Genomic DNA, 57,206 nt, shown 5'->3' with positions numbered 1-57,206 from the left:
CGTGACCGGTGCGCGGCGCCTTGCAGGTGGCGGCAGTCGAGCCAACCTCCGTGCAGACCTTGCGCGAAATTCGCTCCATCCATTTCCAAGATGCGGCCTTCGTGACGATGACCTCATTCTCGCGTACGTCGACGAGGGAAAGCGGATACATCGGCAGATTGCCAATGGCGAAGGAGGTCATCTGCGCCTCGGGATAGGCGCGTCCCATCGCATCGGCATTGACGACCGGCCGGCCCAGCATCGCCGCGGCGAGAAAAGAGGAGAGCGCATTCGAACCACCGATCTCGACGCTCATGATCGCGCGAAAGGGCTTGCCGAGATAATCCTCCATGACCTCGACGGCGCGCGCCAGATGCACGGGATCGCTGAGACGCTCCTGCCCGACCAGCGGCGCGCCCATCTTCGAGACGACCGCGACCATATCGTCGTCATCGAGCGCCATCGGATCCATCACCTGCACTCGACGGCCCTCGGCATAGAGTCTTCGAAGGTTAAGGGTCGAGATATAGGGATTGCCACCGCCGCCGGTTCCCAGAATCCAGGCTCCCGTTGCGAGCGGCTCGATATTGTCTTCGGAAAATTCCTGAAGCATGTTTCACCTTCGGCAATAGCTCCCCCGACCCCGTATGGGGCCGGGTCTATGTCATGTGCAGGCGAAGGTCAGTTCGCCTTGCAGTCCCAATGGAAGTTCGAGAAGTTCAGATCCCAGCTCTGCATCGGGATGAACGCATAGCCCTGAAGGCACTTGTTTGCCGCATAGCGCCGGTTTGGCGATACCGCCCATACGTCGGGTTGCAGGTCGGCGAGCTTGACCTGCAGCTCCTTGTAGGTCGCGTTCTGCTCCTTGATGTCGGTGGTCGACCTCGCCTTGTCGATCAGCGCATCGACCTCGGGATTCTGCAGCCATTCCATCGACATCCACGTGCCGGAAGCCTTGGAGTGATACTGGTTATAGAAAATCGCATCCGGCGACGGATAGTTGGGCGAGATGTTGACTTGTGTCGAGGCCGGTGTGGTCTCGGGTTTGGAGGAGAGCTCGACGATGCGGTTCCAGGGCTCGGGCTTGATGTCGAGCGTGATGCCGATCTGTTCGAGATTGGCCTGCATCAGCAGCGCCACTTCGGATTCGAAAGCGAGCGAGGCGACATAGCTGTTGACCAGCGTGATCTTCTGACCGGCATATTTCGATTTGGCGAGCTCCTCCTTCGCCTTTTCGAGATCGAAGACGCCGGGCTGGATATCGTCGTTGTGCGCATCCTTGAACACGGTCGAGAGCGGGCCGGTCATATCGAAGCCCGGATAGATCGCTTCCTGAATGGTCTTGTAGTCGGTGGCATAGGCGATTGCCCGGCGCACATGCACGTCGTCGGTCGGATAGACCTTGCTGTTCAGCTTGATGACGAAGCCGCCGGCCGTCGTCGACTGGAGCAGCTTGTAGCCCGGCATCTTGCCGATGGTTTCATAGGTGTCGTTACCGAGACCATGCGAGGAGAGACCGAGCTCGCCCTTTTCGGCAAGCGCCTTCACGGTGGCGTCGTCGCTCGTCTGGACGAACCGCACTTCGTCGATCGGCGTTCCCTTGGTCCAGCCCAGGAAGTAATCGGGATTGCGCGCGATTACCATATCGGCAGAGCGATTGTAGCTGACAAGCTTGTAGGGACCTGAGCCGGCAGAATGGTCGCCCACATAGGCTTCGCCCCACTTGTCGTCCGGCTTGGAATTGGCTTCGATCAGCTTCTCGTTCAGCGCCATCATCAGCGGCGTCACGGCCATGAACGGCGAGAACTGGCGATCGAGCTTGACGACGACGGTCTTGTCATCGGGCGCGGTGACATTGTCGGGCTGCACGAGGCCGACGATGAGGTTCGAGGGGCCCTTGTTGATGCCGATCAGGCGGCGGATCGACCAGACGAAGTCGGATGCCTTGACCGGCGTGCCGTCCTGGAACTTGGCGTCATCGCGAAGATGGAACGTGTAGGCCAGCCCATCCTGGGAGATATCCCAGGATTTTGCCAGATGGGGCACGATCTCGCCCGAAGGGCTGACGGTCGTCAGCGCGTCATACATGTTCACGATCGCCATATAGCCCGTGTAGTCTGTGACCTTGGCCGGATCGAGCGAGCTGAAAATCTGCATCGTGTTGACGGCAATCGACACCTTGTCGGCCGCCGACGCAGCAACCGAAGTCAGCGGCGACGCCATGACGCTCGCGAGCAGAAGCGCCGAAAGACGCCGATTTCTGGAACCCATCTTCATTCTAGTTCTCCTCTTTGATGCGGGAACTGCCCCGCTTATGGTTAGGCTGCCTTCCGGCCCGGAGCCGGCAACGGCGAATAGGTGATGTCCGGATAGCCGAAGGCAGCCGGGCCGACGACATCGAGCGCACGCGCGCTGCGCAACAGCTCGTGGCAGGGAATGGCGACGACGGCGACGCGCTGGCCGTAGCGCAGCATTTCGGTTGTGATCGGATAGCCGGTATCGACATCGAGCAGCACGATCAGATCCGGCACGCAGACCTCGATCGCGCCATCGCGGCGGAAAACCAGGAACTCGTTCTGGATCGCCACGTTCGCCGTCTGGCCGTTGCAATCGTCAAAGCCGGCGAGCTCCATGTCGCCGACAACGAAACCACCACGCAGATGGCGCTTCAGATCGGTGATCTTGCCGTTGAACACCCGCCGCCCGCCTTCCAGCGCGCAGACGGCGGCAATCGGGTCCTCCTGTGCCTTGCGGGCGCGGATCACCGCTTCGCCGAGCGCGATCGCCTTGGTGAAGCTCTTTGGAATGCCATACTGATGGACGTAATGCGCCTGCATCGGCGCTGTCGCCAGCATGGCACCGCCACCCTGCGCCACGACGCAGGCGCGCGCCATCCGCTCGTGCCAGACTTCCGACACGGCATGGCTGAAGATCACGGCATTGCCATGCAGGTCGCACATGACCGAAGGCGTCGAGCTGTGGCCATAGATCGAAAAGGTCGTCATCTGCATTTCGGGGAAGGCACGGCCCATGCCGTCGCAATCGAGGATCGGCAGGCCACCGAGAGCCGCTGTGACGAGCGGGTTCATCGAATTCGCGCCGCCGATCTCTTCGCAGACGATCGCATCGATCGGCGTGCGGATCAGCTCTTCCATGGCGCGCAGGCAACGCAATCCCTCACGCCCCTCGCGGATGCGCTCGACGCCGACGACAGGCGCACCGATGCCACCGATCGACATGCAAAGTGCATCCGGCTCTATGGCGTCGGTCGCGAGAACCTTCATCTCATAACCGGCCTTCATGGCTTCGAGAACGAGGAGCTTGCCCTGGTAGGGGTTGCCGCCACCGCCGGTGCCGAGAATGCCCGTCCCGATTTCCAGCGCATCGAGATCCTCCGGCGTCAGCCGGCGCAGAGCGGCGTCATCATATTTCTGCTTGCGCGTCTCAGGCATGATGGCCTCCCATTTCACCGACGACTTTGACGTGGATGCGCGTGGCATTGCCTGGCAGATAGGCAAGAGGCGTATCCTCGCGCTCGATAACTTCCAGGGTTTCCGCAAGAGCGCCCGCCGCGATCGCCTTTTCGCGCGCCTCCGCTTCGGCTTCCGCAAGCGCGCTCTCGCGCGTGCGGCCATTGACGAGCGAGAAGACGCGATCCGTTTCACCGCTGATCTGGGCGATGGCGGCGCCGACAGCATTTGCCACGGCGAAATTCTCAGGCATGATCACTTCGAGATCACCGATACGGTCGGGCATGAGGATCGAACCGCCGCCAACAGCGATGACCGGTACCGGCGTCGAGGAAATTCGACTGCGCTCGACGCAAGCTTCCAGCATGGCGTTGATCTTTGCCACGGCCGCGTCGACCAGACTCTTGTCGAGATTGGCGACCAGTGCTCGATCACCGACTTCGGCCTTGCCGGCGGCAACAGCGATGTCAGTGGCGGTCAGGGTCGATCCACCAAAGCAGAGCGCCTCCTTGCGTACGCGATAGCCGACCGACTTCGGTCCGATTGTAATGCCCCCTTCACCCCTGATGACGAGCGAACCGCCGCCGAGGCCGATCGAAAAAACATCGGGCATGCGGAAATTCGTGCGAACCCCGCCGATGTCGACGGTCGTGGAAGCCTGGCGTGGAAAGCCGTGCGATAAAGAGCCGACATCCGAAGTCGTACCGCCAACGTCGACGACGACGGCGTCCTTAAGCCCGGTCAGAAACGCGGCGCCGCGCATGGAATTGGTAGGGCCGGAGGCAAAGGTCAGCACCGGAAAGGCACGCACGACATCGGCGGCCATCAGCGTGCCGTCGTTCTGGGTGATGTAGAACGGGCATGGGATACCAGCCGCCGCAAGCGCCTTGCCGAAGGCTGCAACGGTGCGATCCGCCAGCGACAGCAGGCTCGCATTCATGATCGCCGCACTTTCCCGCGCCAGCAGGCCGTGACGGCCGATATCCTTCGACATCACCACTGGCAGGCCGGGGCAATGCTGCTGCAGGATTTCCTTGGCCCGCACTTCCATCGCATCGTTGATACCGCTGAAGACGCAGGTCACGGCGGCAGCCTTCAGGCCCTTCGTACGAATTTCGCCGGCAATACGCACGATGGCATCTTCATCGAGCGGCGAAAGCTCGCGTCCGTCGAATTCGTAGCCGCCCTTGACCTGATAACCGTGATTGCCGACGATCTCGCGCAGATCGTCGGGCCAATCGACCATCGGCGGCAGGCCGGCGCCCGACGGCAGGCTCAGGCGGATGGCTGCGACCTCATCCATATGGCGGCGCTCGATGACCGCATTGGTGAAATGCGTCGTGCCGATCATGACGGCGGCGATACGGCCCCGATCGATGCCCGAGGCATCGACAACCTTCTCCAGCGCCTCGATCACGCCCGAAGTCACATCTTCGGTCGTCGAGGCCTTGACCCCAGCAAGAACGGTCTTTCCCTCCAGGACGACGGCATCCGTATTGGTGCCGCCGACGTCAATTCCAACGCGATACACGTTAGGCTCCTCTTCGATCAGTCTGTGGTTTTGACGAGGAAGCGCATGCGCTCCTCCTCGGTCACGATGGGCTTCAGGCGTTCCTCCTCGTCGGTAACGACCGGGATCGCCGCGATCAGCGCGCGCGTGTATGGGTGATCGGGGGCGGCGAAGACCTGGGGCGTCGCTCCCTCCTCGACGATCTCGCCTCGCAGCATGATGGCGATGCGCGAGCAGAAATTGCGCATCAGCGAAAGGTCGTGCGAGATCATCAGATAGGTCAGACCCAGTTCCTCGCGCAGCTGCAACAACAACTCGATTACGGTTTTCTGCACCGACACATCGAGCGCCGCCGTCGGCTCGTCGAGGATCAGAATCTTCGGCTCGGCGGCAAGCGCGCGGGCAATCGCCACGCGCTGCTTCTGGCCGCCCGAAAGCTCATGCGGATACTTTGCCAGATAGGATTGCGGCAGCCGCACGAGATCCATCAGTTGCTTCATCCGTGCTTCGCGGGCTGGTCCATCCATGCCGATGGATTTCAAAGGCAGCGCGAGCGTTTGCTGCACATTGCGCTTGGGGTTGAGCGACGTGCCGGGGTTCTGGTAGACGATCTGCGTCAACCGCCTGCCGCGCCCTGGTGCCGGCGCATCGATGGCAACGCTGCCCGATGTCGGGCGAGACAGGTCCATGATGATGCGTGCAACCGAGGTCTTGCCTGAGCCGGACTCGCCGGCCAGCCCGAAGATTTCGCCCTGACGCAACGTCAGGTTAACGTCGCGAACGGCATGGAAGCCGGGCTTCCGGCCATAGATCTTGTTCAGCCCTTCGACCCTGACGATAGGCGCGCCATTGCTCTGCGGCAGATCGGTCACGCGCTTGCCGTAAAGCGGCGGCACGGCGTCGAGGAGCGCCTTCGTGTAGGGTTGATGCGGGGCAGTGAGTATCTCGCGGCAAGGCCCCGCCTCGACGATATCGCCGTGATGCATGACCACCACTCGGTCCGCCACCTTGCGCACGACACCGAGATTGTGGGTGATCATCAGAAGAGCCATGTTCTCCTCGATCACCAGCTGGTTGATCAGGTTCAGGATCTCATCCTGGATCGTCACGTCGAGCGCAGTGCCCGGCTCATCGGCGATCAGAAGCTTCGGCTGGTGCAACAGCGCAAGCCCGATCAGAACGCGCTGACGCATGCCGCCCGAAAGCTCGGACGGATAGGCGTTCATCACTCTCTCAGCGTCAGCAAGCTGCACCCTCCGCAAGACCGCGGCAATTCGCGTCCGCCGCTCGGCCTTCGACGAGCGAATGCCATCACGCTTGTCGGCAAAACGCATGACATCATCGAGATGCGTGCCGATCTTGAAGACCGGGTTGAAGGACGAGAGCGGGTCCTGCATGATCAGGGAAAAGGCCGTGCCTTTCAGCGCCTCGCGTTCCCTTCGCTGCATTTTCAGAACGTCACGTCCTGCGACGGAAATAACGCCGGAGTTGATGGCGGCATTCTTTGGCAAGGTGCCGATGATTGCCTTTGCCGTCACGGACTTGCCCGACCCCGTCTCGCCAATCAGCGCGACGCGCTCGCCCGCTGCGACAGTGAAGGCAATGTCTCGCAGCACTTGTCGCGTGCGGCCATAGGTGGTGAAGGAGACGTTCAAAGCCTCGATCTTCAGAAGCGGCTCGGTCATGGTTCAGCTCTCCACATCGAACATGTCGCGCAAGCCGTCACCCAGGAGGTTGAAACCGAGCGTTACGTAGAAGACCGCGGCCCCTGGGCATACGACTTCCCACCAGTAATCGGGCATGAACTGGCGACCGTCGGCGACCATGGAACCGAGATCGGGAATGGGTGGCTTCACACCGAAGCCGAGGAAGCTGAGCGTGGCGCCGAACAGGATGACGAAGGCGGCATCCAGCGTCGTCTTGACGGAGATGACCGCCACGCAATTCGGCAGGATTTCGCGAAAGAGGATATGCATCGGTCCGGCACCGGCAAGGCGAGCCGCCTCGATGTAATCTTCCGACGCGATGGACTTGGAAACGGAGTAGATCAGCCGTGCATGCCATGTCCACCAAAGCAACGTTATGGCGATCATCGCGTTCATCAGGTTCGGCTCGAGCAGGTTCGAAACGGCAAGCGCCATGACCAGCGGCGGCATTGCCAGCATCACGTTTGTCAGGCCGGTTATGATCTTTTCAACCCACCCGCCGGAGTAGCCGGCGATCAGGCCGAGCACGGTGCCGATCGGCACGGAAATGCCGAGCACGCCGATGACCAGAAGCAGCGAGACGCGCATGCCGAAGACCGTGCGGGAAAAGATATCCCGACCGACTTTGTCGGTTCCGAACCAATGGGCGGCATCGGGTGCAACGTGTCGGGCACGGAAATCGACCACGGCGCCGACATGTTTCGGATACGGCGTCAGCCACGGCGCGAACACCGCCAGCACAAAGACCGAAATCAGGATCAGCGTGCCAATCACCGCGGCCGGATTGCGGCTGAAGCGATACCACATCATGTAACCGGTGCTCAGCGCGCGGTCGGACGCATCGAGCATCTTCATATCGGCCATCAGCGTGCCTCCTTGCGGCGCAGGCGCGGGTCGATCATCGAGATCAGGATATCCACCACCAGGTTCGCAACGATGAAAAACAGGCCGGCGACCAGCACCACGGCAGTCACGGCATTGAGGTCCTTTTGCAGGATGGCGTTCAGCCCGTAGGAGGCGAAGCCGCCCCAGGCGAACACCATCTCGATGACGAAGGCATTGCCGATCAGCGATGCGAATTCGAGGCCCATGATTGTCAATGGCGCGATCGACGACAGCTTGAGAAGGTAACGGAAAATGATGACCCGCTCCGGCACGCCGAAACTCTGCAGGGTCAGAACGTGATCCTTGCGCTGGTTCTCCAACATGGAGGAACGAGTGATGCGGGTAATCTGGCCGATGCCGGCCATGGCCAGTGCGAAGGCCGGCAGCACGAGATGCTGAAGCGCATCGACGAACACATCCAGACGTCCGGCCAGCAAGCCGTCGATCAATAGAAATCCGGTCGGTCCGGGTTGAAAGCTCAGGGAATGATCGAGCCGGCCGATGATTGGCCAATTCGGCAGACAACGTGCGGCAAGCAATTGCAGGCTGATCGCAAACAGGAAACTCGGAATGGTCACACCGGTCAAGGACAGGATGCGGCCGATATGATCCAGCGCACGATCCCTAAAATGTGCGGTGATGACACCGAGCGGAATGGCCACCACGAACATGAAGATCACGGAGACGAGAACCAGTTCTACGGTGGCTGGCACCGTCTGTTCCAGATCTGTCGTGACGGGACGTTGCGAGACCAGCGACATCCCCAGATCGCCTTGCAGCGCCTTGCCGACAAAGTCGACGTATTGCACCAGAAGCGGCTTATCCAACCCCATCTGTACGCGCAGCGCATCGACCTGCTCCTGCGTTGCCGCAGGGCCGAGAGCCATGCGCGCGGGATCTCCCGGTACGACGCGCGCCAACGCGAAAATCATGATGGAAAGCGCGATCATGACCAGAACGAAGGTGCCAAGCCGCGTCAGGATCGCGACCAACGGATGTTGCTGCATCGACGAGAATTTCCTTGTTCGTCAGCTAACTGACAAACAACAATCCTCATCTGCGGACGACGGACAACCGGCTGGAGGTATAGTTTTTCAGCCTTATGGTATAGGTTATTTTTCAATACGCGCCTACAAACACCGCATGCACAGATTGATTGCCCGACCTCATCTCTGCCATCGCATCGCGACGGAACACGCCGGCGTCATCTTCCTGCGCGCTCCTGCGGGAGCCGGAAAGAGCACAGTCCTGTTCATGGCTGCAAAGGCGATGGGCAAGGAGGTCTGCAACCTGCAGCAACCGCGCATGAGCGACGTGAGGGATGGATGGCTCTTATGGGACGTACCGGTTTCCGCTCGATCGGCTCGTCTTTCCGCTCAGCTCCTGGAGACCGTCGACGTTCTGGTCATCGCCTGCCGCCCCGATCAGCGCATCAGCGGGCTGGCGCGGCTCATCCTGCATCGAGGTTCGGTGACGCTCGACGCCGGCGATCTAACATTTTCCGTTGAGGAATTGGGGGAACTGCCAGTCGAAGAAGCCAATCGGTTGGTCAGGGATTATGCCGGCTGGCCGGTTTTCCTGCCGTTGACACGCCAAAAGGACCCTCGCCTATCCATCGACTATCTGCGCGAGAATTTTCTCGGCCACCTTTCGCCGGGACAGACCGCGCTGCTTTCCATCTGGCTCGAAACGCGATCTCCTGTCACCGTCGAGGAGTGGACGAGCCTTTTGCCACCACGCCTGATCGAGGCACCGGACGAACATCAGGAACTGCTGACACTCCTGACAGACGCCGTCAGCGAACGCCTGGCAACCTTCGAAACCACCGTCGCCGTGATCGAGGTAGCCTCCGCTTTCGAGCAGGCGGGTCGTGCGCTTGCCGCCATGTCGCTGCTCCTCGATCATGGGCACGAGGCCCATGCGGCGCAGATTCTGGAGCGCGCTCGGGGTCTGGAGCTGATCTATCGAAACAGCCTCGGGACCTTTCGCGATATCATCATGCGCTTTTCCCACGAGATGATCGCGACCAACGAAGTCGTGCTTTTTGCCATGGCTCGCACGCTCCTGAAGCTCGGAGAATTGCAGCGCGTGCGCCACCTCGTCGGCAAACATCTGGGTTCGGACTATCTCGATCCGCTGAAGGTCCTGCTGCGCGGATCGCGCTTTTCCTTTGCGGCGCGAACGTTCCGGCTCAACCTCATGATTTCCGAGGACCTGATGCCGACGGACGCCATGATCACCCGCCTCGGCGAGTTCATGGCGGATTATCCGATGGGCGATTACGGCAAATGGGCCGCCTATTACAACGCGCTGCTGGAATTCGAAATCCGCCGCCGGAATTTCCGTGAAGCGGAAGCCGCTGCGGCCCGCGCCTTGATCTATCTCGGCCATATGGGTGGCCAGCCGCTGCTGGAATTCTTCATCCATCTGCATCAGACGGTATTGCGTCTCATGAGCGGCGATGCTCTTTTCGCGCGTCGTGCCGCTCAGGAAGCACGGCAGAAACTGGAACAGGTGCCGCATGCAGCAGAGGCGGAATTCCGCATGCTGCGGCTCGCCGAAGCCTGTATCTCCTACGAAGCCGGCCGGCCCCGCGATCTTCTTCAATTCGTTCAGAACGAATTCGATGATTTTGCCGCCGCGGAAATCTGGCCGAGCCTGATGCAGTTTGCTCTCCACTATACATCACAGGTGCTGGCCGATCACTTTCCGATGGTGATCAGGCCCGGCTTTCTCGACGGGCTCTGGATCCATCTGTCCGAGGGCCTGCAATTTCACGCCATGATGGAGATCCGCACCGCCATCGCTTACCAGAATGCCAATCGCTGGAGCGATGCGGCAGCAACGCTCTCCGCCGTCCGAATGCGTATCGGCCGCAACTGGGTGGAAAGCGCCAACGAGGAGCTGACGCGCCTGGCCCGCCGGGACGAAATTTCCTATGCCATGGCATGGCTGCGCGACAGCGTGCGCCTCTCGACACCACGTCCCTATCTGTCGCGCCAGATCGATGCGCTGATCGCCAACCCGAAAGTCACCAACCGCGAGAAAGTCGCCCTGCAGCTATGGCAAAGCTATGGCGCCTATCAGCGCCGGGACAATGCTGCGACGCGTGCGCATCTTCTATCGGCGCTTGAAGGCGCAACGCGCCTTGGCTGCAACGGCGTGCTCTCCGAGGAGCGGATCTTTCTCTCGCCGCTTCTCAAGAACCAGCGCATTCGCAGCTTCATCGAAACCTCGTCCGATGTGCGCACCGCGCTTTCGCTCTTTGCAAGCTCCGTGAACTCGCCACAGGCGAAAGCCCTCCAGGGTGGTCTCTCGCAGCGCGAGGTCCAGATGATTCAGCTGATCGCGAGCGGCATGTCGAACAAGCGCATTGCTCATACCCTTAATGTCTCCGAGGTGACGGTGAAGTTTCATCTCGGAAATCTGTTCCGCAAGCTGGGTTGTCATCGCCGCGCCGAAGCAATCCGAGCGGCAACCGCACTCGGCTGGCTGTAAGCCTCGAACGGGCGGATTGAACGTTACGAGAGGCGCCCCTCGGTCGATGTCTCCTGAGGCGATTGCTTAGGCGGAACATTGCCGTTCTGCTCGGCGCGATCGCGGTGCAGCGCCGCGCGGGCGAGCAGCATGAAGGTGATCGGCGTCGTCACCGTGATGAAAATACCGATCAGCAGTTCATGAATGACGAGGGACCGCGTCGCAGTCGAAAAGAAGATCATCGACGCGATCATGATTGCCCCGATGCCGCCGCTCGTTCCCAATGTCGGCGCATGGATGCGCTCGTAGAATGTTCCAAGCCTCAGAAAACCGATGGCGCCAATGAGCGTCAGGAAAGCGCCGATTACGAGAAGCCCACCGACGGGGATAGCGGCCCACAGAGGTATGTTTTCGAACGGCGTGCTCATTCGATCACCTCTCCGCGCATCAGGAATTTCGCCAATGCAACGGTTGCAACGAACCCCAGCATGCCGATGACGAGCGCCGCCTCGAAATAAACGACACGACCTGTGCCTATGCCGAAGGTCAACAACAACAGCATCGCATTCACATAGAGCGTGTCGAGCGCGATTATGCGGTCCTGCGCGCGCGGGCCGCGAAACATGCGGATGGAAGCAATCGCCATGGCCGCCACGATCATCAGCTGCGCGGCCGCTACGGATATCTGGATGATCATGGCGCTCATGCGAATATCTCCATCAGCAGGCTCTCGTAGCGATTGGCGACCGTATCGCGCCATTGCGCCTCGTTTTCGAGATCGAGGACATGCAGCAGCACGGTATTGTCGTTGGAATCATATTCCAGCCACGCGGATCCCGGCGTGCTGGTCAGGATAACCGCAAGCAGCGCCAGCGGGATCTGATCCCGCACCCTGAGCTCAAGGACCACGAAGCCCGGCGTCGTCTTGCGCGAGCGTCCCCTCAGGATGATCCAGGCCACCTGGGCATTCGATTTCAGGACATCGAAAACGACCCGGAAGAAGAGCTTGGGCAGCAAATACCATTTCCTCAGCCTCGATTTTTCGGGCCGCAGCGACGCCATGCCCCAGGAGGCGAAAACGGCGACGATGATGCCGAGGATAAGCTGACCGAGCGTGAAGCCGTTCAGCAGCAGCCACATCAGGATCAGGCTCAGCGCCAGGAGCGGATAAGGCAGCATCACGGACCTCTCGCTTTCGCGGGCGCAACTACCGCATTGCGAACCGCATCGACATAGACGTTCGGGTCGCTGAGTGTGCGAATGGTCGCATCCATATAGTGCATGACGGGGCCTGCCCAGATCGTCAATGCAAGCGTCAAGGCGAGCAGGCCCATGACCGGGAATATCTCGATGACAAGCACACGGGGAACCGTGCCCTCCAGCGAACTCCAGAATGTGCGTATGCCGGCCCGTGTCATGGCAATCAGGGCGGCAATGCCGGAGAGAATGACCAGCAAGATCAGCGCCCATACCGCAGCGCTCGGCGGAATGCCGATCGCGCCGGTTCCCATCATGGCCGAGAGCATGGCGAACTTGGAGACGAAGCCGGAAAGAGGCGGCAGGCCGGCCAGCAGAATGCCGCAGGCGGCAAAGCAGATGCCGAGCATTGCCATGGTGCCGGGCATGGTCACCCCAACGCCTTCGGCTGGTTCCTTCTCCTCGGCATCGCCATAGGCTTCCATCGTGACGGCAAGAACGCTGGCGCCGGCATCCTGGCCGCGCTCGACGAGCTCGATCAGCATGAAGAAGGCGCTGATCGTCAGCGTCGAACTGACGAGATACATGAGCGCGCCGGACGAGATGGAGCCGTCATTGATACCGATTACCATCAGCAGCGTGCCGGATGAGACCAGCACCGAGAAGCCGGCAAGCCGGCCAAGCGCCTGAGACGCCAGCACACCGACCGTTCCGAAGATCAGAGTTGCCATCCCTCCATAGAGAAGCACGGTCGCACCGAAGCCCGCGGAGGGGCCGGCGCTAAACAGCAGCATGGTCAATCGCAGGATGACGTAGATGCCGAGCTTGCTGAGGATCGCGAATATGCCCGCAACCGGCGCGGAAGCCGCGCTATAGGCCGTCGGCAGCCAGAAGCAGAGCGGCCACATGCCGGCCTTGATGAGGAATGCGATGCCGAGCACGCCGGCGCCCGCCTGCATCAGCATGCGGCGATCGGCCGACATTTCCGGGATGCGCACGGCAAGATCCGCCATGTTCAGCGTTCCCGCCGTGCCATAGATCAGGCTGACGCCGATCAGGAAGAGCAGCGCCGCCGCGAGGTTGACGGCAATGTAATGCATGCCTGCCTTGACGCGCAACGGACCGGAGCCGTGCAGCAGAAGGCCGTAGGATGCCGCCAGCATGACCTCAAAGAAGACGAAGAGGTTGAAGAGATCGCCGGTCAGGAACGCGCCGTTGACGCCCATCAGCAGCAGCTGGAACATGGTGTGGAAATGCGCGCCGACCGCGTGCCAGCGCGCGAGCGAGAATATCAGCGCGGCGACGGCGACGATGGATGTCAGCAGCAGCATGAGTGCCGACAAGCCATCGAGCACGAGCACGATGCCGAAGGGCGCGCTCCAGTTTCCCAGCAGATAGGCGCGCTCCAGCCCCGGCGATCCGCCTTCTGCACGGAAGAGCACAAGTGCAATGACTACCAGCAGGAGCGTTGCCGCCAGGCTGATGAGTGCCTTCAGCGTGCGCGAACGCTCGTCGATGAACACCAGCAGTGCGCCCGCAATCAGCGGAACAAGGATCGGCGCGATGATGAGGTGATGCGACCAGCCTGTCATTTCCGGTCACTCCGTCCGTCAACGTGATCAGTACCGGTCAGGCCGCGCGAGGCAAGCAGCACAACGAGGAAGAGAGCCGTTGTCGCAAAGCCAATAACGATTGCCGTCAGCACCAGAGCCTGCGGCACCGGGTCTGCCAGAGCGTGCGTTGCGGTGCCATCGCCGAGCAGCGGCGGCACATTCGTCTTCACGCCGCCGACGCCGAAGATGAAGAGATTGACGGCATAGGAGAGCAGCGACAGCCCGATGATGACCTGATAGGTGCGCGGACGCAGGATCAGCCAGACGCCGCAAGCCGTCATCACACCTATCGCAATGGACAAGATGAGTTCCATCAATCCCCCTTTGCCTTGTCGGCATCGAGCGCCCGCAGGCGGTTGATACGGATCGACTGGTGCGCAAGCGCGACGAGGATCAGAACCGTGGATCCCACGACGAGCAGGAAGACGCCGAGATCGAAGAGCAGCGCGCTTGCCGCCGGCACTTTGCCGATCAACGGCACGTCGAGATACTGGAAATGCGAGGTGAGGAACGGATAGCCGAAGAACCAGGCGCCGATACCTGTCACCGTCGCGATCAGAAGCCCGGCGCCCATCCACCGCAGCGGCAGGATGCGGATGCGATCCTCAGCCCAGCGCGTACCGCCGGCCAGATATTGCAGCAGGAAGGCGATCGAGAGCGTCAGGCCGGCCGAGAAGCCCCCCCCTGGCGCATCATGCCCCCGCATGAAGATATAGACCGACAGCGCGATCACGAAGGGGAACATCCACTGCATGATGACGGAGGGCACGAGCAGATAGTCGCGCACCGTATCGCCGGCCGAACGCTCCGGCCGTTCTTCGTCGAAACGGTTCTGGATCCGCTGCTGTTCCGGCATCTCCATGCTGTCGGGCGCAGGGCGGAAACGACGCAGCAGCGCATAGACGGTCAAGGCAACGACACCGAGGACGGCGATTTCGCCCAGCGTATCGAAGCCACGGAAATCCACCAGGATAACGTTGACGACATTACGGCCGCCGCCCTTCGAATAGGCATTCTCCAGGAAATAATTCGCGATGGCATCGGGCACCGGCATGGTCATGACGGCGTAGGAAATGAACATCATGCCGACGCCGCAGATGACGGCGAGCGCCAGATCGCGGAAGCGGCGGAAACGGGCGCGCAAATCGACCGTATCGTCGATCCCTTCCGTCCGCTTCGGCAGCCAGCGCAAACCCAGCAGGATGAGAACCGTCGTGACGATCTCGACGAGAAGCTGGGTGATCGCGAGGTCCGGTGCCGACAGCCAGATGAACGTCATGCAGACGATCAATCCAACCCCGCCCAGCATCACCAAGGCAGCAAGCCGATGATATTTGGCAAAGAAGGCTGTGCCGATCGCAAGGCAAATACCAATCGCCCAAACTGCGGCGAAGACCGGATCGGCGCCCAGGAAGGAAAAATGCTTGGCTTCGAAGCCGGACAGATAAAGCGGTAGCAGGCCGGCCGCAAACCCCGTCACCACGACCCAGCGAAGCTGCGGCTGCAGCTTTCGCGTGCCGATCCGCTTTTCGGCGGTTCTCGCCCAATGCCAGGAAACCTCGACCAGCACTCGCTCGAAGATTCGCTGCCCTTTCAGGCGGCGGAAGATGGGCGGGCCGTCGTCACATCGCGACAGATAATCCTTGAAAGTGAAATAGAACACCGTGCCGCCAACCAATGCGACGATGCTCATGATAAGAGGCAGGTTGAAGCCGTGCCAAAGCGAAAGGCTGTATTGCGGCGTATCGGCGTTGAGGACGCTGACAACGGCCGCATGCAGGAAGGGTGCCACCGAAAGCGCCGGAGCGATACCGACGACCAGGCATACCACGACGAGGAGTTCGATCGGGAAACGCATCCAGCGCGGCGGCTCATGCGGCTTGGCGATCGGCAGATCGGTCGGCGCCGGCCCGAAGAACACCGTCTGAATGAAGCGCAGCGAATAGGCAACGCTGAAGGCACTTGCGAGCGTCGCCACATAGGGAAGCATGCGATCGAGGATGGAATCCGCATGGGTTTCGATCGCTTCGGCGAAGAACATTTCTTTCGACAGGAAGCCGTTGAGCAGCGGAACGCCGGCCATGGCGGCACTCGCGACGATCGCCAGCGCCCCGGTGAACGGCATATAGCGGAACAGACCGCTCAGTCGGCGCATGTCGCGCGTGCCGGTCTCGTGATCGATAATGCCGGCGGCCATGAACAGCGACGCCTTGAAGGTCGCGTGGTTCAGCATGTGGAAGATGGCGGCAACCGTCGCAAGCGGACTGCCGAGGCTAAGCAGGGTGGTGATGAGACCGAGATGGCTGATCGTCGAATAAGCGAGCAGCCCTTTGAGATCCTGCTGGAACATGGCGAAATAGGCGCCGAGCAACAGGGTGATGATGCCGGCGGCACCGACGATGTAGAACCACTCGTTGGTGCCGGCGAGAACTGGCCAGAAGCGCGCCAGCAGGAAGACACCGGCCTTCACCAGCGTGGCGGAATGCAGATAAGCCGAGACCGGCGTCGGCGCCGCCATCGCATTCGGAAGCCAGAAATGGAACGGAAACTGCGCGCTCTTCGTCAGCGCACCGAGGAGGATGAGTATCAGCGCAGGCAGATAGAGCGGATGATTGCGGATGATATCGCCGGACGCGAGGATCTTGTCCAGATCGTAGCTCCCGACGATATGGCCGAGCAGGATCAGCCCGACCAGCAGGCAGAACCCGCCAATCCCGGTGATCGTCAGCGCCATGCGGGCACCGTCGCGGGCGGCGGCGGTGTTGTGCCAATAGCTGATCAGCAGGAAGGAGAAGATGCTGGTCAGCTCCCAGAATATCGAAAGCAGAATGACATTGCCCGACAGCACGATGCCGAGCATCGCGCCCATGAAGGCGAGCAGGAAGGAGAAGAAGCGGGGAACCGGGTCTTCTTCCGACATGTAGTAGCGGGCATATACGATGACGAGAAAGCCGATGGCGGTGATGACGAGCGAAAACAGCCAGGCAAAACCATCCAATCTGAGGCTGAAATCAAGCCCGAGCTGCGGCAGCCATTCTATGCTATAACGGACAACGCCGCCGTCCTTGACGGCAGGATAGAAGCTTGCGGAAATCAACAGTGCCAGAAATGTGACAGCTCCGGCGATCCAGGCCGGGCCGCGCCGCGACTGCGTGCGCAAGAGGCATACGGAAAGAAGACTTCCGATAAACGGCAGAGCCAAAAGTGCTAGAATAAAGAGAGGCTCGCCAGTTATCCCAAAACGTCATTCCTTCGCTTGGCCGGATCACGCCAGACTGCCACGACGGCAAAACCCCTAGAAATCCGGTGTATTATGTCCTATATGACAAATATCGCCCAATATGGGCAGCTTCGAACCCTGCGTCAAGGTAAGATGGCGATGATTTTGACACCAGCGCTCTGCCGGGCAGCCCGCGGCTTCCTCGATTGGACGCAGACGGAACTTGCCGACCGCTCCGGCGTATCGCGCAGCACGATTCGCGACTATGAAGGCAACCGCCATAGCCTGCATCGGGCGACGGAGGCGCAGTTGCGTTTGGCGCTCGAGGCCGGAGGAATCGCCTTCTTCCGGATCGAAGGACATGAGATCGGCATTTGTACGAAGGCCGTTGTCGCCGAAACGCGAGCGCAGACTCACACGGAAAGCTGCGAGATCCTTTCCAGCGCCAGCGAAAGAAACCGGGCACCTCCCAAACCGGAGCAATAGTGCCGGATAGAGCTGGGTGTGGCCGACACAACTTCCGACGAGAAAGTCGCTTTTGCAAACCGGAATGAAGCCTCTGGCTGGCACCCGACGTCACATCGCCGGCGGTCGATAAATATCCGCTCGCGAGAAGGTGAACGGAAAGGCCCTCAATTCAACCATATTCCGACCGATGACCGCATCCGCGCCGTAACCCCTAGACGACCGGAGAAACCGATGTCCGACACGACAGCAATCACAGTAGAGCCGCCCACTACCCGCTACCGATCGTCACAACGGCTTCTGCATTGGCTCATGGCCATCGTCATCATCTCGGCGCTCGCCATCGGCCTTTATTGTTCCTACCTCACACCGGGCATACCGCTGCGTCGCGCCCTTCTCGACATACACAAGTCCCTCGGCATGACGGCGCTTTTCCTCATCGCCATCCGTCTGCCGCTCAGGCTTTCGCTAGGGGAGCCTGCTTATCAACGGCCACTTGGCGTCTTCAATCACTATGCCGCCCGCGGCGCGCATATCCTGCTCTACATCTTGATGATCCTGATGCCGCTTGCGGGCTACATCACATCCGCTGCCGGCGGCCATGACCTGCCATGGTTCGGCCTCTTCCAGTGGCCCAATCTGCTGCCGCTCGATAAGGGCCTGGAAAGAACAGCCGCCGAGATTCACGAGTATGGCGCCTATTGCCTGTATGCCGTCGTCAGTCTGCATATCCTGGCAGCGCTCTGGCACCATTTCGTCCGTAAGGATGAGGTCCTGAAAAGAATGCTGTTCTGATCCGATTCTTTGCAAGGCAAAGAATGCTCAGCCTTCGAAGGTTGGCGCCGCACCTAGTGATGACGGGCCAACCTCGTCATAGGCGCCTGGGAACCGGTCTATTTCGGCCTCAAGGAGGAAATTGCCTCAGACCGAAACATGGCTGCTGACGAGATGACCATGTCTCAGATCATGAATCATCAAGGCGGGAGGGTCCGCTGCTTGCGGCACGCGAGATGCGTTGAGCATCAGCGGATTGGCAGGACATATGGAACCGCATATATAGGCAGGAATGCCCGCGAACAGGCTTGACATGCTCCGATGAACATGACCGCTACAAATAGCAGCCGGCAGTCTAATGCCGCTCTTCAGCAGACCCGCCAAGGCTTGCGTACCCTTGCACATGACCGCATCCAACGGAGGAATACCGCAAGGGAACACATGATGATGGGTGAAAAGCAACGCCGTGCCATTCGGGCTACCCGCCAACGCCCGCCGCAACCAGGAAAGATGTTGCGTGACATCGCCATAGGCCTCGCCATCCACGCAGGTATCGAGCCCGATTATGACAGACCCGCCGCAGGGTTCGATAAAATGCATTGCCGGCCGGTCGTGCCAATAATCCGGTTGCGGCATGATCGCCCGCATGACGGCTCGATCGTCCGAATTACCCGGAAGGATCAATGAACGACAGGCAAGGCGATGGAGCGATGTCGATATGAGGCTATAGCCTTCGGGCCAACTCCCATCAACCAGGTCGCCGGAGACCACCAGCAAATCCGGCTGAAGGACCGCTAACCAGGATACGGCACGGTCAAGCCGCGCCATGCTGTCATTCGTCGGGCTGGCGTGAATGTCGCTAATCTGGGCGATGAGCATGAGATCCGTTTCATGATGATGTGATATGTCAAACAACGATCGGTGCGAGGCAGATCATACATCGCCTTGAGCTCGCGTGCAGCCAAACCGGCTCGCATTGGAGAACATACTGCGATCGCATTTCCATTCTCCGTCGCTTCAGGTTAACGGCAGCAAGGATCAACCGGCTATCAGGTCCGGTTGCGGTTCGCCGATCTCCACCGCATGACCATCAGGATCATAGAAGCGGAATACGCGCTGCCCCCAGTCCTGCCTTTCGACGGGATGAATGAGATTGACATGTGGCGCTATCGCCTCGAAGGCGGCATCCACGTCCTCATGTTCGAAATAGAGAAGGATGTTTCGCCGCCCATAGGGTTCGGATGCTTCGCTGCTTTTCCTCCAGACCGTTTGCTCCAGCGATTTTCCATCATGAATCGCAAAGCCGGTTTCAAACAGCACGAAGCTGCCGAAGTCATTCAAGATCTTGAGGCCCAGCAACTCACCGTAGAACGCCTTCGAACGCTCGATATCGCTGACGAAGGGAATTGGATTTACGAAACGCATTGCCCGGACCTGCTCGATTTAGGGGAAACGACGCAAACGAAAAACAACCTTCAAACTGCTTCACTATATCTGAGAACCGGATGCTGGTATCTGGCAAATGATTTCCATCTCGTCTCGCAATCGGAGGGCCGTCCATGGCGGCAGAAACGGCGCGAACCATGATCGTCATGGATTCGGGAGAATCCCGCTTTCAATTGCGCGCCGGCGCATTGATCCGCCACGGCAGTCATATCCTTATTCACCGCACGCTCACTGACAACTTCTGGTCTTTGCCCGGCGGTCCGGTGGAGTTTCATGAGGCAGGCGCCGAGACACTTGCCCGCGAGATCGAAGAGGAAATCGGCTGCAAGGCGACCATCGGCCCCTTGCGCTTCATTATCGAGAATTTCTTCGAATATGCCGGACGACGTGTTCACGAACTCGGCTTCTACTACGAGGCGGAGCTGCTGCAGCCATTTCCATTTCACGAAACGGAAATCGTGCATCGGGTGAAGGACGGCAGTGCCGACCTCGAATTTCGCTGGGCACCTTCCACGCTGGCCGGGCTCAACCGGTTCGACCTGGTGCCAAATCCCATACGCAACCTCATCGTCACCAATCCCGCTGGCATTCAGCATTTCGTGCGGCGCGACGCAGCCTGAGTCTCCTGCCGTCGCATCAATTGCAACAGCAAAGGAATAGCTTCATAAAAACTCCGGCATCTTTGCCGGGTTTCCGATAGGCTCGAATCGTCAGGTCATCATCCAATGTCGCGTATCGCCATTTTAGGAAATGCAGGCGGTGGGAAATCCACCCTCGCCCGCAAATTGAGCGAGCGCCACGCGATTCCCCATTTCGAGATCGACAGGCTGCTTTGGCAAGAAGGCTGGATTCCCACACCGATCGAGACTTATGTCGAGCAGCATGAACGCATCCTATCCGGTGAGAATTGGGTCATCGATGGCCTGGGGCACAAGAATTCGATCCCGGCACGGATAGATCGCGCGACCGAGATCATCCTCATCGATATGCCGCTGTGGATGCATTTCTGGTTTGCAGCAGAACGGCAGATCGCCTGGCAGTCGGGCAAGCTCGAAAACACACCCGGCGGACTTTCGGCGATGCCGCCGACACGGGATCTGTTCCGGACCATATGGGACATCGAGCAGGACTGGATGCCCGGCATTCGCCGCCTGTGTACCGAAGCCCATGATGCAGGCAAGACGCTGACACGGATAGGCAGTGTTGATGAGCTGGATGCGTTTGCGCAGAAATTGATGTGAACTGCGAATTCAAGAACTATTCGCGTAAGCGGTAGTCGCAAGAATGACGGCTGTAAAAACCATTCCAAAAGCTCAGCGATCTTTGAGATTATCTTCTTTGCCTTAGTGTCGAAGGGCTTCTAGCCTTGCCTCCATCCATAAGGGCGGTTTGCGTCATCACGGCACAGAACAGGCAGGCGATGGCGTCACGGCCCAAGAACAAAGACGAGCTTGAAAGAGGAAACCTCATTGACCTCCTATACCGCGCCGACCGGCTCCGACATATCGCTTCCAACGCTTGACCTGTCGCGCCTCTATGCTTCGCCCGCAGAACATCAGGCCTTTATCGCCGAGCTCCGCACGGTGCTTTACGATCACGGCTTCTTCTATCTGACGGGGCACGGCGTCGATCCCAAGCTGATTGCTGACGTGGTGGCCACGGCTAAGCGCTTCTTCGCGCTGCCCATGGAAGAAAAGCTCAAGATCGAGATGGTCAAGTCACCGCATTTCCGCGGCTACAATCGCGCCGGCCAAGAGCGCACCCGTGGCGAACAGGATTGGCGCGAGCAGCTCGACATCAACACCGAAAGCACACCCTTCGAGATCGGCCCGGATACGCCGGCCTGGCGGCGCCTCCAGGGACCGAACCAGTGGCCGGAGGCATTGCCGGAACTCAAACCTCTGCTGCTTGCTTATCAGGCCGAGGTGACGCGCATCGGCATCGACATTCTGAAGGCGATCGCCGCAGCTCTCGGCCAGCAGGAAAACGTCTTCGCCGATATTTATGAGCCGCAGGCCTCGCAGCTTCTGAAGATCATCCGCTATCCCGGCCGCGACGTCGCCGAGACGGACCAGGGCGTCGGCGCCCACAAGGATGGCGGCTTCGTCACCGTGCTGCTCCAGGACACCACGCCCGGCTTGCGCGTGCGCACGGAAGACGGCGTCTGGATCGACGCGCCACCCGCGCCGGGCACCTTCGTCATCAATACCGGCGAGTTGCTCGAGCTTGCGACGAACGGCTTCGTCCGCGCCGACGTACATGACGTCATCGCACCGCCTGCCGGCGTCGAACGTTTCTCCGTCGCCTTCTTCCTCGGTTCCCGACCGGATGCGACGATCCCCGTCATCGAACTGCCGGAAGATCTGAAACGATCGGAGCGCGGCATCTCGGTCGACCCCCTGAATCCGATCTTCCGCGAAGTCGGCCAAAACCAGCTGAAGAGCCGGCTGCGCTCCCACCCGGATGTCGCTCGCGCCCACTATGCCGATCTCCTGGCATCGGAGCAGCTTAAGTAAGACCGGTCGATGGCCTATGCTTGGACAGGCTGGCTCATATTCACCACCCTATCCGTTGGAGCGATCACGGAACGCCTGTGGGTGATCGCCAGCACCGTGACATCGTGGGCAAGCCCGCGGATATGTTCCATGATGTCGCGCTCCGTCGCCTCATCCAACGCCGAACTTGCCTCGTCGAGAAAGAGGATGGCTGGATCGCCGTAAAGAGCGCGCGCAATCGCGATGCGTTGACGCTCGCCTCCGGAAAGCTTGAGTCCGCGCTCGCCGACCGTGGTTTCGAAACCTTCGGGTAAAGCATCGATGAAGCCGAGGATCGCCGCCTTCTCCACCACTAGGCGCAGCCGCCCTTCATCTCTCGGTCGGCCAAGCAGAATGTTCTCCGCAAGGCTTTCGTTGAGCAGAATGGCGTCCTGCGGGACGACGGCAACCGCCGAGTACCAGTCGGCGCGATCGATCGAGGTGAGGTCGATGCCATCGATGAGGATGCGGCCGGAATCCGGTTCGATCGATTTAAGCGCCAGCTTGAAGATTGTGGATTTGCCGGAACCGGTTTCGCCGACGAGAAATGTCATCCCGCCACGCTCCGCCTCAAAACTGACATCCGTCACGCCGCGGCCGTTCCCATAGGCATGGCCAACCCTGTCAAACACCAGCCGCCCATCGCGCGTTGCAAAGGCCGTGGCCTGCGACACCTGGCGTTCTTCCGGTGCCTGCCACATGCCTGCCATTGGCGCCAGCGTTGCACGCGAACGTGCAAGGTCGTCGATCGTATGTGCCATCATGTCGAATGGCATGTTGAGTTGAAGCAACAAGGTATTGAACAGGACGATATCGCCGACCGTCACCTCGCCGGCGTTATAACGTGGCAGCAGCAATAGAAAGGTCACTGAGAACTGCACCGAAAGCCCCAGTCCGAGTACTGCGATATAACCGACACGCTGCAGGACGTACCCACGCCAGGCGTCCCTAACCTCCGCCGCCTTGGCCGTAAAACGCCGCTTCATCCAGTCATGGCTGCCGAAGTAACGAAGTGTCTCCATCGCGTTCATCGCATTTCCGACGAAGCGCGCGTTTTCCTGGCCAGCCTCTATCGCTTTATCCAGAAAGACGCGCGCGCGGCGAACGGAGATCAAAGTCAGCGCAATCGTCGTTGCACCATAAGCTGCGACGATCAGGGTTACTTGCATATCGATGAGTGCGCCGAGCGTCAAAAGCGTGAGCAGAATTTGGATGAGACCAGGAATGAAAACGATGAGCCCAAGCTGAACAAGCATTGTCAAGGCATTGCTGCCACCCGCACTCGCGGTCTGGATTTCGCTCGGATTGTGCTCAACGAAGAAGGCGGCCGTCTTTTTTAAGATGCGCTCGAAGAAGCGCGTTCTCGCAATGAAGCCCAGGTTCTGGGAACTCATCAGCGAAAGATATTGAACCATGTGCTGGAGAGCGGAAGACGCCCCCAGCAACAAAGCATAGACCAGCAAGCCCTGCAGCACGCCCCAAATAGCGCCATCTCGCGGCAAGCGGTCGATAAATCGGGAAAAGACATAGGGAGCGGCGACACTGCTGACGCTGGAGAGCAGTACAACGACCGCGCAGATCACTAGCATCCTGCGATCAGATTTCCAATAAGTGTGCAGGATCTCGTTGATCGGCTCAAGAATTCTGGGTTTTTCAGCCATCAAAAACAACCTGACCTCTGGGCGACGAGGCTTGCTCTACGCCGACATATGGCACAGCAGATTCGGAGAGGGGAGAAGCCTTGGGAATCGCAGGCACAACCTATAAGCGCCAAAAATCTATACTTCAATACTCATGAATAATATATCACCGATCGCAATCGCCCAGGACATGACTACAAAAAGAGCCGCTCCGGCAGAAGGAGCGGCCCAAATGCAATGATAATCTTTCTATACCGGGAACTGTGGATACGAACCCGGGAATCCGTCTCACCCGCAATCGACGTGCCTGCCCCTAGTGCTGACTATCCGGCACGACGACACGCATGCCGTCGACGACGCTGCTTGCGAGTATCTGGCAGCTCAAGCGGCTGTTCGGTGCCGGCTCCATCACGAATTCGATCATCATCGCTTCCTCTTCCGAAGGCGGCGGCAGAAGATCGAGATGAGGTTGCTCGATGTAGCAATGACAGGTACCGCAGGCCAAGGCGCCGCCGCATTGCGCCACGATACCATCGATGCCGCTCCTGACGGCCACAGCCATCAGAGTCTCACCCTCCTGCGCCTTAACACGCGTCTCGCGGCCAGCGGAATCGATGAACACGATTTCACACATTGTATTCTCCATATTTTCGGTAAGCCCGTTCACGCGGCAATGAGACGAATATCCAGACGTTGTGGACCGCGCACCGAGAGCCCGCGCTTGTAGGCGGGACTGTCATCCAGCAGTTCAATCGCGCAGGTGCGTCGCAGGAGCGTCGAGAAAATGATCTCCATGTCCAGCCGCGCGAGATGATTGCCGAGACAGAAATGCGCGCCGCCGCCGAAGGCCAGATGGCGGTTGGGGGTGCGCTCGACATTGAACACATCGGGCGAGTCAAATTGCTCCGGATCACGATTGGCCGCGCCATAAAGCAGGCCGATCTTCGTGCCCTTAGGCAGTGGCGTGCCGGCAATCGTCTTTTCTTCCGTCAGGTAGCGATGAAAGAATGGCAGCGGTGACTCGAAGCGGAACATTTCCTGGATGGCAGTCGGCATTGCGGCTTGGGTTTCCCGCAGCTTGCTCAGAGCATCGGGATATTGCATCAAAGCATGCATGCCGCTACCCAGCACATCGATGGTCGAGCCATGTCCGGCCATGAGAATCAGCATGCAGGTGGAGACGAGCTCGTCTTCGGTCAGCTCGCCGGCAAGATGTGCCTCGGTCAGCCGACAGAGAAGATCGTCGCGCGGATTGCGTACGCGCTCGGCGATGAGTTCCTTGAGGAGTTCGTAGAATTCCGTCGTCGCGCGTTCGGCGATCGCCTTGCGCTCGGCGCTGCGATCGACATCGAAATACTGCACGACCTCTTCCGACCACTTGCGCAGCTGCCCGGCATATTCCTCCGGCACGCCGAGAACCGCGCCGATGATGTGCCCCGGAACCTGCGAGGCGAGATCTTCGACGAAATCGATCGTACCTGCCTGCAGGAGACGATCGAGCAGGCGGTCGACGAAATCCTGTATCATGCCGCGTTGGCGCGCAACGAGTGCCGGGGTAAATTCACGGAACACCTTTCGGCGCAGCCGGTCATGGGTTTCACCATCGGAATCCAGAAGGCTGAATTGCACGAAGCGCGAATGGTTCGGCATGTCGTGCCAATTCTGCCGAACCTTCTGCTCCTGTATCTCCGCCGGGGAAAGAAAGAATTCGAGCGAGCGCACCAGCGTCTTGTCAGCGGCAGCAACGGCTACATCCTGATAGCGCGACAGCAGCCATATGTCGAAATTCTCGTAATAGACGGGACCGGGAGTGGCGCGTAGCTCACGGTAAGCGGCATAGGGATCGTCAGTGAACGCTTGGCTGAGCGGATCGAATGCTGGGGTTGCCGTCGGCATGATCAGGACCTTTGTCCATTCTGGTTTATCGCCGTAGAATACAGCGGCACGGCATGAAAAGACATGGATGCCAACCGCAGCCATATGGATAAAACTCTCATTCCCCAATAGGGTTAGGTCGCCATGACCGATAAAGCGACTTCACCAGCAACCCTCCCCGTCCTCCCCGTTGACGACGTTTTCTTCCAGACTCCGGGTAAGTTGTCCCGCGCCTTTCCCTACACGCTTCTCGCCGCCGGACGCCGGATCTGTACGCCAGCGGAAATGCCGATCGCCCACCGCTTCAACCATCACACCCTGATCCTTACCCTCGGCGGAAAAGGCCTGTTGCAGGTCAACGGAGCTTCCAGCCTGCTGCATGAAGGGACAATCGCGTGGCTGGACTCCTCAATGTTGTATTCGCATCGCTGTGAGCCACGCCATGCGCACTGGTCCTATCTATGGGTGGGATTTGTCGGATATGGGCTCGATACTCTGTTTGACAGCCTTGGCGTGGTGGCCAATCCGGTTTTCGACATGAAGACTGTGCACAATCTACAAGGCATGTTCGAGGGAATCCTCGGTGAAGTGGAAGGAAGAGGCTTCATTGCCGACGGCCAGTGCTTCGCCTTGCTCGCCCAGTTGATCTCTTCACTGGTATCGGAGCGGGCCTACAATGGTGACGTTGGCGGCGCCGTTCAGCGCCTGCAGCGGGTCATGGAGACGGTTCGAGCCGATCTGGCGCGCGCCTGGACGGTGGCAGAGCTCGCGCCTGCCGCCAATATGAGCCAAGCACAACTGTTCCGCCGCTTCCGTCAGAGAACGGGAACGACGCCTATCGACTGGCTGCGGCACGAGCGCGTAAATGCCGCCAAGCGGCTACTGGTGGTAACGGATGAGCAGATCGGCAAGATCGCCGCTAGATGCGGCTACCCCGATCCATTCCACTTCGCCCGTGACTTCAAGAAGCTGGTGGGCGTCACGCCGAGCGAGTTTAGACGCCAGGGCGAGAGCGACAGACCACGCCGATCCTGAGGTGATTGAGTGCCTCTCAGCTTACGCTTGAAGAGGTATTTCATGACAGAACCATCTCGATTGGCTTGAGACATATGACGCGATAGAAGTCTGGCGTGCATGCCAGATTATTCGAAATGCATGCCGCGCTCTAGCCGGAGATTAAGAAGTGACGACCGAACAAAGCGTCCTGCGCATTTCCATCATCGTGACGTTCGTTCTGGCCGTAGCCGGTATCCTCTTCGGCATTCTCTCCGGCTCTTATGCGATCGTCTTTGACGGCGTCTACGCGCTTACCGATGCAAGCATGACGATCGTGGCGTTGATCGTTTCCAATCTGATCATATCCTCCGCGACGAACACCACATCCGCCGGCAAATTCGCCAAGCATTTCACCATGGGCTTCTGGCACCTCGAGCCGATGGTGCTTGGCCTCAATGGCGTCCTCCTGACGGGAGCCGCGGTCTATGCCCTGATCAACGCCATCGGCAGCATCATGGCCGGCGGCCGTCATCTCTCTTTCGATCAAGCCATCATCTACGCGGTGCTGACCATGATTATCGCCTTCCTGATGGCGGCCTATGGCAACCGCGCGAACAAGACGCTCAGATCCAATTTCATCGCACTGGACGCCAAGGCCTGGATCATGACAGGCTGCCTGAGCGGCGCGCTGCTGCTTGCCTTCATCTTCGGCTTTTTCATTCAGGGAACGAACCTGCAATGGATATCGCCCTATGTCGATCCGGTCGCTCTGGCTCTCGTCTGCCTCATCGTCATTCCCATGCCGATCGGAACGATCAAGCAGGCATTCGCCGACATCCTGCTCGTGACACCTGCGGATCTTCGGGAACATGTCGATCGCGTCGCGACCGACATCGTTCGACGCTACGATTTCTTATCCTACCGCTCCTATGTCGCGCGGGTCGGCCGCGGCAAGCAGATCGAACTCTACTTCATTGTTCCGCCGGATAGACCGGCGAAGAAGCTGGAGGAATGGGACCATATCCGCGACGAAATCGGCGAAGCGATCGGCGACGAAGGACCGGACCGCTGGTTGACGATCGCTTTTACGACGGATCCGGAATGGGCGGATTGAGCAGCCGCTAGCCCCGCCAATCCTTGAACACTTCGGCGAGAAAATCGACGAAACTGCGCACCTTTCGATCCGACGTAGCGCGTCTTGGAAAGAGTGCATTGAGCTCGATATCATCGGCTCGCTGCCATTGCGGGAGAACCGCTTCGAGTTCGCCCCGCGCAAAATGCTGCGCGGCGAGTTGAGGCGATACCAGCGCTATGCCTGCACCGGCAACGGCCTGGCGGATGATGGTCGTTACCTCGTTCGACATCAGGATCGGCTTGACGACGACCTCGGCCACATTGCTAGCCTCGTCGAGCAAGCGCACCGTCGCCAAAGATGTGCCGGCGCTCATCATCATCACGGCATGCTCCCTGAGATCCTGTGGACGTTCCGGTCGGCCGAACCTGTCGAGATAGGCGGGGCTTGCGGCGAGGTGGGCGCGAGACCGTCCGAGTGTGCGCACAGAATAGCCGGAATCGGAGAGCGGTCCCGTTCGCAGTGCCACGTCGAAGCCGTGCTCGATCAGGTCGAGGGGATAATTGTCGTAAGTCAGGGCCAGCTGCACCTTTTGATAGTTCTGCCGAAACTCGCCCAGCCTTGGCTCCACGACACTCAGGCCGAGCGTATAGGGCATAAGGACGCGCAGCATACCCTGTGGCTCGATGCGCACCGCGCGTGCTGTCTGGTCCGCCTCCTCCAGTATCTCCTCCGCCCTGATGCAGCGCTCGTAATAATCGCGCCCGGCATCCGTGACCGATACACGCCGGGTCGTGCGATACAACAATTGAACGCCGAGATCGTCCTCGAGCTGTTTCACGCGGCGGCTGACGCTCGTCAAAGGCAGCCGCAGTTGTGTCGCGGCGGCCGTGAAACTGCCGCGTTCCGCAACGCGCAGAAAAATCCGAATGCTCTCGAGGTCCCTGGCCATATTCTACCGTTTTCAGCAATAATATATCCTGAATTTACGCCATTATCCTTATTCGTCCATACCGTTATGGCTACGCGCATGACCGTGGCACCTCTTAACTCAGCACGACTATTCAGCTCTTTGGCACATGGACTTGCGTCGCCACCGTGGTTGACGCGGCCGGCGGTGGGTTTCGCGCTGCGAACGACCGCAGCGTCGCTCGTCGCGCTCTATATCGCCTTCCTGCTCAATCTCGATGATCCGAAATGGGCGCCGATGACGGTCTGGATCGTTGCTCAATCCAACCGCGGCATGAGCCTTTCAAAAGGCCAATACAGAATTTTGGGCACGGTCATCGGGGCCGTCGCTGCGGCGACCATGGTCGCGCTTTTCGCGCAGGCGCCGGAGCTGTTCCTTCTGTCGCTCGCCCTATGGCTGGGACTGTGCACGGCGCTCGCCACCGGCTTGCGCAATTTTCGCGCCTACGGTGCCGTGTTGGCAGGATACACCGCGGCTATCGTTGCATTCGATTCCATCGGTTCACCGATCGAAGTCTTCGACATTGCGGTGGCACGGGTGATCTACATTGCCCTCGGGATCATGACGGAAGCGATTTTCACCACCATCTTCGCGCCAGGCACTCCATTGCAGGAAACACAAAACCGCCTGGCAACATATCTCCGACAGGTCTGCGATCTCTGCGCGCGCGCATTGCGTGGCCAGACCAACACTTCGGGTTTCCAGCGGCTGCTGACGGGCGCGTTGGAACTGGATGCCGCTGCGGAATATGCCGCTACAAGCTCCCGTTCCGTGCGCAGCCGTTTTGGCCATTTGCGCGGTGCTGCAGTCGCGATGCTGACCCAGATGGCGATCGCCCAATCTCTGCGCGAGCATCTGGCAGCGCGACCAGATCTCGATGAATCTCTCGTCGAAAAAACAGCTATGACGCTTGACGCCATCGGCTCCGCATCACCGGTCGCTTCCAATATCATTGCCGGATTGCGGGCAGATGTTCGGATTGCACTCTCCGAAACTGCTGTCGCCTCCGATCATGCGATCCCGCCTCGGCTTCTGATCCTGGATCACCTCGACAGGCTGCTTGAAGCCGCCCATGGCGCACTCACGCGACAGGCCCTGTTCTCGGACGAGAAAGCCCCCTCCTCAAAGCTAAAGCTCTCCTTCCACGTCGATTATCGCGACGCAGTTCAAAACGGCATTCGCACCTTCGTCGCCATCATCATCGGATCGTGGTTCTGGATCGCAACCGCCTGGCCATCCGGCCCGAGCTTCATCGTCATCCTCGGTGTCATATGCGCCCTGTTTGCCACCCGGCCCAATCCGGTCGTCGGCGGAATGGGTTTCCTCAAAGGAGGGCTCGTCGCGGTGATTGCGGCAGCGATCTGCAATTTCGCCATCCTGCCGATGCTGTCGGACTTTACCGAACTGGCCATAGTCATCGGCATCATCATGTTTGCAACCGGCCTTGCCATGCGCAACGTCCGCACTGCCGCCCTGGCAACGAGCTTCGCCTTCCTGTTTCTGGATCTGGTCGGCCCGGATAATACCAGCCGCGCCGATGCAGCTTCTTTCATGAACGGTGCCCTGGCGCTGATCCTTGGTGTGGGAGCGGGGGTACTCGTCTTCACGCTGCTCTTTCCATCCAACCTGCCGGCAAAGAGGCGACGCCTGCAAAGCGCCACGCTGCGCGACCTGGCGGATATCGGCCGGTCCCCGGTCCATTGGACGAGAGAGCATTGGCTGAGCAGGACGGCCGACCGCCTGGCAGGCCAGGCCGCGACGAATGTCGGTGTTCCCGAGAAGCAGGGGGAAGACGAGCTAAGGGGAATGCTTGCCGCACTTGCAATCGGCGAGGCTGCGATCACGCTCGCCGAACTGGCAAGAGAGCACCCTCATCTTGCCAAACCACTGAACGTCGTGCTGCGTCAGCTCGGCCGCGGCGATCCTGCTCGTCTCGCAAAAGTCTCGCGCGCGGCCGCCCGACATCTTTCCTACTCGATCAGCAAGCCCGACATCTCGACCCGCCACACGCTGATCCGTGCTGCGACCCAGCTCGACACGATCGCCTCGGCAGCATCGAACCACGTCGATTATCTTCGCCAAAAGCGAACCGCCTGAAAGCGTTAGGCACTCTCGGTATCCGCTGCCGGGAGCGCCCCGGCCGATATCCGCTTGCGCCGTGCCGAGCCGAGCACGACGCCCTGCACGCGGCGCGTAAGCGGCTTCTCGATACCTCTGAAGAGCGCCAGGGCCAGCAGGGCAGCAGCGAGCGTCGAGAAGCCAGCGAACAGACCAAGCGGTAGAGCCCCTCCGATCACTTTCGCCCAAATGGCTCGCATGGGTCGCAGGATAAAGGGATGGGCGAGGTAGAGGCTATAGGAGGCATCTCCCAAAGCTACACTCCAAAGGACAGGTCTCTTGTGAGGCAAAACAGGACCGATTGCGGCAGCAAGAACGAACAGAGCTGCAGGCAAACCGCTTCGCAGGAATTGCGGCAAGGCTGCATCGTTCCAAAGTGTGGAGACATGAACGAAGCCAAGAAGCCCTATGGCCACGAGCCCGAACGCACTACCCTTGCCAATCCTCACGCCGCTGCGGAAAATCAGAGCGACATAGACGCCAAACAGGAACTCCAGAATGATCGGGCTCGTCCAGAATGCTATCTGGACATGGCTGGGGTCAATGAGATTTCCGAGGAGTGCCATGCCGACCATGAGCACCGACAGCCAGACGAGCCCCAGCCTTATCGGCAAAAGGAGCGCCAGTGCGAAGAACACATAGAACAGCATCTCGTAATTCAGGGTCCAGCCAAGTGCGAGCACCGGCCTGATCTCCCCCACGCCACGCCCGGAGGGAATGAAGAAATAGGAGGCGAGAACATGGGATATGGAACCGACGGGAACGACGAGCAGCGAGGGTGCCGCGAGCGCGCCAAGCAGCATGATACTCGTCAATAGCCAATAGAGGGGGACGACGCGAGCGCAACGCCGCAAAAAAAAATGCAGCGGAGCACCGCTCTTGCCGAACTCTGATGCCGCAGTGTGGGTCATGATGAAGCCGGAAAGAACGAAGAAGATGTCGACGCCGAAACCGAGATTCCAGGCAGAGCCATCGACCGCTGCACGTCCTGTCGCTGCTGCAAGGATCTCTGTTTCGTGCAGAGCATGGGCGATGACCACGGAAGAGGCTGCGAGCGCGCGCAGCACCTGAAGGTTCACGAGCATATGGGCGGATTTGCCGGCATTGCCGCCCGCATCTCGTCCCTCAGATATTTCCTTATAAAACCTCACCGGAAAGCTCAGCGAATATTGCCCTGGATCTCCATTTGGTATCCATGACAATATAACAACTCGTCGCCGCACGCATAAATCGGCAGCCTGCCTTAGATTACAGTTATTCTTCAGTTAATATTTCAGACATTAGGCAGGATAAGCCGTCGCCAGCATGATATGTGCTTGAATTTTTGCAGCAACTTCGCCGCTACCGTGTCTGGCTTCGATTGCCGCGGCGACATAGTCGGTCGCAGCCTGCAGCTTCCCTGCTTCTCTGGCTTCGATTTCGTTGCGAAGCAGAGTTCCCTGACAATAAGCGACGGCCGGAAGACGCGGCGAGGATGCCCGGCTTTGCTCGGCCCTCGTTTCGATCACAATTTCGGAGAAGCCCGCGTTCTCGAGATCGCCGCGAATCCGATCCACATCGTGATAGCCATGCGGAGTGCGTGCCAGAAAGCGTGGCGGATCGTTCGGAAAAATCCGGGCAAGCGCGTTCGTGACATCATCCGCGAATATGTTCTCTTCGATGCGATCCCAGACATTGAACAGGAAATATCCACCGGGCTTCAGAACGCGCTTTGCCTCGCGATAGGCTGCGATGCGGTCCGGAAAAAACATGGCGCCGAACTGGCAGAAGACGAGATCGAAGGACGCATTTTCAAAGGGCAACGACTGGGCATCCGCCTGCCGCCATGTGATGCGGCCGTCGGGAGACTGTCGCGAAGCGGCGTAATCGAGCATCGGCTGGTTGAGGTCGGTGACGACATAGCTTGCGCCGGAGGATAGTTTCGGCGTCAATGCGCGGGTGACAACGCCGGTGCCTGCAGCGATTTCCAACACTGTGCCAGGCCGCAAGGACGCTGCTCGTTGGGCAATATCTGCCGCGTAAGGCTCGAAAATCAACGGCACCATATGGCGGTCGTAATTTTCCGGAATCGAGCCAGCGAATACCTTGTCTGCCTCCAACATCGCATCACCCGCTGCGCGCCTGATAAAGCCCAATATTAGCACATCGCAGCACACGCGTCATTCAGGCTCTGAAGACACCCAATCGCGCGGAACCGGTCTATTCAGCCCGCCTCACCGCGCGCAAGCACGTCCAGAAGCTGGCTGGTGTTGTCGATGGAGAATTGCACGCGCTCGCCCGGCCAGACGGATTCCGAATAGGAAATCGGCGTGCCCTTGAGATCGACGTCCACCTTTCTCGACACAGCCACCGGCTGAGACATGGACTGGCAGAGCTGCTTCGCCTCCTCGCTTGTCGGCAGACGGACGACGATATCCGTGCGCAGGCGGATATAGTCGGGGATGCCATATTCGGCCAGAATGACGGTGACGCTTCGCCCGCTACGCCGCGCCTCGTCGAAACCTGGAAAACGGCGCACCGGATAATAGGCATGCGAATAGTTGATCGGCTCCTCGTCGGCAAAACCGCGGCGGACGATATGATAGACAGGTTCGCCATGTGGAAGCCGCAAGGCCTCTGCGATCAATTCTGAAGCCGGGACAACCTCCTCGTGAATAGCCTGGCCGAGCGGTTCCCTGCCCTGATCGAGCAGGTTCTGGGAAAAGCGCGTGCGTTCGGACAGGCGGTAATCAAGACGGCTATCCCTGACAAAGGTTCCACGCCCCTGCTCGACCAGCACGAGCCCTCGGCTTTCGAGACGGGAAATGGCGCGCCGTATGGTGTGACGTCCGACGCCGAAACGTTCCATCAGGTCGGATTCCGTCGGAAGCTGCGCCTTTGGTGACAGGCGACCGGTCAGGATATCCTCCGCAATATCGCTTTCGACCTGTTGCCATTGCCCGTGCAGCAATTTCTTCTCCATGCTTGCCTTCCGAATTCAACCATGTCATTCGAATGTCATATATCGGCTACAGCATCGATTTTCAATCTGTGCCCGATATATCGGAAATCCAACAAACGGCGGCCAAAGTCAGTTTCGCCATCGGACTTTAGCGCTAAGCCACGCTTCCCTTCATATCGGTGTCACTCGCCATCGTTAGGTAAATATCCGAATGTTTTATTTATCATTCGGGTGCAGAGCGGGCTTGGGGGCCGCTGATGGCAACAAGCCTGTTGTCGATCGTCCCCGTTCTCTTGATCTTCCTGCTGGTGCAGCGTTTCATCGTCGATGCGCTGGCACCAGGCATCGATGACAGATAGGCGGATGCATGCCCCGAGTAATCGTAATCGGATCGGTAAACCACGATCGCATATGGCAGCTGGATGCACCGCTGGTTCCGGGCGGACGCATACAATTTTCATCCCGCGCGACCCGGCTCGGCGGCGGCGCCTTCTATACCGGCCTGCAATTGCTGGAACTGGGAGCGGACGTCGCCATCGTTTCCAGGCTGATGCAGGACGAACAAGGGCAAACCGCGTTGCGATCCCTTTCGACGGCCGGCTTCCATACCGAATACATCATGATGGCACCCGGAAAGACGGCACCGCTGGAAATTTTCCTTGAGCCGAGTGGAGAGCGGACGATCCTCGCACCGACCGGGCGATCTCAGCAGTTGACGGCAGCCGGCAAACTGTCGGGTGCAGGCGTCTATATCAATGCCCTCGCCCTCGACGAAAGCCTCGTCGAACAGATCGGCGCGCAGCCGCTCGTCCTCTCGCAATTTCCGCTGCGGCCGGCAACGCCGCGTCCGGCCGACTACGTCATCTCCTCGCGCGACGATGTTCCGGATGATCTCAATCTCGCCTGGCAGCGGGCCGGCCAGATCGCCGGTTCGCGCCTGAAGATGCTGGTGCTCACGGATGGCACCCGCCCCATCACCCTGTTTGACGGCTTGCAGGCGGTAGAAGTCGAGCCGGCTGCAAAGGTCGATACCAGCGACACCATCGGTGCTGGCGACCGCTTTGCCGGCTCTTTCCTGTTTGCCTTGCTGCAGGGGCAGGCACCGGCGGCGGCGGCGCGGGAAGCAAGCCGCATCACAGCGGAATGGCTGCGCCGGCGCAGTGCCTAGGGATTCGCTGCACTCCGAAAATCTCCTCGATCAAGGCAAAACGTCGTGGACAATTCATTCGAATGATTATAGTAATCATTCGAATATTTGAAAGCCCCGCTCCCGAACAAATTCTGATGCCCGAGGAAAAGATGATGACTGAGGAGAAGACTGGCAATCCGGTCAGCGCATCCTATACGCATGCGCAGGCGCTGGAAATTCTCGCCGCAGGTCGGCCGGCGAACGTAAAGGCCGCAGCCGAAAGGGTGCTCGATACGCTCGGTGAAGTCGATGTCGTCGTGAACCGCACGGGCCTTGCCATGCTGCCGCTGATCGATACCGTTCGCAGCACCGCCTTCCATCTCGGCGAAGTTCTGGTGTCCGAAGCGCATATCCGCGTGCCGGATCGCGCTGTGGAAGGTTATGGCGCAGTGGTCGGCCGGGATCTCGAACACGCCATGGGCATGGCGGTCATAGATGCCGCAATCGCTGCCGGCCACCAGGCCGATCTCGTCCTTGAGCTCCTAAATACCGAACAGCGCCATCAGGAAGAAGAAGACCGGCGGCTCCTTCAGAAAGTCGAAGCAACCCGCGTGCAGATGGAGACATTCTGACCATGGCACACAATCTCCAGCCGACCCTCGACGATACGCGCACCAACGCCACCTTTGAGGAACTCATGTGGGCGCTGAGCCGGCCCGGGCAGCCGCGGGAACTACCCGCCGAAGGCTTCTGGCCGCTCGCCGAAAGCCTGCTCGATCGCGAATGCAGCTTCCATGTGGCAGATAATCCATCTCTGGACCTGAAAATGGCCGCAACCGGGGCACGGCGGATGCCGCTTGCCGATGCGGATTATATCTTTGCGACCATCGGCTCTGCCGAGAGTGTCGAAGCCCTGTCGAGATTGCGCATCGGCAGCCTGCTTTATCCGGATGACGCAGCGACTCTGTTTGCTCCCGCGCACTTTGGTTCCGGGCAACAACTGCGCCTTACCGGCCCCGGCATCAAGGACAGCGTCACAGTCTCGGTCGAAGGCATCGATCCTGCCTTCTGGCAGATGCGTGCCAAGGTCATCCGTTATCCGCTCGGCTGGGATCTCTATCTCATCGACGGCAAGCGCCTGCTCGGCATTCCCCGTTCCACAAAAATCGAGGTGCTCTGATGGCCTATGTGGCAACCCGCGGCGGCGAATACGCCATCGAACAGGCGGAACGGCTTTTCCGCGCCGATCTCGGCCCGATCACGCGCGAGCGCGTCGAGGCCGTTCGGACCGGGCTTCCCTATCTCATCGATCGGTTGATGGGTGAAGCCTCGCTTTATGAACCCGACCTCGCCGCTCTGGCGCTCGCCCAGGCCGGCGGCGATCTCTACGAGGCGATCCTGCTGCTGCGCGCCTACCGCACGACGCAGCCACGCATCGCCGTCGCCGAACCTGTCGGCCAGCCGGATCTTCTGACGGTCCGACGCATCTCGGCCGCCTTCAAGGATATTCCCGGCGGCCAGATATTGGGGCCGACGCTGGACTACTCCCACCGCCTGCTTCAGGTCGACGTGTTGCAGGGCAATGATTATGTCCCGGAACCGGTGATCCCGGCTGCCAAGCCGGCGCCAGCGACGCAACCCTCACTGACCAGCTGGCAGAAGGCACAAGGGCTTATTCCGAATCATCCGGTCGAAACCGTCGCGCCTGAGGAAATCCCGGATCTGACGCGCGAGCCGCTGCTGTTTCCAGCAGCACGCGCCCACAAGCTCCAAAGCCTGGCCCGCGCCGACACCGGCGGCACGCTGGCGCTCGGCTATGCCACCATGCGCGGCTATAGCGCTGTGCATCCGACGGTCAACGAGCTGCGCCTGGCCTATGCGCCTGTTCGCCTGCGCCATCCATCGGGTACAATCTTCAGCGCGGGCCGCGTTCGTGTGAGCCAGACCGAAGTCATTTCCAAGGCGAAGGAATTGCAACTGGGCTTTTCGGCGACCTTTGGCTGGAACGAGGTGAAGGTGATCGCGGCGGCAACGCTCGACCTTGCCTCCAATCAACCCAATCCGCATCCGGCCGCCAATGAGGAATTCGTTCTCTATCACACCGAGCCGGTCGAAAGCTCCGGCTTCTGCATCCACTTCAAGCTTCCGCACTATGTGACGTTCCAATCGACCCTCGATGCGCTCCGCCGCGTCAAGACCGACAAGGACGCTGCCGCCGCAAAGCCGGTCGTCACCGAAAAGCTTGCCGCACAACAGGAGGAGGTCGCGCTATGAAACTTCAGGAACTGACCAAGCCCTGGATGGCCTTCAACTACGGCTTTCTCGATGAATCCGCCAAGCGCGAAATGCGCCGCCGCATTCTGAAGGCGATCGCCGTACCTGGCTATCAGGTGCCCTATGCCAGCCGCGAAGTGCCAATCGCGCGCGGCTGGGGAACGGGTGGCCTGCAGGTGACGCTGACGCTGCTCAAGCCCACATCCGTCGTCAAAGTCATCGACCAGGGATCGGACGATTCCGTCAATGCCAGCAGCATCCGCAAGTTCGTGGCGCGGGTTGGCGGCGCCGTCGAGACGGAAGACACGATGGCCGCAACCATCATTCAGTCCCGCCACCGCATTCCGGAGGAAAAGCTGCGCGAAGATCAGGTCCTGGTACTGCAGGTTCCGAATCCGGAACCGTTGCGCCCGGTGCAGCCGGATATGTCCGTCGCCCGCGAAATGCATGGCGATGCCGATTATGGGCAGCTGTGGCTGGTGCTCTACGAACAGCTCGTCAAATCGGGGCGGATCATGCAAGGGTCCAGCTATCCGAGCATGGTCAACGGCCGGCATGTGATGACGCCATCGCCGATCCCGCGCTGGGACGTGCCCAAGCTCAATCAGGCGGGCCACCTGACAATCCTGTCCGCCGGCCGCGAGAAGCGCATCTTCGCCGTGCCGCCCTATACGCGCGTCGAACCGCTTATTTTCGATGATGTGCCCTACCGCGTCGAAGATCACCAGGACAAGACCTGCTACCGCAGCAACGTCACCGGCTTCTTCATGAACGAGCTGCCGCAGGAGGATGGCTCTTCACAATACGAACTGTCCGACAGCCATTTCGGCGTGAAGCACATCCGCAAGTTGGAAGCCGAAGCGGTCGAGATCGGCGAGACCTGGTACAAGAATGGAAGGATGGACTGATGGCCGCGCTTGATACCACCCAATCGGCAGAGCTGACCCGCCAGCCGCCGCGGCTGATGTTGGCCGAACCCATCCTGACGATGCGCGGCATTGCGCGCAACTATGGCAATGTCACCGCTCTCGGCGGCGTCGATGTGACGGTCTATCCGGGTGAAGTTCTCGGCATTGTCGGCGAATCCGGCTCCGGCAAGTCGACACTGCTCAGGATGATGAACCTTGAGGATACGCCCGACACAGGCATCTATAATCTTGCTCTTCCCGGGCACGAGGGCCGCAATCTGTTTACGCTCGACCGCTTCGGGCGGCGAATGCTGAGAGCGCATCATATCGGGATCGTCTATCAGAATCCGCATCTCGGCCTGCTGATGAACCACACCAGCAGCGGCAATGTCGCCGAGCGCCTGCTGATTGCCGGCAACCGCAATTTCGCCGAGCTGCGCGAACGGGCGCGCCAGTCGCTCGATGCCTCCGAATTTCCGATCGAGCGCATGGACGCCCGGCCGAACGAGCTTTCCGGCGGCATGCAGCAGCGCGTCCAGCTCGCCAAGGCAATCGCGCTCGAGCCGGCCGTCCTGCTGCTCGACGAGCCGACGACCGGCCTCGACGTCAGCGTCCAGGCACTGGTGCTCGACACGCTGAAGCGGCTGCAGCGTGAGCGTTCCATCACCATGGTTCTGGTTTCGCACGATCTCGGTGTCATCCGCACGATGGCAGACCGGGTTATGGTCATGCGGCGCGGCAAGGTCGTGGAACAGGGCCTGGCCGACCAGATCTTCCAGGATCCGCAGCACGCCTACACGCAGCAGCTCGTTCACGCCAAGCTTTGAGGGAAACGCTAGAGATGAATATTCAGGTTTCCGCCAGACAGGCCGCATCTCCGGTGCTGCGCGTCCAGGGCCTTTCGAAGCAATTCGAAATGCATCACCTCAAGCGCACGCTGTTTGCCTTCGAGAATATCGAATTCGACCTGAATGCGGGTGAATTCATCCTGCTTAAGGGCGAGAACGGCGCTGGCAAATCGACGCTGCTGCGCACGCTCTACCGCTCTTACCTGCCGCGCGCCGGCCACGTCTATTATCACACGCAGGAAGGGATCATCGATCTCGCGACGGCGGCGGATGTCGACATTGCCGTGCTGCGCCGCCGCGAAATCGGCTTCGTCACGCAATTCCTCAATGCCCGCCCGCGCGTTGCGGCCGAAGAGATCGTTGCCGAGCCGCTGAGGCTGGCCGGTACGCCGCATTCCGAAGCCTTGGCCGAGGCGCGGCGGTGGCTCGATGCCTTCGGCGTCAAGAAGCAGCTCTGGTCAGCCTATCCCTCAACCTTCTCCGGCGGCGAGCAGCAGAAGGTCAATCTGGCCCGCGCGCTCATCCTGCCGCAGCGCCTGCTGCTGCTCGACGAACCGACCGCTTCGCTCGACTATTCCGCCCGCCGGGCACTGGTCGAAAGACTGACACAGCTCAAAGCGTCCGGCGTCGCGATGATCGGTGTCTTTCACCATCCGGACGATGTAAAGGCATTGATCGACCGGGAACTTCATTTGGAAGCCATCAAGATCGAGGACGAGCAAGACGATGTGGCTGAGTAATTTCGAAATTATATTACAGGATCGCGTGATCGAGCGCGGCGCTATCAGGATCGAGGATGGACTGATCGCTGAAATCAGCGAGCGGCCTGTCGAAGGAGCGGAAGTGGACGGGCACGGCCGGTTTCTGCTGCCCGGCTTTGTCGACATGCATGGCGATATGATCGAAAAATGCGTGGAGCCGCGCGTCAATGTCCGCATGCCGCTCGAACTCGGCGTCTACGACCTCGACAAGATGCTCGCCGCAAATGGCGTGACGACAGCCTACGCGGCCGTCGCCTTCACCCCGGCAACGTACGGCCATGTCCGCTCCATAGAGCATACCCATGCGATGATCGAAAAGCTCGCATCGATGCGGGAAGAGCTTTTGATCGACCACCGCATCCATGGCCGCTTCGAGGTGACATTCCTGCCTGCACTGAAAGAGGCAAAGACCCTGATCGACGCCGGCGCGCTCCACCTGATTTCGCTGATGGATCACACGCCGGGCCAGGGACAATATCGCGATATCGAGCTGCATATCGCCAATACGGCAAAGGCCAAGAAGATCAGCGAGGTGCAGGCGGCAGAACTCGTGAAACAGCGCATGGCGGCCCGCTCCGAGCATGGCGACAGCATGGACATCATCAACGGCCTGGCGGAACTGGCCCGCGAGCACGGCGTCGTGCTTGCCTCCCACGATGACGACACCGTCGAGAAGGCAGCACTGCTGCACAGCCTCGGTGCTGCAATCAGCGAGTTTCCGATCAATATCGCGACGGCCACCGAAGCAAGACGGCTGGGATTGGCGACGGCCATGGGCGCGCCGAACGCGCTGCGCGGCCTTTCCTATTCCGGCAATCTTTCCGCGCGGGAAGCCTATGAAGCCGGCGTGCTCGATATCCTTGCGAGCGACTATCACCCATCGGCCATTCTGCCTGCTGTGATCGCGCTCGCGGAAGTCGGCAAGGGCGGCCTTCCCGCCTCGGCGGCATTGGCAAGCGCCAACCCGGCAAAGGCACTTGGCCTGAATGATCGCGGCCGCATCGCCGAGGGGCTACGCGCCGATCTCGTGATCGCAGAACGCGGCCGGGTACCGCGGGTGCGCGGCACGATCCGCGGCGGCAAGATGGTCTGGTCGGACGGAACCATCAAGAGTTTCTAAGCCATAAGGCAAGGCAGGCGTACCGAGCAGCACCGGTCGTCGGCGGGAGAGAGGGAACACCTTCCCGCCAATCCGCCTCACATGGCCCTCTGCGGATGCGGCGATCCTTCATAGGCGCCCCAGATCGACTGATCGAAATTGATCGTGGCGCCGGTCATCAGACCGGATTCCTCCGATGACAGGAAGGCGACGGCGCGTGCGACCTCGGCCGGATCGACCAGCCGGCCGAACGGCTGCTCGGCGGCGGCTTTTGCCAGCCAATCCTCCGCAGCCCCATGATATTCGCGTTGAATGCGATCCTCACCATCGCTCGACATCCAACCGATATTGAGCGCGTTGACCCTGATACGGTTCCTGAGCAGCGAGAAGGCTGTATTGCGGGTCAGCGTATCCAGCGCGCCCTTGGAAGAGCAATAGGCGCTGATGAAGGGCTGGCCGGCCATCGCCGACATCGAAGAGATATTGACGATCGTGCCTTCGATGCCATTGGCGATCATATTCTTGATCGCGTCCTGCATCAGGAAGAAGGGTGCGCGCACATTCACGGCGAACATCCGGTCGAACAGATCCGGATCGGTGTCGAGAATGGTGCCGCGGTCGGTGATGGCGGCGACATTGACGAGCGCATCGATGCGACCGAATTTTTCGACCGCTGTCGCGATGACTTTACGACAATCCTCGACTTGACCCAGATCGGCGGCAACGAAAGCGACCGGTATTTTATAGCGGTCGCCAATCTCCCATGCCTTCGCCTCGCCCTTGGCGGTACTGCGGCCGCAAATCGTCAGGCCGGCTGCACCCCGCTCGGCAAAGAGCCGCGCGACTTCCGCACCTAAGCCTTGCGTGCCGCCGGTCACGACGGCGAATTTTCCATCCAGTCGGCTCATTGGGTCTCAAGCCTCCCTGCGTGCGGCATGGGCGGCGATGAGTTCGGCAAATCGCTTTGCGTCCGTCCCGGCATCGATCGCCTCAGCCATGATCTGCGCCTGGGTTTTTGGCGCGAGGCCCCCGACCGGCGGATCGCTGTCGAGATTGGTCGGGAAGGCATAGCCCTCGGCCGTCGATGCGATCACGTTCGCAGCTTCTGCGCGGCTCAGCGTGCCGGCATTAAGCGCAGCGACAAGCGCAGGATAGACCGTCACCGACATGCGGCTGCGGTTGACGCTCTCCATCGCCCGCCCGAAGGCCGAGGAGACCTGCAGGAGATTGGCCATGCGATAGATGTCTTTCGAGACATTGTTACCGGCCCCATGCATGACGGCCGGATTGAAGAAGACGGCATCGCCCTTCTTCAGCGGCAATTGCACGTGATGTTCGGCGAAATAGGCCTGAAATTCCGGCCGGCCGAAGGCGATATAGCCTTCGAAGAAGGTCTGCGAATAGGGTAGGAACAGCGTCGGTCCACTTTTGAGCGGCATATCGCAATGCGCGACCGCGCCCTGCAGCGTCAGCAGCGGCGAGACGGCATGGATGTGGCCAGGATAGGCCTGCATCTGCTGCGGCGACATGAAGCCGAGATGATAGTCGCGATGCGGCTTCTGCGCGGTACCGCCGGGATTGACCCGGTTCATCTGTGCGGTCATCTGATAGCCGACTCCGAGCCAGGCCTCCGACACTAGGGCGACGGCAGTGGAGGCATAATAGCGGGCAAAATTTTCCGGATCCGTCAGGCAGTGTTTCTCCAGCGCATTCCAGATGCGGTCGTTGGCGCCGGGCTTGGCGAAATGATCGCCGGCCTCCTTACCCTTCTCTTTTTCCTCGCGGACGATGGCTTCGAACGCGGCAGTCGCGCGATCGACGACTGCCGTATCCGGCATGGCGTTCTTGATGACGACGATGCCAGGACCTGAGGTAAAGGCTTCTACCCACTCGGCCATCAGGGCGCGACGTTTGTCTTCATCCCCGGCGGCGCTGCGAACCTTGTCGCCATCATAGATGAGGATGTTTTTCTCGATCCCCGCCGCCAATGGCCAGTCCGCCAGATTGGCGGTCTTTTCGACCAGACCTTTGAAAGTATCGAAATTGCCGCAATCAGCCGACAACCAAACCTTTTGGCTTCGTCGGCTAGCGAGCGTCTGAGCGTCCATGGTGTTCTCCTCCCAAAGTGACGTTGGACTTATGAGGTTGATCCTAGTCTCGGTCGGACTTATGAGAAAGAGATAAAACCCCTCAAAAACACCTCAGAAAGAACAGCCTTGAAATCGCCTTTCCCATTGAAAGACATCGCGCTGCAGGCTGGTCTCAGCCTCGCGACGGTCGATCGGGTCATGCATGAACGCCAAGGCGTCCGCGCCGTGACCCGCACGCGGGTCGCAGCGGCGATTGCCGAGCTGGAGCGGCAATATGTGCAATCCGGCTTGGCGGGGCGTCGTCTCGTCATCGATGTCGTCATGGACACGCCGCAGCGCTTCTCGGCGGCCGTTCGCGACGCCTTCGAGGCTGAATTGCCCGGCATGCGGCCCGCGTCATTTTCCGCACGCTTTCATGTAGCCGAGACGATGGGCGAGGCCGAGCTTCTATCCATCCTGCGTGTCATACGCCGGCGCGGCAGCCATGGTGTCGTGCTCAAGGCCGCGTCGACGCCGGCCATTGCCGATTTCGCTGCCCAACTCATGGCAGCAAAGATCCCGGTTGTTACACTGGTGACCGACCTGCCGGAAAACTCCCGTATCAGCTATGTCGGCATGGACAATCGTGTGGCAGGTTCGACCGCCGCTTATCTGCTCGGCCGCATGGCCGGCGAACGAGCGGGCAAAGTGTTGGTGACACTGTCGAGCAGCCTTTTTGCCGGCGAGGACGAGCGTGAGCGCGGATTTCGCGATGTGCTTGCGGAGCGTTTCCCCCATCTTTCGGTCGTCCGAATTTCCGAAGGGTTCGGCGTCGACCGCACGACGGAACTGCTCGTCCGCGACGCGCTGGAACGCGAGCCGGACATCCGCGCGGTCTATTCGGCCGGCGGTGGCAATCGTGCCATCTTGAAAGCCTTTACCGAGGCCCGGCGCGAATGCTCGGTCTTTGCCGCCCATGATCTCGATCAGGACAATATCCGGCTGCTCGCCGCCGGCGAGATCACCTTCGTTATCCATCATGATCTGCGCCATGACGCGCGTAGCGCCTGCCAGCTCATGCTCGCCTATCACCGGATGCTTCCGGCCGATTTCCAGGTGGCGCCCTCGAGGGTTGCTGTCGCAACGCCGTTCGAGCCGGCGCATTGATCGAAAACTGCAGACGTGCGCTGAACGAGGGCGCGCGGGAAAACCGCTATTCGATCGCCGTGATCTCCAGTTCTTCCTTGCCAAGGGTCAGGACATCGCCAACCGTCTTTCCCATCAGCAATCTTGCAACGGGTGAGACGTAGGAAATCGATCCCGCCTTGGGATCGGCCTCGTCCTCTCCGACGATGCGATATTTTTGCACGCGGCCATCCTCACGGGTGTAGGTGACCGTGCTTCCAAAAGCGACGACCTCAGAGGAGGCCGGCGCCGGCATGACTTCGGCGGTTCGGACCCTTTCCGCGAAATAGCGCGCATCGCGCAATGGAATAGCCGTCTGCCGCCGGCGTTCGTTGATATCCTCGATCGCGCTTGCTGCTTCATAGGCTTTGCGCGCGTCCTGAAGCTGCAATTCCAGAGCCTTCAGTCCCGCCTCGGTGACGCGGTTCGGATGCGGGGAAATCGGCCGGTCGGGCAACACGGTTTCGGCTGCCGTTTCAGCGCTTTCTTCCTTCATGAACGCAGTGCTCAATTTCAAACTCCATTGCGAAGCGCTAAACGTTGAAATCCCGTCGGGATTGTCTTTTCCATGAACAATTTAGACGACCTGTCTTTAACCATGGGAAGCAAGTCGACCCCATACTATAGACCAGATGGCAATGCTGGAGGAATAGAACAGCCGATAGAAAGCCTAGATCGCCGAAGAGGCCGGATTCCCGGCAGCGGACATAGCCAACAGGGTTGTTGCAACGATCTCTAAAACGATTAGTCTTCAAGGCAGCTAACAACGGATACAAGGTTTCCATGTAACGGAGACTTTGAGACGGCACCCAACTTCAGAGAGATCGATGATCAGCCTCGGTGTTTTGACGACTTATATATTGGTGGTATTTGGCCTGATGGTCATTCCAGGGCCTGCCACGTTGCTCACGCTCGCCAGGGCGGTCAGTGGCGGCAAGCGCGTGGGATTGGCTACCGGCGTTGGAATCGCCGCCGGCGATCTCTTCCATACGATGATGGCGACCTTCGGATTGTCGGCATTGCTGGCCACATCCGCGCTGGCCTTCGAGATCGTCAAATATGCCGGTGTCATCTATCTGATCTATTTGGGTTTCAAGGCTTTTGTCGAGAAAAGCGGTAGCATCGACCTGCCGACTGCTCAGGCTATTACTCCCATGCGCGCGTTTCGGCAGGGTTTCTTCACCGAGATCCTCAACCCGAAGACAGCGCTTTTCTTCCTGGCCTTCCTACCGCAGTTCATCCATCCGGAAAGCGGGTCCGTCATCGGGCAATTCGCGCTGCTGGGAGCGATCTTCGTCATCCTCAGCATCGGCGTGACCTCGCTTCTGGCGGTCGGTGCCGGCTCGATCGGTGGTTGGCTGCGCCGCAACCGCACCATCGGCCGATGGCAGGGAAAGGTCATAGGCACGATCTATATGGCATTAGGCCTGAGGCTCGCGCTGCAGCAGCAGTGATCGCCCTTACTGCGACAAAGGAAAATCAAACCGCCCGCCGTTTGACGACGCAGAGGTTCATCTCAGAGCGGAGGCGAAAGCCCATCGCTTCATAGAGCGCAATTGCGGGGGCGTTCGTGGTGTAAGCGTGCAGATAAGCGGTTTCACCTCGAGCTGCGATCTCACCAGCCACGAAACGGAAAAGCAAGGTGCCGAGGCCGCGCCCCTGAAAATCAGGATGGGTGCAGAGGCCGCTAAGCTCGGCAAATCCTGTCTGGCGCATGCGCTGACCTGCCATGGCGACAAGACGCCCATCGATCTTCACGCCCCAGAAGGAACCGAGGCTCTGCGCGCGCAGCGTGAAGGGGCCAGGCTTCGTGAGCGTGGCAAGCGCCAGCATATCGGCGGCATCGGCCTCCGTCAGCGGCACGACCCGGCGATCCGAGATCCGCTCGGAAGGGCGCTGCGCCATCATCTGCACGAGCCTAGCACTGGAAAGGGTCACCAAACCTTCCGGAACGATGATGGGTTCGGCTTCAACGATCGCCATGACCTCTTCTCCGGAAGGCAGCCTTGCCAGAGCTTCGAGACTTTCGACCGAATTATCCGCAGACGCCGCAAAGGGCACGATGGAAGGCGGGTAGCGGCGCGCATGCGCGTTGCCCTCTGCCAGTGACGCGTGGGCGGTTTCGAGGGCACTCCAGATCGGGCGGTCGAGAATGTGGCTCATCATTGCTGCTCCTTGCCGAGGTTGCCGCGTCGCTTGAGCGGAGCTTCGGCCAACCCGTCCTCGATTGCGGCCAGTTGTTGCAATATCGGCCCGGAAAGATCGCCGCAGAGCTCACGGACCGCCTGCTCTATGCGCGGCCAGACGGATTTTTTCGAATAATCGATAAGTTCCTGTCCCTTGGAAGTCAGCGAGATCAGACGACGACGCTGGTCTTCGGTCGAGGCCTGCATGTCGACATAGCCCAACTCCAGAAGCTGTGAGACGGTGCGCGTCGCGCCCGGCTGTGTGATACCGGCAGCCTGGGCAAGTTCGCCGATCGTCAGCGGACCGGCGCGATCGATGGCTGCGAGAAACGGATACTGGGCAGACTGCAGAGAGACGTCCAGCTCCTCCATGATCTGCTGCGTGTCGGCCTGCAGACGCTCGCCGATCCGGCGAAACCGGCTGCCGAGACAGAGGAAGCCCATCGCCCTCACAATATCTTCAGTCAAAGCGATCTCCATTTCACAATTTACATAACTATTTATATAACACCTTATGTAAGCGCGATCAAGCCACTGGTGGTCACTTGGAGGATACGGACATACAATCTCAATGATTGCACTCATCGAGCAGTCCCCGACTTTTACACATCGCTGCCATCCGAAGGCAGACTAACGCTGGGGTCGTATATTGTTTGAATCTGGAACGTGCGACAGAACCCTTTAAGAGGGAGGAACAGCTGACGCGCTCCTCCATACCTGCGCCAGTCGCTGTGGTGTTTCCGATGTGCCCACGCGAACAGAATTATTCAGGAGCTACTTAAGCTATTGAAATAATTCTGTAATGCACATTGCGTGGCGAAAGATTTAACTCTACATGAAATTCAGTTCATGCGCATATTATTTATTTAGAAATTTACATATTAACTGAATACTAATAAACGCCTTAACTTTCCAAGTCATATTAGCTAACCATTACGCAAGCGGAGGTAATGGTTGTGCAAGATATTGGTACAGACTCTCAAAGATATTCAGGAAGAGCTTACTCAATCACGACTGGCGTTCAAAAGTCCGGCAACAATGGCTCGGACGCCGCTGATGCGCATCTTGTTTCCGAAGAGCAGATTTTAAATCAGGAGAGTCAAATGAAGCCGGCAGACGCGCCCGAACATGGAGCCGCCATTCATGCTCAAGACTATCCATCTACGCTTCCAAGCGTGTTGATCGGCGGGTTGCCCATCACTGTCGTCAATCGACGCAATGCTGCTTCCTTCATGATCGATGTCGCCCGGAGACGCCGCCGCGACAGCCGGCCCTATTATTTTACGTCGGCCAATGGCGAGGTCGTCGCACGCGTCCATGCCGATGCCAATATCGCCAAACTCTTTCAGCAGGCGGATCAGATCCTGGCCGACGGCCAGCCCTTGGTGATGGCCTCACGCTTGCTCTGCAGGGTGCAGCTTCCCGAGCGCGTGGCGACAACGGATCTCTTTCACGACGTCGCCGAGCTGGCTGAAAGGGAAGGCATAAGCTTCTATCTCCTGGGGGCGACTGAGACGGCAAACCGTGAAGCGGTCGCCGCCGTGCAAACCCGCTATCCCGGCTTGCGCATCGTGGGCCATTGCCACGGCTACCTTGCCGGAGAAGCCTTGGAGCGGAAGCTTGACGAGATCAACACACTCGCCCCCGACATATTGTGGATCGGCCTTGGCGTGCCGCGCGAGCAGATCTTCGTCCACGATTTTGCCGCGCGACTTGCCAATGTCGGCATCATCAAGACATCGGGCGGGCTCTTCGACCATCTGGCGGAGAGAACGAAGAGGGCGCCCATCTGGATCCAGAGAGCCGGTTTCGAATGGTTCTGGCGGATGCTGATGGAACCTCGCCGCCTGTTCTGGCGCTACCTGACGACCAACCCCTACGCCATCTATGCGATCCTGAGGTATTCGAAATGATGAATAGGCGATATTCCGAACTACCAACGAGCGAAACGGACACAGACATAGCCATTGTCGGCGGCGGGCTTTCCGGCACGCTTGCGGCCTGCCTGCTCGGCCGAGCGGGATATCGGGTGACACTCATCGATCGTCATCGCGTCTTTCCCCAGGAATTCCGCGTTGAAAGAATAGGCGGCGAGGCGATCGAAAAACTTCAGCGACTTCGGCTATTTGCACCTCTGTCGACTGCCGCCGTACCCTTCGATGAAATCGTCAACATGCACAAGGGGCATGTGGTGGACCGGACATACGGCCAGCACTATGGATTTTTCTACAACAGGCTCGTCATGGCGATGCGGAGCGCACTGCCTGAAACGGTGAATTTCGTCGTCGGCGAGGTCCGCGCTTTGCGGATCGGAGCGGCGCACCAAAGGATATCGATCCTTGGTCAGGACGAAATCACCACGCGATTGCTGGTGATTGCGACGGGCATGGGTGATACCCTGCGCCGGGATCTCGGTATTCTGCACCGAAAGATCAGCGATAGGCGCCCGCTGGCATTCGGCTTCAACATTCGTCCGCTGCGATCCAATAGATTTCGCCATACGGCCCTGACCTATCATGGCGATGGCGACGGAATCGACCATCTCAATCTATTTCCGGTCCCAGGAACGACACGGGCCAACCTCTTTCTGTTCCGAGACCCGCGAGATCCATGGGTCAAGTCACTGCATGACAATCCGAAAGGGATGCTCGCGGCTGCCTTCCCGTCACTTGTCGACACCTTTGGCGATTTTGAAATCGGCAGCCGGATCGATAGCTGGCTGACCGATATAACAGCTGCCGACAATTGCCGGCAGGATGGCGTCGTGCTGATCGGAGATGCCTATCTGACCTCCTGTCCGGCAGGCGGACTCGGCGTCAGCCGGCTTCTGACCGATGTAGAGCGCCTGTGCTGCACATATATCCCGCAGTGGATGACGGAAACTACCATCGATCACACCAAGATCGCAGCTTATTACGACGACCCGGAAAAGCTTGATATGGACATCAGTTCGGTACAAATGACCGATCGTCATTTCAATTTGACGGCGAAAACCGATGTCGCGTGGCGTTTGCGCCGCCAGTTCCATTTCATGCGGCGACGCATGTTATACGAGCTCGAAAACATAAGCCCTGCTCTTGCAACAAAACTTCATCAGCTCAAGACGCTACGCACCAAGTCTGCGCTGCGATCCGCTGTGCTGAACTCGAAGCCTGTGACATAGCCGGATTGATAAGCAGGCACGCTGTTTCTGGTAATATTCACTAATAGAAATATATTATGTTTCTAAAATGTGAATAACGCAGTTCTGTATTCGACAATATTACGGAGTTTATCATGGCAGTTTTGGGCGCATTTCCTCCTGGACTTACTTGCCGACCGATTGAAGAGAGCGATTGGGATGGTATCATCGATTGCCTCCGCAGAAATTTTCCGACGCGCGATCGAAGCTATTGGGAGCGCGCCGTTACGCGCATGGAAAAACGGCCTTTCGTACCCGACCTGCCGAAATACGGCTTCGTTCTGGATATGTCCGGACGCATCGTCGGCGTCTTACTGGCGCTTTATTTTCGGCACGACGGAGTGGAAGGAGAAGAGCTCCGCTGCAATCTGTCAAGCTGGTCCGTCGATCCGGAATACCGAGCTTTTGCCGGCAAGATGGTGATTGCGGCGCTCAGACGAAAGAATGTCACCTATATCAACGTTTCTCCGGCGCCGGGAACCATAAAGGTCAACGAAGCGCTCGGCTTCCGCCGCTATGCCGATGGGCAGCTTGCTTTCCTGCCGATGCTGAGTGCTGTGAGGCGGCCTTCTCATGTGCTCGAAGCTCGCTCCGATCTTCCAGAAATGTCGATGCTCTCGGAGGGCGATAGGGAGATCCTTCTCCAGCATGCGGCACTCGGATGTCTGTCGTTGATTTGTGTCGACGGCGACGAGGCATTTCCCTTCGTGTTCAAGACACGCCGCATCTTCCATGGCATCGTTCCGAGTGCCCAGGTGATTTACAGCCGCACACCCGAGGAGCTCAGCCGGTGTGCCGGCGCGCTCGGTCGCCATCTCCTGCGAAAAGGCGTATTTCTCTGCGTCGTCGACGCGAATGGACCCGTGCCCGGTCTCGTCGGACGTTACTTTGCCGGAAGCGGAACGAAATATTTCAAAGGCCCCAAGCCGCCCTCGCTTGGAGACCTGACATTCACCGAGCTCGTCATCTTCGGCTCCTGATCACTATTCGTTGCATTGAACGAATAGTGCGAAGATTAACCGCGTTACAGCGAGCGCGATGGCATGTGCTCGCCCGACTGGCTGACCATCCCTCGCGAAATACCGAGCAAGCGCCATCGCGTTCCAAAGGAAACACCGACAAGCAGAAGACAGAAGCCGAGCGCAAGCGGTGAGAAGAATGCTTCCTCCTGCAATACCGCATTGGATGCAATCGTGACGATCGCGACGAAGGCAAACAGGAAATCCGGGTCGCCGCTGGCGAGCAGCTGCTTTCGGGCAGACATCGCCAATGCGGCAAGAAAGCCGAAGAAGACGAAGCTACCCACGCCCATCTGGTAGAGCATGACGCCGACGGCGCTTTCAACCGGGACGGAGGCGACGCCCTCGTCCTGCGCCCGGTCCCAGTCCAGATTGAGGCTCGTACTCGAAAGATTGCCGCCGATCCCCAGGCCTTGCCCGAACGGATTGTGCAGAAATTCGCGAACGCCTGCGATCAGGCCGAGAACATGGTAATCGCCATGGGTGGCACCGAAGAGGATGGCGGCGACCGTCCAGACGATGGCCAGCGTGACGACGGCAAGCAACGTCAATTCCGCACGCGAAGGGCAATAGATCAACCGAGCGCCGATCGCCACCAGCAACATGAACGTCGCACCCTTGGAACCAATGACGAGCAGCAACGGCAACGCGGCAATCGGCAGCAGCCAGCGCCCCCTGAAGAGGAGCCAGGCAGACATGATGCTCAAGCCGTAAGCATAGCTGATCGGGTGAAAGTTCGGACCGCCATTGCGAAAGATCGGCGGAAACAGGTCGCTGAACAGCTTGATGTTGAAGAAAGTCGTCATCATCGTGTCTTCGATACCGCGAAGCACGAAGCCAGTCTCCCTCAGCTTCTTTTCCCATACACCGGCCTCGATCTGAGCCTTCAGGCCACGATGAATATAGAGATCGCCGTGGAACAGGCTCAGGAAATCCATCCGGAAGATCTGTTCCAGATAGCCGTAGATGATGGCGACGGCGCAGAGCCAGAAAATGCCCTTACGCAGATCAATGGGATAGAGGCTGGCCGCCAGAATTGCGATGTGGAAGCATGCAAGCGGCGTAATCGTATTGCGGAAATAGATGACGGCATCCTTCGGCCCACCGTGAACAGTGCCAAGTGCAAGATAAAAGCTCACTATACCGCAGAGCACGAAACTGAATATCAGCCAGGGCCGCAATTCCGTCAGAGCCCGCACGCGGTACTGGAAAGAAGCCATCACGAAAGCGCCGAATGCAGTCATGAGAATGACGAAATTGGCACCGCGCAGCGCATCGAACGTATTGTGATCCGGCACGAAAGGCGTGAACCAGGCGACCACGAGGTTCTGGTAGAGAAAGGAACAGGCAATGACGATCGGGATGCAGCCGGGTTGTGCAATCGACAGGACGAGCGTCAGCGCGAATGTCGCGGCAACCCCGAACGGCGTCCAAACAGCGAAGGCAGAGACGGAAGCTATAACTGCGAGGATGGCGATGAAAAGATGGAACATCGCGTCCGAGCGTAATCCGCTCAGGCTTCCTGCCCCCAAGCCGGCGCGACCTCCGGTAACGCTCATCGCCAATCTCCATTTATCCGCATCAACTGCCATTCCGCATTGCCATGTTCCCCCGCTTTTCAGCCCCCATTACTGCCATCCAGAAGTGCCGCGATCATGGCGTCATCGAAGCCCTCAATGCTGCCTCTGCTCCTGATGATGCCAAAGCCTTGATCGAGCTCCCAATAGGCCCAGCCGATCTTGTTGGTCTCTGCCGCCTGCCGCACGGCTCGAACCCAGAAACGGCGGCTTTCGGCATCGACGCAGAAGTTGAGGACGCCAAATTCGTTCATCGTGACGGGGCAGTCATATGTCTCGGACCAGCGCCTCAACTTCCCGAATTCGGCGGCGATTGCTGCCTCCGTCCATGGCGTCGCCAATTGTTCCTCGATAAGGCTTGCCGCCTGTTCGTCTCCGGCCGCGCGCAGCTTTTGGATGCTCTGCCGGACAAGCGGCGTCTCGATGGTCGCCGGAAAGGGCAAATTCGAAATCCGCGCCAGCGGCGACGCATCCCAGGTCTCGCATTGATGGGTGAAGGCCGTGGGTGAATAGAAATGAATGGCAGCGATCTGATTATCGTCGGCAAGGGGCGGCGTTTCGTCTATTTCCCAGATGCCCTGAGAGGGCGATGGCCCCCAGATCAGCGTATGGTTCGGGCATTTTGATCGCACGACCTCGGCAAGCCGTTGCCTTAGTTGAAGCCAAGCGTCACTCCCCAGAGGCGGCTCGTTCAACAATTCTGCATAGACCGTCTCATTCGGAAGGTTCGCAAGGACGCTGCCTAACGCCCCCCATGCGTCTACCGCCCTTTGCGAACCGGCCTCGAAATCCTGACGGAGAGCCGTGTGCAGACTTTCGGAAGGATGCATGTCGGCAAGAACCGAGAAGCCCAGCCGATTGAGGTTGGCTACGGCAGCCTCGATGCGATGCAACACGCCCGTATCACCTGCCGATAAGAGATCGCCATTGATCGGCAAGCGGATGGTTTCAAAGCCCGATTGGCGAAGCTTTTCGAGCACTGGCGCGCTTGGCGCCACTCCATCACTGTTATCGAACCATCCGGGCAGATTGATGCCACGCGAGGGTACGATGGGCTTGGCTGCCGCACGCGCCACGCCGGCAGCCGGAAGAGCAGCCAGAATGGAGCCGGCTGCCAGCTTGAGAGCGCTTCGGCGTGATATCATCGTCGATCGCAAGCCGCGTCCCTCGTTCATCCCCTTGCAGAGATTCGATCACCCTGCCCTCCGTCGTCAGCCGAGCGGATGGGCCGTACCATTTGGCTGCGACGCGTATCGACATGCTCCGGCGCAATCGTCAGCGTGGCGCTGCGCGCGATCTGATCGGCATCGACCCGTTGGCGAAGCATGTTGGCGATTTCCGCCGCTTCCTCGGCAGGGCTGAGCGCAAAAAGCATGAGATCCGCGTCAGCGAAAAGCGCTGGATCCCAATTGCCATCGACGATGGAAGGCCCCATCAGAAGCACGAAATCGAACGAGCCGGCAGTGATCAATATATCGTCGAGGCCAAGGCGCGCCGACGGTTCCGAATTCTCAGTCACGGGCCTGTTGTACACCACGGTCCGCAGGCCGCTCGCCCCGCTGATGAAGACGCCGTTACCGCTGCGCGCTGGCGCCCCCAAGCCAGGCAAGTCTCCGAACTCGACCACGAGCACATTCTGTTCGGCCTGTTGGAGGCCAAGGCCGACCATAGCGCCCGCAAGTCTCGCAGCCAGCGGCGTGTGAAGCGAGGAGACCAGCAGCACATAGGGTTTCGGATGCTCTCTCAGATGCAGAATGATGCGCCGCATGAGCTGCAGCACATCACGCGAAAAGGCTTCATTTCCGGCCTGGAAAAAACGTCTTCGCATCGCGCGGATGCTGAGATAGGCGCCGACGCCGGCAACACCCGGAAGCCGATACTCTCCAAGATGGACAGGCGCCGGCTCCGCCTTTGCAATTTCCGGCGAGGGGTCTTTGTGAGGTTCGACGTCAAGGAGGCTACGTCTGAAGGGGCTTGTCGGATCCTGTTCCGGCTGATGTCTGGGTCCGCGCACCAGGGCAAGACCGCAGCCGATGATGAGACCGAGCGCGGCGCTGACCGGCAACAGGAGCAGCGGCTTCGGCCAGGTCGGCTGCACCGGCGGAGCGGCGGCGCTGATCACCCGCGCCTCCTGCAGCTGCAGGCCCTGCATCTGCGATGTTTCCTCGGCGCGCTTCAGGAAATCGTCGAGAACTGTGCGTGCCGCCTTCGTCTTCGCCTCCAGCTGCCGCAATTGCACTTGGGCGGCATCCGAGCTTTCCAGCCTTTGGCGGAGGTCGTCGAGCTTGGCCTGCAACGCTGCAACGTTCTGCACTGCCAGATCGGACTTCGCCTTCAATTCCCGCGTGATGCGCTGCGCCTCGACGGCCATAAGACCCTGCATCCTGTCCAACTCGGATCGTAGTCTTTTGATCATCGGATGACGCGGCTGGTACATGGCCTCGTAATTGGCGAGATCGGCAGCCCGTTGATTGTAGTTCTCGCGGAGTTTGACCGTGGCTTCGGAGGAAAGGATTTCCGAGAGCTTGGCAAGCCCGGCCGGCGAGGTGCCCGCGGCAACCGCCTGGGCATATTTATCCTTGGCCCGATCCGCCTCGCTTCGCGCACCAATCAACTGATCTGTGAGCTTGTCGATCTGGGACTGCAGCGTGCCGCCCGCGGAGGCATCGAGGATCTGATGCGAGACCTTGAAATCCCCGACTTCCTGCTCAGCATCGCTGACATTCTTCTGAAGATTGCCGATCCGGCTCGCAAGAAGGGAATTCACGTCGCTATTTGCAGTCTCCCGCTCGCCCGACAGACCGGCCTTGTAGCGATTGACGATGGCATTGGCGATCCGCGCCGCCTTGTCTGAATAGCGGGATGCGAAACTGACATCGATGACATAAGTAAGCCCGGCGCGTTCTACCGTGACGGCGCGTTGGAAATTCTTGAAGATCGAATCCTTCGTAGGATGTGAAGCCAGACCAATACGCGACAGGAGACCGCCGTTTGCAAATTCGGGATCGCTCTCGATATTCTCGCTCTCAAAGACCTTCATCAGCAGATCGCGCGATTCAATAACGAATACCTGGCTTGCGATCGCCGCGCTGTCACTGCCGATGCCGGGCAGAACATTGTTGAGATTTGTCGCGCGCGGATCGCGTGGATCGATCATGACGGAAGCTGTCGCGGTATAGCTCGGCTTTGCCACCACAAGGTAAGCCAGCGCCAGCAGGAGCACGGCAATGGTGCATGTCAACACGGTCAGCCAGCGCTGCCAGAGGATGGTCCACACAGCACCGACATCGAACAGCGGCGGAAGCGAACGCTCGTCAATGTTAAACGGCTTCATCCTGTTCCTCTCCGCGGGCCGCGGATCTCCGGCTCATCGCACATCACTAAATTCAGTATTAGTGAATAATGTTAATCATCCGTTGAATTTACACCTGAGCGTGTGATCGACTTGAGACATCGCAAGTAACCATGTTGCGACTTCGTTCTAGCGCAAGCATCAGTACTTACGATATTAGAGATACATTCTATTTCAGACATTGCAGGCCATTCGGTCGACAGCAATCAGCACAGGATCAGGGCATTGGGTGAGCAAGCCGGCAGCAGCGATACTTTATCGGCCGAAACGCCGCCGCCTGCGAGCAACCTGCGCTTGTCGATCGGCGCGCTTGCCAGGAGCGGCGCCGTTGCCGGTGCCATCAAGCTCGCCAGTGCGGGCCTGTCGTTCCTGATGTTCGTTGCGGTCGCCATGACGACCGATGAGCGGCAGTTCGGTCTTTATAGCGCTGCCTATGCTGGGGCGAGCCTGGTCTCCTTCTTCGCAATAGTCGGCCAGCAAAGCGCAGTGCTCAGGTTCTGGCCGCAATATGCCGGCAACAACGATCTGAACTCGGCAAACGGCATGATGGCCCGTTCCATCCTTGTTGCGCTCATGGGGCTTGCAAGCTTCAGCCTGCTCATTCTCATCATCGGCTTTTTGCCATTCGCCGGCAGACAGACGCCCGAATGGCTCGCGATCTGCGTGGCGACCATGGTGCTGGCCTTCGCGCTCGGCTGGTCGGAATTCGTCGCCTGCGCTCTTCGCGCCAAGAATGCGCTCATCTTCGCGCTGCTGCCACGCGATGTCATTTGGCGGGCAGTAGCAATCCCCGTCTTCGTGCTTGCCCATTTCATGCAAATGAGAATGAGCGCGGTTACCGCAACCTACCTGACAGCCGGTTTGCTGCTCCTCATCATCGCGCCGCAAACATTCGTGCTTTTTCGCGACACGATCCGCGCGCAGCGCGGCCCGCTTACGAGAGAACAGAAGGATGAATTCAAGACGGTGACGTTCGGGCTCTGGGGCGTCACGGCGCTGCCGCCTGCGCTCAGCCAGGCGAGCACCTTGCTTGTCGCGGCCATTCTAGGCCCAGAGGCTGCCGGCGCAATCTTCGTGGCGGATCGGACGATGCGGCTGGTCGTCCTCGCGCTCAACGGTATCAACCAGGCGCTGGCGCCGCAGATCTCGGCCGCCTTCTACACTGGGGACAGGGCGCATGTGCAGCGTATCACCAGCCTCGCAGCGCTTGGCGGCTTCGTCATCGCCTTGTGCGTGCTGGTATCCTTCCTGATCTTCGGCGACCTGATCCTGTCGATCTTCAATCACGCCTATGCCACGCCGACAATGCAGGTGACGCTGATCATCTTCGGCATCGGCGCGACCATCGGCACCGCCTGCGGGCCGACCGAAATCCTCATGCAGTTGACGGGTCTCCAGCATGCACTTTTCAAGCTGCTTGTTATCGTCAACGCCTTCGGGCTCTGTGCGACGGCGGTGCTGACCTATTGGTTCGGCCCGATCGGCGCAGCGCTCGCCATCGCCGGCACGATCATCGTTTGGTGCGTGACCGCCGTGTCCATCGCGCGCCGTACCATCGGCATCAATCCGTCGATCCTCGGCTTTCTTGCCGGCGAAGACGCGCTTGCCGCCCGCTCCTTCCTGAAAGGCCGCTCATGAAAATCATCCAGGTCCAGACCCAGGCAGAAGCAGGTGGTGCACAGCGGATCTCCGACATGGTCGGCGAGGGACTGCGCGCGCGTGGCCATGAT

General features: G+C 59.6%; 53 protein-coding genes and 1 pseudogene (2 of these 54 cut by a window edge). 24 read left to right on the top strand and 30 right to left on the bottom strand.

Translation table 11 applies throughout. The features are described from left to right. The 7 genes from PH558_RS23195 to PH558_RS23165 all read right to left on the bottom strand — a co-directional run. Positions 1–592, bottom strand: the 5' portion of a protein-coding gene (locus PH558_RS23195; protein WP_285206770.1) for an S-methyl thiohydantoin desulfurase family protein. Its footprint begins 485 nt before the window's first position; the window shows 592 of its 1,077 coding nt (coding positions 1–592); the start codon lies at positions 590–592; its stop codon lies off the left edge, out of view. 68 nt (positions 593–660) lie between these two features. Next, entirely contained in the window at positions 661–2,256 is a 1,596-nt protein-coding gene (locus PH558_RS23190) for an ABC transporter substrate-binding protein (RefSeq protein WP_285206768.1), read from the bottom strand. A gap of 41 nt (positions 2,257–2,297) precedes the next feature. Beyond that, on the bottom strand, positions 2,298–3,431 hold the full coding sequence (locus tag PH558_RS23185; RefSeq protein WP_285206767.1) for an S-methyl thiohydantoin desulfurase family protein: 1,134 nt from the start codon (positions 3,429–3,431) through the stop codon (positions 2,298–2,300). Further along, entirely contained in the window at positions 3,424–4,980 is a 1,557-nt protein-coding gene (locus PH558_RS23180) for a hydantoinase/oxoprolinase N-terminal domain-containing protein (protein ID WP_113407181.1), read from the bottom strand. The genes PH558_RS23185 and PH558_RS23180 overlap by 8 nt, the downstream gene beginning before the upstream one ends. Before the next feature lie 17 nt (positions 4,981–4,997). Continuing rightward, positions 4,998–6,644: an ATP-binding cassette domain-containing protein gene (locus PH558_RS23175; RefSeq protein ID WP_113407182.1), complete on the bottom strand. Its 1,647-nt coding sequence runs from the start codon at positions 6,642–6,644 to the stop codon at positions 4,998–5,000. Positions 6,645–6,647: 3 nt separating this feature from the next. Beyond that, positions 6,648–7,529, bottom strand: coding sequence for an ABC transporter permease (locus tag PH558_RS23170; protein ID WP_095437370.1), 882 nt, complete (start codon positions 7,527–7,529; stop codon positions 6,648–6,650). Continuing rightward, on the bottom strand, positions 7,529–8,557 hold the full coding sequence (locus tag PH558_RS23165) for an ABC transporter permease (protein ID WP_285206766.1): 1,029 nt from the start codon (positions 8,555–8,557) through the stop codon (positions 7,529–7,531). The genes PH558_RS23170 and PH558_RS23165 overlap by 1 nt, the downstream gene beginning before the upstream one ends. 136 nt (positions 8,558–8,693) lie before the next feature. Between PH558_RS23165 and PH558_RS23160 the strand changes: the two genes are divergently transcribed. Then, positions 8,694–11,048 (top strand): helix-turn-helix transcriptional regulator, encoded by a 2,355-nt coding sequence (locus PH558_RS23160; protein ID WP_285206763.1) that lies wholly within the window; start codon positions 8,694–8,696, stop codon positions 11,046–11,048. A gap of 23 nt (positions 11,049–11,071) precedes the next feature. Here PH558_RS23160 and mnhG read toward each other — a convergent pair whose 3' ends face one another. The 6 genes from mnhG to PH558_RS23130 are packed head-to-tail and all read right to left on the bottom strand — an operon-like array spanning position 11,072 to position 17,072. Continuing rightward, a complete protein-coding gene (gene mnhG / locus PH558_RS23155) occupies positions 11,072–11,455 on the bottom strand; it encodes a monovalent cation/H(+) antiporter subunit G (RefSeq protein WP_113228633.1) in 384 nt (127 codons plus the stop codon). After that, complete coding sequence (locus tag PH558_RS23150; protein WP_068393522.1) at positions 11,452–11,733, bottom strand: K+/H+ antiporter subunit F; 282 nt, start codon at positions 11,731–11,733, stop codon at positions 11,452–11,454. Before PH558_RS23150 ends, mnhG begins: the two co-directional genes overlap by 4 nt. Continuing rightward, positions 11,730–12,206, bottom strand: a complete 477-nt coding sequence (locus PH558_RS23145) for a Na+/H+ antiporter subunit E (RefSeq protein WP_095437366.1) — start codon at positions 12,204–12,206, stop codon at positions 11,730–11,732. The genes PH558_RS23150 and PH558_RS23145 overlap by 4 nt, the downstream gene beginning before the upstream one ends. Beyond that, positions 12,206–13,816: a monovalent cation/H+ antiporter subunit D gene (locus tag PH558_RS23140; RefSeq protein WP_285206761.1), complete on the bottom strand. Its 1,611-nt coding sequence runs from the start codon at positions 13,814–13,816 to the stop codon at positions 12,206–12,208. Before PH558_RS23140 ends, PH558_RS23145 begins: the two co-directional genes overlap by 1 nt. Further along, positions 13,813–14,151, bottom strand: coding sequence for a Na+/H+ antiporter subunit C (locus PH558_RS23135; protein ID WP_015342763.1), 339 nt, complete (start codon positions 14,149–14,151; stop codon positions 13,813–13,815). The genes PH558_RS23140 and PH558_RS23135 overlap by 4 nt, the downstream gene beginning before the upstream one ends. Further along, positions 14,151–17,072 carry a monovalent cation/H+ antiporter subunit A gene (locus PH558_RS23130; protein ID WP_350223820.1) on the bottom strand — a complete coding sequence of 974 codons (2,922 nt, stop codon included), beginning with the start codon at positions 17,070–17,072 and terminating at the stop codon, positions 14,151–14,153. The genes PH558_RS23135 and PH558_RS23130 overlap by 1 nt, the downstream gene beginning before the upstream one ends. A gap of 78 nt (positions 17,073–17,150) precedes the next feature. On the opposite strand from PH558_RS23130, the pseudogene PH558_RS23125 reads away from it, so the two are divergent. Continuing rightward, positions 17,151–17,435: pseudogene (locus PH558_RS23125) on the top strand (helix-turn-helix transcriptional regulator); the annotation flags it as partial. A 321-nt stretch (positions 17,436–17,756) separates the two neighbouring features. Next, positions 17,757–18,317 (top strand): cytochrome b, encoded by a 561-nt coding sequence (locus PH558_RS23120; protein ID WP_285206760.1) that lies wholly within the window; start codon positions 17,757–17,759, stop codon positions 18,315–18,317. 126 nt (positions 18,318–18,443) lie between these two features. Here PH558_RS23120 and PH558_RS23115 read toward each other — a convergent pair whose 3' ends face one another. Next, the gene (locus tag PH558_RS23115) at positions 18,444–19,175 is read right to left on the bottom strand and encodes a phosphodiesterase (RefSeq protein ID WP_113407190.1); all 732 of its coding nucleotides are present in this window, start codon (positions 19,173–19,175) and stop codon (positions 18,444–18,446) included. Positions 19,176–19,334: 159 nt separating this feature from the next. After that, on the bottom strand, positions 19,335–19,721 hold the full coding sequence (locus tag PH558_RS23110; protein WP_285206758.1) for a VOC family protein: 387 nt from the start codon (positions 19,719–19,721) through the stop codon (positions 19,335–19,337). A 134-nt stretch (positions 19,722–19,855) separates the two neighbouring features. Between PH558_RS23110 and PH558_RS23105 the strand changes: the two genes are divergently transcribed. The 3 genes from PH558_RS23105 to PH558_RS23095 all read left to right on the top strand — a co-directional run bounded on the left by PH558_RS23105 (position 19,856) and on the right by PH558_RS23095 (position 22,258). Continuing rightward, entirely contained in the window at positions 19,856–20,362 is a 507-nt protein-coding gene (locus PH558_RS23105) for an NUDIX hydrolase (RefSeq protein WP_285206757.1), read from the top strand. 105 nt (positions 20,363–20,467) lie between these two features. Beyond that, the gene (locus PH558_RS23100) at positions 20,468–20,983 is read left to right on the top strand and encodes a P-loop NTPase family protein (RefSeq protein ID WP_285206756.1); all 516 of its coding nucleotides are present in this window, start codon (positions 20,468–20,470) and stop codon (positions 20,981–20,983) included. Between the two features lie 228 nt (positions 20,984–21,211). Beyond that, complete coding sequence (locus PH558_RS23095) at positions 21,212–22,258, top strand: isopenicillin N synthase family dioxygenase (protein WP_285206755.1); 1,047 nt, start codon at positions 21,212–21,214, stop codon at positions 22,256–22,258. Between the two features lie 14 nt (positions 22,259–22,272). On the opposite strand, the gene PH558_RS23090 is transcribed toward PH558_RS23095, so the two are convergent. The 3 genes from PH558_RS23090 to PH558_RS23080 form a co-directional block, all read right to left on the bottom strand. Next, complete coding sequence (locus PH558_RS23090; RefSeq protein ID WP_095437357.1) at positions 22,273–23,937, bottom strand: ABC transporter ATP-binding protein; 1,665 nt, start codon at positions 23,935–23,937, stop codon at positions 22,273–22,275. A gap of 292 nt (positions 23,938–24,229) precedes the next feature. Further along, positions 24,230–24,550, bottom strand: a complete 321-nt coding sequence (locus PH558_RS23085) for a 2Fe-2S iron-sulfur cluster-binding protein (RefSeq protein ID WP_095437356.1) — start codon at positions 24,548–24,550, stop codon at positions 24,230–24,232. Between the two features lie 29 nt (positions 24,551–24,579). Then, the gene (locus PH558_RS23080; RefSeq protein WP_285206754.1) at positions 24,580–25,812 is read right to left on the bottom strand and encodes a cytochrome P450; all 1,233 of its coding nucleotides are present in this window, start codon (positions 25,810–25,812) and stop codon (positions 24,580–24,582) included. Between the two features lie 123 nt (positions 25,813–25,935). Here PH558_RS23080 and PH558_RS23075 point away from each other — a divergent pair, with 123 nt between their 5' ends. Both PH558_RS23075 and PH558_RS23070 read left to right on the top strand, forming a co-directional pair. After that, positions 25,936–26,826, top strand: coding sequence for a helix-turn-helix transcriptional regulator (locus PH558_RS23075; RefSeq protein ID WP_285206753.1), 891 nt, complete (start codon positions 25,936–25,938; stop codon positions 26,824–26,826). Between the two features lie 148 nt (positions 26,827–26,974). Further along, on the top strand, positions 26,975–27,901 hold the full coding sequence (locus PH558_RS23070; protein ID WP_285206752.1) for a cation diffusion facilitator family transporter: 927 nt from the start codon (positions 26,975–26,977) through the stop codon (positions 27,899–27,901). 7 nt (positions 27,902–27,908) lie between these two features. Here PH558_RS23070 and PH558_RS23065 read toward each other — a convergent pair whose 3' ends face one another. Then, complete coding sequence (locus tag PH558_RS23065; protein ID WP_285206751.1) at positions 27,909–28,811, bottom strand: LysR family transcriptional regulator; 903 nt, start codon at positions 28,809–28,811, stop codon at positions 27,909–27,911. Between the two features lie 165 nt (positions 28,812–28,976). Between PH558_RS23065 and PH558_RS23060 the strand changes: the two genes are divergently transcribed. Continuing rightward, positions 28,977–30,926, top strand: coding sequence for an FUSC family protein (locus PH558_RS23060; protein ID WP_285206750.1), 1,950 nt, complete (start codon positions 28,977–28,979; stop codon positions 30,924–30,926). 5 nt (positions 30,927–30,931) lie between these two features. Here PH558_RS23060 and PH558_RS23055 read toward each other — a convergent pair whose 3' ends face one another. From PH558_RS23055 to phnF, 3 genes are all read right to left on the bottom strand, one after another. After that, positions 30,932–32,098: an acyltransferase family protein gene (locus PH558_RS23055; RefSeq protein ID WP_285206749.1), complete on the bottom strand. Its 1,167-nt coding sequence runs from the start codon at positions 32,096–32,098 to the stop codon at positions 30,932–30,934. Positions 32,099–32,227: 129 nt separating this feature from the next. Further along, complete coding sequence (locus tag PH558_RS23050; protein WP_285206747.1) at positions 32,228–33,049, bottom strand: class I SAM-dependent methyltransferase; 822 nt, start codon at positions 33,047–33,049, stop codon at positions 32,228–32,230. A gap of 101 nt (positions 33,050–33,150) precedes the next feature. Then, positions 33,151–33,909 (bottom strand): phosphonate metabolism transcriptional regulator PhnF, encoded by a 759-nt coding sequence (gene phnF, locus PH558_RS23045; protein ID WP_095437351.1) that lies wholly within the window; start codon positions 33,907–33,909, stop codon positions 33,151–33,153. 346 nt (positions 33,910–34,255) lie between these two features. On the opposite strand from phnF, the gene PH558_RS23040 reads away from it, so the two are divergent. From PH558_RS23040 to PH558_RS23005, 8 genes are all read left to right on the top strand, one after another. After that, entirely contained in the window at positions 34,256–35,056 is an 801-nt protein-coding gene (locus PH558_RS23040; protein WP_285206745.1) for a PfkB family carbohydrate kinase, read from the top strand. A 134-nt stretch (positions 35,057–35,190) separates the two neighbouring features. Continuing rightward, a complete protein-coding gene (locus PH558_RS23035; protein ID WP_285206744.1) occupies positions 35,191–35,649 on the top strand; it encodes a phosphonate C-P lyase system protein PhnG in 459 nt (152 codons plus the stop codon). 2 nt (positions 35,650–35,651) lie between these two features. Further along, positions 35,652–36,197 carry a phosphonate C-P lyase system protein PhnH gene (gene phnH, locus PH558_RS23030; RefSeq protein ID WP_285206743.1) on the top strand — a complete coding sequence of 182 codons (546 nt, stop codon included), beginning with the start codon at positions 35,652–35,654 and terminating at the stop codon, positions 36,195–36,197. Next, positions 36,197–37,291, top strand: a complete 1,095-nt coding sequence (locus PH558_RS23025) for a carbon-phosphorus lyase complex subunit PhnI (protein WP_285206742.1) — start codon at positions 36,197–36,199, stop codon at positions 37,289–37,291. Before phnH ends, PH558_RS23025 begins: the two co-directional genes overlap by 1 nt. Further along, positions 37,288–38,199 carry an alpha-D-ribose 1-methylphosphonate 5-phosphate C-P-lyase PhnJ gene (locus PH558_RS23020; protein WP_285206741.1) on the top strand — a complete coding sequence of 304 codons (912 nt, stop codon included), beginning with the start codon at positions 37,288–37,290 and terminating at the stop codon, positions 38,197–38,199. The genes PH558_RS23025 and PH558_RS23020 overlap by 4 nt, the downstream gene beginning before the upstream one ends. After that, positions 38,199–39,026: an ATP-binding cassette domain-containing protein gene (locus tag PH558_RS23015; RefSeq protein WP_285206740.1), complete on the top strand. Its 828-nt coding sequence runs from the start codon at positions 38,199–38,201 to the stop codon at positions 39,024–39,026. Before PH558_RS23020 ends, PH558_RS23015 begins: the two co-directional genes overlap by 1 nt. A 14-nt stretch (positions 39,027–39,040) precedes the next feature. Beyond that, complete coding sequence (locus PH558_RS23010) at positions 39,041–39,787, top strand: phosphonate C-P lyase system protein PhnL (protein WP_285206739.1); 747 nt, start codon at positions 39,041–39,043, stop codon at positions 39,785–39,787. Further along, positions 39,774–40,928, top strand: coding sequence for an alpha-D-ribose 1-methylphosphonate 5-triphosphate diphosphatase (locus tag PH558_RS23005; RefSeq protein WP_285206738.1), 1,155 nt, complete (start codon positions 39,774–39,776; stop codon positions 40,926–40,928). The genes PH558_RS23010 and PH558_RS23005 overlap by 14 nt, the downstream gene beginning before the upstream one ends. Before the next feature lie 77 nt (positions 40,929–41,005). On the opposite strand, the gene PH558_RS23000 is transcribed toward PH558_RS23005, so the two are convergent. Beyond that, positions 41,006–41,815 (bottom strand): SDR family oxidoreductase, encoded by an 810-nt coding sequence (locus PH558_RS23000; protein ID WP_285206737.1) that lies wholly within the window; start codon positions 41,813–41,815, stop codon positions 41,006–41,008. 6 nt (positions 41,816–41,821) lie between these two features. Next, positions 41,822–43,015, bottom strand: coding sequence for a phytanoyl-CoA dioxygenase family protein (locus PH558_RS22995; protein WP_285206736.1), 1,194 nt, complete (start codon positions 43,013–43,015; stop codon positions 41,822–41,824). Positions 43,016–43,123: 108 nt separating this feature from the next. Here PH558_RS22995 and PH558_RS22990 point away from each other — a divergent pair, with 108 nt between their 5' ends. Continuing rightward, positions 43,124–44,143 carry a LacI family DNA-binding transcriptional regulator gene (locus PH558_RS22990; RefSeq protein WP_113407203.1) on the top strand — a complete coding sequence of 340 codons (1,020 nt, stop codon included), beginning with the start codon at positions 43,124–43,126 and terminating at the stop codon, positions 44,141–44,143. A 46-nt stretch (positions 44,144–44,189) separates the two neighbouring features. Here PH558_RS22990 and greA read toward each other — a convergent pair whose 3' ends face one another. Then, positions 44,190–44,672 (bottom strand): transcription elongation factor GreA, encoded by a 483-nt coding sequence (gene greA, locus PH558_RS22985; RefSeq protein WP_113407204.1) that lies wholly within the window; start codon positions 44,670–44,672, stop codon positions 44,190–44,192. 316 nt (positions 44,673–44,988) lie between these two features. Between greA and PH558_RS22980 the strand changes: the two genes are divergently transcribed. Further along, positions 44,989–45,615: a LysE family translocator gene (locus tag PH558_RS22980; RefSeq protein ID WP_174718638.1), complete on the top strand. Its 627-nt coding sequence runs from the start codon at positions 44,989–44,991 to the stop codon at positions 45,613–45,615. Positions 45,616–45,640: 25 nt separating this feature from the next. Here the strand turns inward: PH558_RS22980 and PH558_RS22975 are convergent, their stop codons facing one another. Further along, on the bottom strand, positions 45,641–46,324 hold the full coding sequence (locus tag PH558_RS22975) for a GNAT family N-acetyltransferase (protein WP_113407280.1): 684 nt from the start codon (positions 46,322–46,324) through the stop codon (positions 45,641–45,643). Then, on the bottom strand, positions 46,324–46,815 hold the full coding sequence (locus PH558_RS22970; RefSeq protein ID WP_113407205.1) for a MarR family winged helix-turn-helix transcriptional regulator: 492 nt from the start codon (positions 46,813–46,815) through the stop codon (positions 46,324–46,326). Before PH558_RS22970 ends, PH558_RS22975 begins: the two co-directional genes overlap by 1 nt. 635 nt (positions 46,816–47,450) lie before the next feature. Here PH558_RS22970 and PH558_RS22965 point away from each other — a divergent pair. From PH558_RS22965 to PH558_RS22955, 3 genes are all read left to right on the top strand, one after another. Then, entirely contained in the window at positions 47,451–48,260 is an 810-nt protein-coding gene (locus PH558_RS22965) for a WecB/TagA/CpsF family glycosyltransferase (RefSeq protein WP_095437339.1), read from the top strand. Then, positions 48,257–49,510 (top strand): FAD-dependent oxidoreductase, encoded by a 1,254-nt coding sequence (locus PH558_RS22960; protein WP_113409513.1) that lies wholly within the window; start codon positions 48,257–48,259, stop codon positions 49,508–49,510. The genes PH558_RS22965 and PH558_RS22960 overlap by 4 nt, the downstream gene beginning before the upstream one ends. A 251-nt stretch (positions 49,511–49,761) precedes the next feature. Then, on the top strand, positions 49,762–50,508 hold the full coding sequence (locus PH558_RS22955; protein ID WP_285206733.1) for a hypothetical protein: 747 nt from the start codon (positions 49,762–49,764) through the stop codon (positions 50,506–50,508). 44 nt (positions 50,509–50,552) lie between these two features. On the opposite strand, the gene PH558_RS22950 is transcribed toward PH558_RS22955, so the two are convergent. From PH558_RS22950 to PH558_RS22940, 3 genes are read right to left on the bottom strand one after another with little or no spacing between them, the layout of a single operon-like run. Continuing rightward, positions 50,553–52,106, bottom strand: a complete 1,554-nt coding sequence (locus PH558_RS22950; RefSeq protein ID WP_285206732.1) for a hypothetical protein — start codon at positions 52,104–52,106, stop codon at positions 50,553–50,555. A gap of 59 nt (positions 52,107–52,165) precedes the next feature. Then, positions 52,166–53,269 (bottom strand): glycoside hydrolase family 5 protein, encoded by a 1,104-nt coding sequence (locus PH558_RS22945; RefSeq protein ID WP_285206731.1) that lies wholly within the window; start codon positions 53,267–53,269, stop codon positions 52,166–52,168. 26 nt (positions 53,270–53,295) lie between these two features. Further along, positions 53,296–55,458 (bottom strand): GumC family protein, encoded by a 2,163-nt coding sequence (locus tag PH558_RS22940; protein WP_285206729.1) that lies wholly within the window; start codon positions 55,456–55,458, stop codon positions 53,296–53,298. A gap of 243 nt (positions 55,459–55,701) precedes the next feature. Between PH558_RS22940 and PH558_RS22935 the strand changes: the two genes are divergently transcribed. Then, positions 55,702–57,114: a lipopolysaccharide biosynthesis protein gene (locus PH558_RS22935; protein ID WP_285206728.1), complete on the top strand. Its 1,413-nt coding sequence runs from the start codon at positions 55,702–55,704 to the stop codon at positions 57,112–57,114. Beyond that, positions 57,111–57,206: the 5' portion of a glycosyltransferase family 4 protein gene (locus PH558_RS22930; protein ID WP_285206727.1), read on the top strand. The gene runs 1,047 nt beyond the window's last position; 96 of the gene's 1,143 nt are visible here — the first part of the coding sequence; the start codon lies at positions 57,111–57,113; its stop codon lies off the right edge, out of view. Before PH558_RS22935 ends, PH558_RS22930 begins: the two co-directional genes overlap by 4 nt.

This window comes from Rhizobium pantanalense (assembly GCF_030182525.1).
In the GTDB taxonomy this organism is placed as follows: Bacteria; Pseudomonadota; Alphaproteobacteria; order Rhizobiales; family Rhizobiaceae; genus Rhizobium.
Note: the sequence above shows the minus strand (reverse complement) of the source record. Positions and strands in the feature narration are given on the sequence as shown.

What these genes read in the sequence shown, in the direction of transcription:
- PH558_RS23100 (WP_285206756.1), top strand. Translation starts at nt 20,468, where the DNA reads ATGTCGCGTATCGCCATTTTAGGAAATGCAGGCGGTGGGAAATCCACC.
- phnH (WP_285206743.1), top strand. Translation starts at nt 35,652, where the DNA reads ATGGCACACAATCTCCAGCCGACCCTCGACGATACGCGCACCAACGCC.
- PH558_RS23075 (WP_285206753.1), top strand. Translation starts at nt 25,936, where the DNA reads ATGACCGATAAAGCGACTTCACCAGCAACCCTCCCCGTCCTCCCCGTT.
- PH558_RS23170 (WP_095437370.1), bottom strand. Translation starts at nt 7,529, where the DNA reads ATGGCCGATATGAAGATGCTCGATGCGTCCGACCGCGCGCTGAGCACC.
- PH558_RS23110 (WP_285206758.1), bottom strand. Translation starts at nt 19,721, where the DNA reads ATGCGTTTCGTAAATCCAATTCCCTTCGTCAGCGATATCGAGCGTTCG.
- PH558_RS23190 (WP_285206768.1), bottom strand. Translation starts at nt 2,256, where the DNA reads ATGAAGATGGGTTCCAGAAATCGGCGTCTTTCGGCGCTTCTGCTCGCG.
- PH558_RS23120 (WP_285206760.1), top strand. Translation starts at nt 17,757, where the DNA reads ATGTCCGACACGACAGCAATCACAGTAGAGCCGCCCACTACCCGCTAC.
- PH558_RS22945 (WP_285206731.1), bottom strand. Translation starts at nt 53,269, where the DNA reads ATGATATCACGCCGAAGCGCTCTCAAGCTGGCAGCCGGCTCCATTCTG.
- PH558_RS23050 (WP_285206747.1), bottom strand. Translation starts at nt 33,049, where the DNA reads ATGTTGGAGGCAGACAAGGTATTCGCTGGCTCGATTCCGGAAAATTAC.
- PH558_RS22955 (WP_285206733.1), top strand. Translation starts at nt 49,762, where the DNA reads ATGGAAAAACGGCCTTTCGTACCCGACCTGCCGAAATACGGCTTCGTT.
- PH558_RS23035 (WP_285206744.1), top strand. Translation starts at nt 35,191, where the DNA reads ATGACTGAGGAGAAGACTGGCAATCCGGTCAGCGCATCCTATACGCAT.
- PH558_RS23015 (WP_285206740.1), top strand. Translation starts at nt 38,199, where the DNA reads ATGGCCGCGCTTGATACCACCCAATCGGCAGAGCTGACCCGCCAGCCG.
- PH558_RS23105 (WP_285206757.1), top strand. Translation starts at nt 19,856, where the DNA reads ATGGCGGCAGAAACGGCGCGAACCATGATCGTCATGGATTCGGGAGAA.
- PH558_RS22960 (WP_113409513.1), top strand. Translation starts at nt 48,257, where the DNA reads ATGATGAATAGGCGATATTCCGAACTACCAACGAGCGAAACGGACACA.
- PH558_RS23135 (WP_015342763.1), bottom strand. Translation starts at nt 14,151, where the DNA reads ATGGAACTCATCTTGTCCATTGCGATAGGTGTGATGACGGCTTGCGGC.
- PH558_RS23025 (WP_285206742.1), top strand. Translation starts at nt 36,197, where the DNA reads ATGGCCTATGTGGCAACCCGCGGCGGCGAATACGCCATCGAACAGGCG.
- PH558_RS22975 (WP_113407280.1), bottom strand. Translation starts at nt 46,324, where the DNA reads ATGAGCCACATTCTCGACCGCCCGATCTGGAGTGCCCTCGAAACCGCC.
- PH558_RS23090 (WP_095437357.1), bottom strand. Translation starts at nt 23,937, where the DNA reads ATGGCTGAAAAACCCAGAATTCTTGAGCCGATCAACGAGATCCTGCAC.
- PH558_RS23185 (WP_285206767.1), bottom strand. Translation starts at nt 3,431, where the DNA reads ATGCCTGAGACGCGCAAGCAGAAATATGATGACGCCGCTCTGCGCCGG.
- PH558_RS23140 (WP_285206761.1), bottom strand. Translation starts at nt 13,816, where the DNA reads ATGACAGGCTGGTCGCATCACCTCATCATCGCGCCGATCCTTGTTCCG.
- PH558_RS23040 (WP_285206745.1), top strand. Translation starts at nt 34,256, where the DNA reads ATGCCCCGAGTAATCGTAATCGGATCGGTAAACCACGATCGCATATGG.
- PH558_RS23115 (WP_113407190.1), bottom strand. Translation starts at nt 19,175, where the DNA reads ATGCTCATCGCCCAGATTAGCGACATTCACGCCAGCCCGACGAATGAC.
- PH558_RS23175 (WP_113407182.1), bottom strand. Translation starts at nt 6,644, where the DNA reads ATGACCGAGCCGCTTCTGAAGATCGAGGCTTTGAACGTCTCCTTCACC.
- PH558_RS22965 (WP_095437339.1), top strand. Translation starts at nt 47,451, where the DNA reads ATGAAGCCGGCAGACGCGCCCGAACATGGAGCCGCCATTCATGCTCAA.
- PH558_RS23080 (WP_285206754.1), bottom strand. Translation starts at nt 25,812, where the DNA reads ATGCCGACGGCAACCCCAGCATTCGATCCGCTCAGCCAAGCGTTCACT.
- PH558_RS23145 (WP_095437366.1), bottom strand. Translation starts at nt 12,206, where the DNA reads ATGCTGCCTTATCCGCTCCTGGCGCTGAGCCTGATCCTGATGTGGCTG.
- mnhG (WP_113228633.1), bottom strand. Translation starts at nt 11,455, where the DNA reads ATGAGCACGCCGTTCGAAAACATACCTCTGTGGGCCGCTATCCCCGTC.
- PH558_RS23160 (WP_285206763.1), top strand. Translation starts at nt 8,694, where the DNA reads ATGCACAGATTGATTGCCCGACCTCATCTCTGCCATCGCATCGCGACG.
- PH558_RS23020 (WP_285206741.1), top strand. Translation starts at nt 37,288, where the DNA reads ATGAAACTTCAGGAACTGACCAAGCCCTGGATGGCCTTCAACTACGGC.
- PH558_RS22995 (WP_285206736.1), bottom strand. Translation starts at nt 43,015, where the DNA reads ATGGACGCTCAGACGCTCGCTAGCCGACGAAGCCAAAAGGTTTGGTTG.
- PH558_RS22950 (WP_285206732.1), bottom strand. Translation starts at nt 52,106, where the DNA reads ATGAGCGTTACCGGAGGTCGCGCCGGCTTGGGGGCAGGAAGCCTGAGC.
- PH558_RS23165 (WP_285206766.1), bottom strand. Translation starts at nt 8,557, where the DNA reads ATGCAGCAACATCCGTTGGTCGCGATCCTGACGCGGCTTGGCACCTTC.
- PH558_RS23000 (WP_285206737.1), bottom strand. Translation starts at nt 41,815, where the DNA reads ATGAGCCGACTGGATGGAAAATTCGCCGTCGTGACCGGCGGCACGCAA.
- PH558_RS23085 (WP_095437356.1), bottom strand. Translation starts at nt 24,550, where the DNA reads ATGTGTGAAATCGTGTTCATCGATTCCGCTGGCCGCGAGACGCGTGTT.
- PH558_RS22940 (WP_285206729.1), bottom strand. Translation starts at nt 55,458, where the DNA reads ATGAAGCCGTTTAACATTGACGAGCGTTCGCTTCCGCCGCTGTTCGAT.
- PH558_RS23065 (WP_285206751.1), bottom strand. Translation starts at nt 28,811, where the DNA reads ATGGCCAGGGACCTCGAGAGCATTCGGATTTTTCTGCGCGTTGCGGAA.
- PH558_RS23010 (WP_285206739.1), top strand. Translation starts at nt 39,041, where the DNA reads ATGAATATTCAGGTTTCCGCCAGACAGGCCGCATCTCCGGTGCTGCGC.
- PH558_RS22980 (WP_174718638.1), top strand. Translation starts at nt 44,989, where the DNA reads ATGATCAGCCTCGGTGTTTTGACGACTTATATATTGGTGGTATTTGGC.
- PH558_RS23150 (WP_068393522.1), bottom strand. Translation starts at nt 11,733, where the DNA reads ATGAGCGCCATGATCATCCAGATATCCGTAGCGGCCGCGCAGCTGATG.
- PH558_RS23005 (WP_285206738.1), top strand. Translation starts at nt 39,774, where the DNA reads ATGTGGCTGAGTAATTTCGAAATTATATTACAGGATCGCGTGATCGAG.
- phnF (WP_095437351.1), bottom strand. Translation starts at nt 33,909, where the DNA reads ATGGAGAAGAAATTGCTGCACGGGCAATGGCAACAGGTCGAAAGCGAT.